Annotated in this window: 50 protein-coding genes and 4 pseudogenes (2 of these 54 cut by a window edge); 16 read left to right on the forward strand and 38 right to left on the reverse strand. The window is 41.6% G+C overall.

All coding sequences use genetic code 11. The annotated features are described in order from the left end of the window. Positions 1–28, forward strand: partial view of a fimbrial protein gene (locus tag MNY66_RS09185; RefSeq protein WP_047255403.1) — the 3' portion only. The gene continues 899 nt to the left of window position 1, outside the view; 28 of the gene's 927 nt are visible here — the last part of the coding sequence; its start codon lies off the left edge, out of view; it ends in the stop codon at positions 26–28. Between the two features lie 624 nt (positions 29–652). Here the strand turns inward: MNY66_RS09185 and MNY66_RS09190 are convergent. Next, positions 653–949 carry a putative quinol monooxygenase gene (locus MNY66_RS09190; protein ID WP_047255404.1) on the reverse strand — a complete coding sequence of 99 codons (297 nt, stop codon included), beginning with the start codon at positions 947–949 and terminating at the stop codon, positions 653–655. Between the two features lie 189 nt (positions 950–1,138). Between MNY66_RS09190 and MNY66_RS09195 the strand changes: the two are divergent. After that, positions 1,139–1,656: pseudogene (locus MNY66_RS09195) on the forward strand (integrase core domain-containing protein); the annotation flags it as partial. Positions 1,657–1,719: 63 nt separating this feature from the next. Then, positions 1,720–1,809, forward strand: a pseudogene (locus tag MNY66_RS09200) (IS5/IS1182 family transposase); the annotation flags it as partial. 318 nt (positions 1,810–2,127) lie between these two features. On the opposite strand, the gene MNY66_RS09205 reads toward MNY66_RS09200, so the two are convergent. The 9 genes and pseudogenes from MNY66_RS09205 to MNY66_RS09245 form a co-directional block, all read right to left on the reverse strand. Then, the gene (locus MNY66_RS09205; RefSeq protein WP_241500717.1) at positions 2,128–2,673 is read right to left on the reverse strand and encodes a fimbrial protein; all 546 of its coding nucleotides are present in this window, start codon (positions 2,671–2,673) and stop codon (positions 2,128–2,130) included. 19 nt (positions 2,674–2,692) lie between these two features. Beyond that, positions 2,693–3,691 (reverse strand): fimbrial protein, encoded by a 999-nt coding sequence (locus MNY66_RS09210; protein ID WP_241500718.1) that lies wholly within the window; start codon positions 3,689–3,691, stop codon positions 2,693–2,695. 86 nt (positions 3,692–3,777) lie between these two features. Continuing rightward, a complete protein-coding gene (locus tag MNY66_RS09215; protein WP_241500719.1) occupies positions 3,778–6,429 on the reverse strand; it encodes a fimbrial biogenesis usher protein in 2,652 nt (883 codons plus the stop codon). 29 nt (positions 6,430–6,458) lie between these two features. Continuing rightward, entirely contained in the window at positions 6,459–7,142 is a 684-nt protein-coding gene (locus tag MNY66_RS09220) for a fimbria/pilus periplasmic chaperone (RefSeq protein WP_047255412.1), read from the reverse strand. A 119-nt stretch (positions 7,143–7,261) separates the two neighbouring features. Continuing rightward, complete coding sequence (locus tag MNY66_RS09225) at positions 7,262–7,801, reverse strand: fimbrial protein (RefSeq protein ID WP_047255406.1); 540 nt, start codon at positions 7,799–7,801, stop codon at positions 7,262–7,264. A gap of 74 nt (positions 7,802–7,875) precedes the next feature. Beyond that, positions 7,876–8,445 (reverse strand): type 1 fimbrial major subunit FimA, encoded by a 570-nt coding sequence (fimA, locus tag MNY66_RS09230; protein ID WP_047255407.1) that lies wholly within the window; start codon positions 8,443–8,445, stop codon positions 7,876–7,878. Between the two features lie 228 nt (positions 8,446–8,673). Further along, positions 8,674–8,928, reverse strand: a complete 255-nt coding sequence (locus tag MNY66_RS09235) for a helix-turn-helix domain-containing protein (protein WP_052956365.1) — start codon at positions 8,926–8,928, stop codon at positions 8,674–8,676. Positions 8,929–9,876: 948 nt separating this feature from the next. Then, on the reverse strand, positions 9,877–10,023 hold the full coding sequence (locus MNY66_RS09240; RefSeq protein ID WP_241500720.1) for a hypothetical protein: 147 nt from the start codon (positions 10,021–10,023) through the stop codon (positions 9,877–9,879). Positions 10,024–10,231: 208 nt separating this feature from the next. Beyond that, a pseudogene (locus tag MNY66_RS09245) lies at positions 10,232–11,382 on the reverse strand (IS3 family transposase). A gap of 65 nt (positions 11,383–11,447) precedes the next feature. Here MNY66_RS09245 and MNY66_RS09250 point away from each other — a divergent pair. Continuing rightward, a pseudogene (locus tag MNY66_RS09250) lies at positions 11,448–11,930 on the forward strand (tyrosine-type recombinase/integrase); the annotation flags it as partial. Between the two features lie 119 nt (positions 11,931–12,049). On the opposite strand, the gene icd reads toward MNY66_RS09250, so the two are convergent. After that, positions 12,050–13,303 carry an NADP-dependent isocitrate dehydrogenase gene (icd, locus tag MNY66_RS09255; RefSeq protein ID WP_241500721.1) on the reverse strand — a complete coding sequence of 418 codons (1,254 nt, stop codon included), beginning with the start codon at positions 13,301–13,303 and terminating at the stop codon, positions 12,050–12,052. 1,457 nt (positions 13,304–14,760) lie between these two features. Between icd and rluE the strand changes: the two genes are divergently transcribed. The 8 genes from rluE (at position 14,761) to MNY66_RS09295 (ending at position 22,759) form a co-directional block, all read left to right on the forward strand. After that, positions 14,761–15,444 carry a 23S rRNA pseudouridine(2457) synthase RluE gene (rluE, locus tag MNY66_RS09260; protein ID WP_047256921.1) on the forward strand — a complete coding sequence of 228 codons (684 nt, stop codon included), beginning with the start codon at positions 14,761–14,763 and terminating at the stop codon, positions 15,442–15,444. Next, positions 15,437–15,892, forward strand: coding sequence for an NUDIX domain-containing protein (locus MNY66_RS09265; RefSeq protein ID WP_047256922.1), 456 nt, complete (start codon positions 15,437–15,439; stop codon positions 15,890–15,892). The genes rluE and MNY66_RS09265 overlap by 8 nt, the downstream gene beginning before the upstream one ends. A 111-nt stretch (positions 15,893–16,003) precedes the next feature. Further along, positions 16,004–17,107 carry a tRNA 2-thiouridine(34) synthase MnmA gene (gene mnmA / locus MNY66_RS09270; RefSeq protein WP_241501881.1) on the forward strand — a complete coding sequence of 368 codons (1,104 nt, stop codon included), beginning with the start codon at positions 16,004–16,006 and terminating at the stop codon, positions 17,105–17,107. A 2-nt stretch (positions 17,108–17,109) separates the two neighbouring features. Continuing rightward, complete coding sequence (gene hflD / locus MNY66_RS09275; protein WP_047256924.1) at positions 17,110–17,739, forward strand: high frequency lysogenization protein HflD; 630 nt, start codon at positions 17,110–17,112, stop codon at positions 17,737–17,739. A 19-nt stretch (positions 17,740–17,758) separates the two neighbouring features. Continuing rightward, a complete protein-coding gene (gene purB, locus MNY66_RS09280) occupies positions 17,759–19,129 on the forward strand; it encodes an adenylosuccinate lyase (RefSeq protein ID WP_047256925.1) in 1,371 nt (456 codons plus the stop codon). A 278-nt stretch (positions 19,130–19,407) separates the two neighbouring features. Continuing rightward, positions 19,408–20,082, forward strand: a complete 675-nt coding sequence (gene phoP / locus MNY66_RS09285) for a two-component system response regulator PhoP (RefSeq protein WP_241500722.1) — start codon at positions 19,408–19,410, stop codon at positions 20,080–20,082. 1 nt (position 20,083) lies between these two features. Continuing rightward, positions 20,084–21,544, forward strand: a complete 1,461-nt coding sequence (phoQ, locus tag MNY66_RS09290) for a two-component system sensor histidine kinase PhoQ (protein ID WP_047256927.1) — start codon at positions 20,084–20,086, stop codon at positions 21,542–21,544. Between the two features lie 90 nt (positions 21,545–21,634). Next, positions 21,635–22,759, forward strand: coding sequence for a ribosomal protein uL16 3-hydroxylase (locus MNY66_RS09295; RefSeq protein WP_047256928.1), 1,125 nt, complete (start codon positions 21,635–21,637; stop codon positions 22,757–22,759). A gap of 651 nt (positions 22,760–23,410) precedes the next feature. Here the strand turns inward: MNY66_RS09295 and pepT are convergent. The 5 genes from pepT to lolC form a co-directional block, all read right to left on the reverse strand. Beyond that, on the reverse strand, positions 23,411–24,652 hold the full coding sequence (gene pepT / locus MNY66_RS09300; RefSeq protein ID WP_047256929.1) for a peptidase T: 1,242 nt from the start codon (positions 24,650–24,652) through the stop codon (positions 23,411–23,413). 250 nt (positions 24,653–24,902) lie between these two features. After that, positions 24,903–25,769: a Sir2 family NAD+-dependent deacetylase gene (gene cobB, locus MNY66_RS09305; RefSeq protein ID WP_047256977.1), complete on the reverse strand. Its 867-nt coding sequence runs from the start codon at positions 25,767–25,769 to the stop codon at positions 24,903–24,905. A gap of 349 nt (positions 25,770–26,118) precedes the next feature. Beyond that, positions 26,119–27,366, reverse strand: a complete 1,248-nt coding sequence (gene lolE, locus MNY66_RS09310) for a lipoprotein-releasing ABC transporter permease subunit LolE (protein WP_047256930.1) — start codon at positions 27,364–27,366, stop codon at positions 26,119–26,121. Then, on the reverse strand, positions 27,366–28,067 hold the full coding sequence (lolD, locus tag MNY66_RS09315) for a lipoprotein-releasing ABC transporter ATP-binding protein LolD (RefSeq protein WP_047256931.1): 702 nt from the start codon (positions 28,065–28,067) through the stop codon (positions 27,366–27,368). Before lolD ends, lolE begins: the two co-directional genes overlap by 1 nt. Continuing rightward, entirely contained in the window at positions 28,060–29,262 is a 1,203-nt protein-coding gene (gene lolC / locus MNY66_RS09320; RefSeq protein ID WP_047256932.1) for a lipoprotein-releasing ABC transporter permease subunit LolC, read from the reverse strand. The genes lolD and lolC overlap by 8 nt, the downstream gene beginning before the upstream one ends. A 193-nt stretch (positions 29,263–29,455) precedes the next feature. Between lolC and mfd the strand changes: the two genes are divergently transcribed. Continuing rightward, entirely contained in the window at positions 29,456–32,902 is a 3,447-nt protein-coding gene (gene mfd, locus MNY66_RS09325; protein WP_047256933.1) for a transcription-repair coupling factor, read from the forward strand. Between the two features lie 78 nt (positions 32,903–32,980). Here mfd and umoD read toward each other — a convergent pair whose 3' ends face one another. The 20 genes from umoD to yceD form a co-directional block, all read right to left on the reverse strand. Further along, positions 32,981–33,571: a UmoD family flagellar biogenesis regulator gene (gene umoD / locus MNY66_RS09330; RefSeq protein WP_047256934.1), complete on the reverse strand. Its 591-nt coding sequence runs from the start codon at positions 33,569–33,571 to the stop codon at positions 32,981–32,983. Positions 33,572–34,111: 540 nt separating this feature from the next. Further along, on the reverse strand, positions 34,112–35,416 hold the full coding sequence (locus MNY66_RS09335) for an NAD(P)/FAD-dependent oxidoreductase (protein WP_047256935.1): 1,305 nt from the start codon (positions 35,414–35,416) through the stop codon (positions 34,112–34,114). 519 nt (positions 35,417–35,935) lie between these two features. Then, on the reverse strand, positions 35,936–36,952 hold the full coding sequence (gene nagZ, locus MNY66_RS09340; protein WP_047256936.1) for a beta-N-acetylhexosaminidase: 1,017 nt from the start codon (positions 36,950–36,952) through the stop codon (positions 35,936–35,938). Positions 36,953–37,007: 55 nt separating this feature from the next. Next, the gene (locus MNY66_RS09345) at positions 37,008–37,886 is read right to left on the reverse strand and encodes a phosphotransferase (RefSeq protein WP_241500723.1); all 879 of its coding nucleotides are present in this window, start codon (positions 37,884–37,886) and stop codon (positions 37,008–37,010) included. Between the two features lie 19 nt (positions 37,887–37,905). Further along, positions 37,906–38,481: a penicillin-binding protein activator LpoB gene (gene lpoB, locus MNY66_RS09350; RefSeq protein WP_241500724.1), complete on the reverse strand. Its 576-nt coding sequence runs from the start codon at positions 38,479–38,481 to the stop codon at positions 37,906–37,908. A 15-nt stretch (positions 38,482–38,496) separates the two neighbouring features. Further along, positions 38,497–38,901: a YcfL family putative periplasmic lipoprotein gene (locus MNY66_RS09355; protein ID WP_241500725.1), complete on the reverse strand. Its 405-nt coding sequence runs from the start codon at positions 38,899–38,901 to the stop codon at positions 38,497–38,499. Positions 38,902–38,967: 66 nt separating this feature from the next. Continuing rightward, on the reverse strand, positions 38,968–39,318 hold the full coding sequence (hinT, locus tag MNY66_RS09360; RefSeq protein WP_047256939.1) for a purine nucleoside phosphoramidase: 351 nt from the start codon (positions 39,316–39,318) through the stop codon (positions 38,968–38,970). Between the two features lie 73 nt (positions 39,319–39,391). After that, positions 39,392–40,183, reverse strand: coding sequence for a metal-dependent hydrolase (locus MNY66_RS09365; RefSeq protein WP_241500726.1), 792 nt, complete (start codon positions 40,181–40,183; stop codon positions 39,392–39,394). Between the two features lie 51 nt (positions 40,184–40,234). Then, complete coding sequence (gene holB, locus MNY66_RS09370) at positions 40,235–41,227, reverse strand: DNA polymerase III subunit delta' (protein WP_047256941.1); 993 nt, start codon at positions 41,225–41,227, stop codon at positions 40,235–40,237. Between the two features lie 3 nt (positions 41,228–41,230). Beyond that, positions 41,231–41,866 (reverse strand): dTMP kinase, encoded by a 636-nt coding sequence (gene tmk, locus MNY66_RS09375; protein ID WP_047256942.1) that lies wholly within the window; start codon positions 41,864–41,866, stop codon positions 41,231–41,233. Positions 41,867–41,880: 14 nt separating this feature from the next. Further along, the gene (gene mltG, locus MNY66_RS09380) at positions 41,881–42,897 is read right to left on the reverse strand and encodes an endolytic transglycosylase MltG (protein WP_241500727.1); all 1,017 of its coding nucleotides are present in this window, start codon (positions 42,895–42,897) and stop codon (positions 41,881–41,883) included. Between the two features lie 41 nt (positions 42,898–42,938). Next, positions 42,939–43,763 carry an aminodeoxychorismate lyase gene (gene pabC / locus MNY66_RS09385; RefSeq protein ID WP_241500728.1) on the reverse strand — a complete coding sequence of 275 codons (825 nt, stop codon included), beginning with the start codon at positions 43,761–43,763 and terminating at the stop codon, positions 42,939–42,941. A gap of 232 nt (positions 43,764–43,995) precedes the next feature. Beyond that, positions 43,996–45,246: a beta-ketoacyl-ACP synthase II gene (gene fabF, locus MNY66_RS09390; protein ID WP_072057361.1), complete on the reverse strand. Its 1,251-nt coding sequence runs from the start codon at positions 45,244–45,246 to the stop codon at positions 43,996–43,998. 78 nt (positions 45,247–45,324) lie between these two features. Beyond that, the gene (gene acpP / locus MNY66_RS09395; RefSeq protein ID WP_047256946.1) at positions 45,325–45,561 is read right to left on the reverse strand and encodes an acyl carrier protein; all 237 of its coding nucleotides are present in this window, start codon (positions 45,559–45,561) and stop codon (positions 45,325–45,327) included. A 156-nt stretch (positions 45,562–45,717) separates the two neighbouring features. Beyond that, positions 45,718–46,452, reverse strand: a complete 735-nt coding sequence (fabG, locus tag MNY66_RS09400) for a 3-oxoacyl-ACP reductase FabG (RefSeq protein WP_047256947.1) — start codon at positions 46,450–46,452, stop codon at positions 45,718–45,720. An 8-nt stretch (positions 46,453–46,460) separates the two neighbouring features. Further along, a complete protein-coding gene (fabD, locus tag MNY66_RS09405; protein WP_241500729.1) occupies positions 46,461–47,393 on the reverse strand; it encodes an ACP S-malonyltransferase in 933 nt (310 codons plus the stop codon). A gap of 55 nt (positions 47,394–47,448) precedes the next feature. Beyond that, entirely contained in the window at positions 47,449–48,399 is a 951-nt protein-coding gene (locus MNY66_RS09410) for a beta-ketoacyl-ACP synthase III (protein WP_047256949.1), read from the reverse strand. A 3-nt stretch (positions 48,400–48,402) separates the two neighbouring features. Next, entirely contained in the window at positions 48,403–49,458 is a 1,056-nt protein-coding gene (gene plsX / locus MNY66_RS09415; protein ID WP_072057362.1) for a phosphate acyltransferase PlsX, read from the reverse strand. Between the two features lie 28 nt (positions 49,459–49,486). Beyond that, positions 49,487–49,657 carry a 50S ribosomal protein L32 gene (rpmF, locus tag MNY66_RS09420; RefSeq protein WP_047256950.1) on the reverse strand — a complete coding sequence of 57 codons (171 nt, stop codon included), beginning with the start codon at positions 49,655–49,657 and terminating at the stop codon, positions 49,487–49,489. A gap of 13 nt (positions 49,658–49,670) precedes the next feature. Further along, positions 49,671–50,195: a 23S rRNA accumulation protein YceD gene (gene yceD / locus MNY66_RS09425; RefSeq protein WP_047256951.1), complete on the reverse strand. Its 525-nt coding sequence runs from the start codon at positions 50,193–50,195 to the stop codon at positions 49,671–49,673. Positions 50,196–50,337: 142 nt separating this feature from the next. Between yceD and MNY66_RS09430 the strand changes: the two genes are divergently transcribed. Beyond that, the gene (locus tag MNY66_RS09430) at positions 50,338–50,922 is read left to right on the forward strand and encodes a Maf family protein (protein WP_241500730.1); all 585 of its coding nucleotides are present in this window, start codon (positions 50,338–50,340) and stop codon (positions 50,920–50,922) included. Positions 50,923–51,278: 356 nt separating this feature from the next. Here the strand turns inward: MNY66_RS09430 and rluC are convergent, their stop codons facing one another. After that, positions 51,279–52,229: a 23S rRNA pseudouridine(955/2504/2580) synthase RluC gene (gene rluC / locus MNY66_RS09435; RefSeq protein WP_047256952.1), complete on the reverse strand. Its 951-nt coding sequence runs from the start codon at positions 52,227–52,229 to the stop codon at positions 51,279–51,281. A gap of 564 nt (positions 52,230–52,793) precedes the next feature. Here rluC and rne point away from each other — a divergent pair. Both rne and MNY66_RS09445 read left to right on the forward strand, forming a co-directional pair. Further along, positions 52,794–56,372, forward strand: coding sequence for a ribonuclease E (rne, locus tag MNY66_RS09440; protein ID WP_241500731.1), 3,579 nt, complete (start codon positions 52,794–52,796; stop codon positions 56,370–56,372). Between the two features lie 278 nt (positions 56,373–56,650). Then, positions 56,651–57,274 (forward strand): SDR family oxidoreductase, encoded by a 624-nt coding sequence (locus MNY66_RS09445; RefSeq protein WP_241500732.1) that lies wholly within the window; start codon positions 56,651–56,653, stop codon positions 57,272–57,274. 148 nt (positions 57,275–57,422) lie between these two features. On the opposite strand, the gene tmaR is transcribed toward MNY66_RS09445, so the two are convergent. Then, positions 57,423–57,671: the 3' portion of a PTS system regulator TmaR gene (tmaR, locus tag MNY66_RS09450; RefSeq protein ID WP_047256955.1), read on the reverse strand. Its footprint extends 81 nt past the window's final position; only the last 249 of its 330 coding nucleotides appear in the window; the start codon falls outside the window, past its right edge; its stop codon occupies positions 57,423–57,425.

Here is a 57,671-nt window from a genome sequence, read left to right on the forward strand (position 1 = left end):
CGTGGGATTTACCGTGACTTATTATTAAATCGCTAAGGATCCTATTTCTCTCCGCATGCTGCGAAAACTCAATAGATGGGTTGTATTTGATAGTGATATTAACGAAGTTTTGAAACCGGGCCTATCACATTGATATAAAAACGTTAACTGCAAGCTTTTATCTTTGTGATGTACTTCCCAGCCAGTACTCTGATGCTCTATACAGTAACTACTACGATCAATTTTGGGCTTGGCGCACTTATATTTACGGCATGCACGAGAGATACATGATGGCATATCAATCGATGAGACTTTATGCTGCACATCGATACAAATCAGCTCAATAGCCTTACTATTGGCATTAGGTCGGAGCATGCCTATCTTCCCTTAATGCTGCTATCAAAGAGTGTAGTTTAGCAAGCTGAAATAACTAAAGCGAGCAATTACCAGATGCTTCCATCAAATACCAACCATCAGCCCTACAATTACGCTTTAGCTATGCATCTGAATTACCTAAGTCAATGGTATTAAATGAGATATTTAAAATCATGACTGCCATTTTATTTCTTCTCTAACATAGTTATACCCCAAATAAAAAGCCACCAGCGATTAACTGATGGCATATTAATTGAACCTATTGAAGTGGCTCATACAAACTACCCATTACAAATATTTATACTTTTGTTAATGCACTATCCATAAATATGAATGAAGGTTCTTTCCGTTTGTATTGATTGATCATCGGAACAAGACGCTGAAAGTGCTCACTCTTACAATGAGCATCCAACGCCGTTTGATCTGGCCATTCTTCGATAAAAATAAAATGCCCCAGATCTTTTTGGTCAACATATAAATCATAACTAATACAAAGTGGTTCGTGTTTGGTTGCGTCAACTAATTCACGATAAAGTGGAAGTACAATACTTATGGCATCAATCTGGATAAAATCTTCTGCGATCACTTTCAGCATTTTTATTATCTCTAGGTTGGATTTAAACAATAACTATATAATAATTAACCTGAGGCTTGTTAATTATACTGTTTAAATAGCAAATCTACCGCATTAGTTACATTGGTTGTGTACTACTTTACTTCCGTGATTAGTTTCCCCTTCCATCTCATTTCACCTGTCGCTGCTATTCAGCCTATTTTAGCTTAATCACCACAATCAGGGTTTTGTAAATGCTATTTTCGATTGCGAGTTCAAGGCTATCCCTTTAATCATAAACGAATTTATCGTATTTATTACCGCTTAGGGTTAAATCTAAAGCATCGTGGCAAAAAAGTTCTACCAACACGTGAAAAAAGCTGTTAATCGTCGAAAATACGCCGAATATTTAATGGGCATTGGATTTTATGCGTAGCAGTTTATATTGTGGTAAGCGATTCAGAATATTGAATATCATTAATAAAAGAATTCATGAGTACTTGGCAATTAAAGTCGATACCTCGTTGCCAACAGAACCTATCATTAAAGTGCTAGAACGTTTTAATGGCTCGTTCCGCAGTGAATTTTTAAATGCGTATTTATTTGAGTCATTAAGTCAACCTTATGAAATGGTTTGGTTTTATCAGCAAAATTATAACCAGAAACGAACGCATGAAAGTCTAAATCACCTCCTACCGGAGACCTATCGTAAACAATTAGAAAACTCTAATTTTATCTATCTCAATTAATGGAAAGTGGATAAAATTAAGCTGTTATAACGGTTTCGCCAAAAATAAAAATAACGTCTCCAAATGCTGAAACTTATGTTAACAGATGATAGTTGGAAATTACTCTCAAGAATTATGTACCTAACAGGACATATTTATAATAAGCCAAAGCACATTCAGAACAACACCAATCGCAATCCAATGAATTTTTATAATTCCACTGATTAGCTATTTTGATAACCGCAACAGAATAGAAAAATTGTCTCCAATACAATCGTTGAAAACCATCTGGTATATACTTACAACCCTATCGATAAACATGATGACATGCGAATATATCAATCCATATATCAAGATAATATTTCATCGTGCCTTTCTCATTCTTTTTATTAAATGTATACGCATAAACGAATTTATTAATATAAGATATCGAATATTAGCCTAAGGCAGTATTTCGTTCACTCATATATTCATATCTAAAACAGTCACTGCTTAGTCATATATCATTTCAAATGTGGCTTCAGCATTAGCACTTCCTGCTCGAACAGGACGTTCTGTCGCCATATACCTAGCATAAAACTGCAACGTCACGTGCTGCGCATTGGGTGTTAAATTATAAGGCATACTATGCAAATCTGGATGAATTCTACGCATTTTGCTATCCAGAAGTTCAACAGCAACATTGTAGGCTGTGCTATTCGCATTAAGTGCAAATAATGCATTATTTTTACTGTCTTTTATTCCAGAAAAACGGACCTTAGCCTGTTTAGCTGCGGCACCACAGTCCTCCAACAGAATAGCAAAAGGAACTGCTGCGGTCACCGCAGTGGGCCCTGCATAAAATTGGCGAGAAGCCCAAGTACCTAAATTAACAGTTTGATTAATAGATTGAGTGCTCACTCGACAGGTATTCAACACAATCGTAGCATTAATTCGTAAGTTAATTACGCCTAAATCAGCTAAAACCGGTGTGCTAAAAGCACTGAGTATTAATAAAAAATACACCACCAAGCCAGTATTAATGTGTTTTGACCGCACAATTATCCTCCTCCGATAATTAAGGGAAATCTATCCGCAAATATGCTTCAGAGGTAACTGGGCCTTCTTTTGGCCTTTTTCCTGTGATGCTTACAGGTTGAACCCGAATCTCCACATTAGCTCGACTACCGCTGAGTAAAAATGGGATAAAACTCCCTAGGTTATTAGGAATTAATGTCTTACCTGTAGTATCCATCACAGTAAAACCAACATCTGGATTATTGGAAACAATGGCACTACCCGACGTTTTATTCGCCTGCAATCGCATTGTTAAGGCAGCTCCTGCTTGGATATTATCGCACTGAACACTCACATTACGCGTTACCGGAGAAGTCCCTTGTGCAGGAGCGCCTGCCGACTGAAAGGCTCCAGAAGATACCGGGCCAAAATCAATAGTCACAATCTGCCCTGCATTAAGAACACAAGATTGAGGCACTGTAATATTTAAATTAGCATAAATTCGAGTGAGCACGACTTCCTTACTTCGGCACCCGTACGGCTCACAAAGACCAACTTCAGCTAAAAAAATATTTTTTGTATACGTCCCCGAGACTATTTTTTTGTCAATTCTCAATCGAGACTGATAAACTGGTTGTGTAACTGAGCTAGATATACCAATGCCCATCGCAGGCGCACCAGTCGACTCGAAAACCGTAAATTTATTATATGGAAAGTATCTGTAATTAGACGCTCTTAATCCAATAGAAATATAATCATCAATTTTTTGATAAACCCAATCGTTTGGCACCGTGCCTGCAGAAGGAACACTCTCCCCTACATACGCTCCCCACTGCGCTCTTAGGTCAGGTTGCTCCCAATATAATGTTCTTAGGCCACCAATTACCTGATTACTGGTAAAAGACCTACCTACCTGATTTTCTGTTGCGCTTAGATTATGATTAAAGTTTTGGTTCACCACTTGGTTGCAACCTTCTAGGCAGAAAACAGCGTGTGCTCCTGTGCTGCTAAGCAAAAGACTTAATCCTACTGCAATTCCCATCACCTTTTTTATTGCCATATTTTAATACCTGTATTTGATCATTACTTACGCCAATAAAAACAAACCAGAACAATCTTAATTAACTTAAATCAATTCATTTAACTTTATCCGCACTGTGCTATTGCTGACGTTAATCCTGTATTTGTCTTTTGATTTGGTAATTGATAGCTAACTTGACACTTTTGATGGCTTCCGCTTCCCCAAATTACAGTTAACTCCCCTGATGGTGCTAATCCCGATAAAAATACCTGACCATCATCACCGACGATACCTGTCATGCCTTGATGCTCACCGTTAACCATTGCCCCAAAGGGCACAGCTTGCCCATTACTTTGCCGCAAAGTTAATAACGCTCGCTGACCGATGCGTGTAGTAAACTCCGCTCGTACAATAGCCCCCTCAGTTGGCACAACTTGACTCACTGCGCCGTCTACATCCATATCTTCTCCCAAGGTATTCGTATTGAGCCCGACCCGATTTTCTCGGTATGCTGTCGCATACGGTACGACAGCATATCCACGCCAGTCTGTTTTTACCCCAGTTGCATTTTCCACACTGACTCCCGTTGCACCAGGCGCTTTAACCAACACGTTAGTTTTACTTAATGGCTGGCTTAATGTTATCCCATCACCATGTACCACTGCGCCTCCACTGGCACCATAATTGACTTGCTGCCAATGCTTACCATAACCATATCCCACACTCGCATTTCCATAACCACCACGGTAATCCAGTGATGCATTTCCCGAAGCACCTTCGCCTTTAGTTACATATCCCTGCTGAACGTTATAGTTCAAATTATTGTCTGCTAACAATGTTCCACTCACCCCAGCTTGTTGGGATACTTTATGATCTTGGTCGTAAGTCGCTGTATAGGTTGCATATGCCGAGTTACCGCTGTAGGTTATATCCTGTGATTTTCCTCCACCATTTATCCATCGATTCAATGGCAAAGATACTGATATCGCAACTCGCTTATCTCGTTCACTCATGCCTGGATTTTTGTTTACAGAAGCATTCATGTTGAAATTAATACCATCCCAGTTACCGTTATATCCAACCTGTAATAATTGATCCGCCTCGCTGGAATTCCAATACGTCTGGTAACTACCCATCACATACACCGATCCCAAATCCCCCAACTGCTGACTAATATTTGCTTGTAAACGGCCTTTCTTGGTGTAATACAAATTATGATAATCTAAAATCTCTGGAGACATCTCTACAGGACCATCCTGTGTTTTCAACCTATACCCTTTCATGCGGGTATAAGCTGTTTCTGCAAATGAGTAAAATCCCTTCGTTGAATAGCGATACCCAAGCAGTTGAAAATTAGTCCCCATCTCGTTTAATGACTTCGCATATAAAAATCTTAGCGACTGTCCGTCAGGCCGACTACCATCGGGCAGCTGGCTATTTGAGTGAGTAATATCTACAGAAAACGCCCCGAATTTACCTAGGTTTTTCCCCACACCAAGTGAAAAAGCTTGATAATTCTCTGCAATCTGAATTCCCTGATAAACTGTCCAATTCGCTTTTAAACCTAATAACATCGTTGCTTGTGCAAAGCGTGGTTTTTCCTGTGTAGGAGATCCTGAGCGATACTCACCCGCAGTAATGGCATACTTCAACCGCCCTTCTCGTTGCAATAAAGGTACCGCAGAATATGGCACCGCAAATTCGTTGCTTGTTCCATCAGCCTCTTTTACTATGACTTTCAAATCCCCACTATTTGAGGTTGGATATAAATCTTGAATTTCAAATGCGCCGGGTGGTACATATGTTTGATAAATCACATATCCATTTTGTTCAATAGTCACTTGGGCATTGCTGTTTGCTATCCCTCGAATGGTAGGAGCAAATCCCCGTAAACTATCTGGTAACATATTGTCATCGGATGATAAACGAGCACCTCTAAATCCAACACTGTCAAAAATGTCACTATCTGTAAAATTATCACCTAAGATTAAGATACTTTTTAGAGGAACTATAGCCCGCTGAACGTACGTACGAATATTATTCCAATGCTGTTCTGTTTGCCCTTTGGTTTTAATGTGGTTCCATGTACCTTCATTACGTACACGCCATCCCCCAAAATTCAACCCACTGATTACATTTAAAAAATAATTAGTATTATTAATATTACTTCGTGTGTTTTTACTGTGGCTTCCCGAAAATCGATAATTTAATAAACCAGCAAGGATCCCTTCATCCCATTGTTCTGGCGGAATATACCCTCGATAATTGTTCTTCAGCATAGCTTGAGGAATAGATACAACTAGCGTTTGACGCTCAAAATCAAACTCTGTTTGAGCCTGTGGAATCACATCTATAACGTTAATACACGCATCATCGCCTACCGATTCAAGTCCTGGAACCACTGCGATATTAACGCCATGTTGTTCTAACCAATGTCGAGTAAAACAAGGTTGTAGCCCACTATCATTTCCTTTTTGCCCCACAGGAGCTACCTCAAAATTTACATCTTGGGTTCCTACAAAGAAACGATTAAGGTAAATATCTACCCGATAAGTACCAGGCGCTTGTCCTTCCCCATTTTCAAAACGGGATAAATCAGCAACAGCGCCAGGCTCACCAGACAATAATGCAGGGTTAAAAAATTCTGCGGCTTGTCCATCTACCGTTAATATCAACCCACTAAAAATCAATAAATAAGGCAAGGGGCGGAAGAGAATATGGTACGCAAGCTTCCAATGTTCTGTTTTTTTTGAATGTGACTGACTATTCGAATGCATAGTAACCGTATCCTTGCACCAATTCTCAATTAATTAATTTTTGCGGTAACTACAGGTGAACTGGCACCATAGTCATCAATTGTTTGATACGAAATAATGCCCGCTACACTAACTGGGAGTTTCACTATCATTTGCGATTTAGGAGCAATCATAGTGCTGTCTAAAGGGGTCATTCCATATTTAAAATCTACTAGAGTCACATAATACGGGGATGAATTTTTAATTAGTAAATCTGTACCTTGACGCGAAAAATGTAATTGTTTTGGCGCATCTACAGACGGCATGGGTAAACCTGAAGGGCGGACAAATAACTTAATTCTTGATAAAACAGCAATTTGCAATACATTCCCCGCCTTCACAACTTCACTATCCACGGCAGGAATAGACTTACTGTTTAACCAATATAAGCTCTCTCTATCTTGAGGAAGTTCTTTCCCACTAAAAATAATTCGTAACGTATTTTCACTTGCTGGCTTACTCACAAAGAGTGGTGGCGTTAACACAAAATCAGTAGTTTTTTGACCTTGTTCATTTTCCATCCATGATTGGATTAAAAAACGATTTTTATCGTCACTATTGGTAATCGCTAAAGCTGTTTGTTTACTATCAAGAGGATAAATAACACGTGTAGCTCCTAATGCTATACCACCTGCTTGTGCTGTATGAGAAAGAAAAAACATCCCCCAACATAGTAGCCCTAACCAAACCCTCATTTGTAAGACACTTACTTGAAAAAAAGAAAAGAAATAACGCTGTTGCTTCAACATACAGTCCTCACCGGCTACAAAAATACAAAAGTACAAAAAATGAATCTAGCTATAAGTATGCAATATCATGGGTATGTTAATGAAAACCAAGCAGTAGCTTCTGCAATACCTCCGATCACTTCAGGCTTAGTCGCTCGATATTTAGCAATAAACTGCAAGCGATTATCTCCATCATGTAAAGTATGTACAGCAGGCAACATTGTATTAGGGTGGATAGGTTCCCCTTCTGCGGTAAATAATGCGATCCCAACTCCTTGAGCGGCATTCATACGAGATGTAATTTGTAAAATATGAGGATCAACATGATCGCTCTGCCCCCAAAATGTAATTCCAACATTTCTACTCGCGACTGTCGTACAATCTGTCAATCGTATAAAAAAAGAAACGGGTAAAGCATCACTCCCGGTTCCATTAAATTGATTACTACGAACTTGCCCCATATCCACTACCTGAGAACGGCTCCCGGTAGCCACAGTACAGGCTGGGGCTACTAAAGCTCCTCGCAAATGTAACGCTCCGCCATCAATGATGACATGATAACTAGCCCCCGCAAAAGGGAGTATGCTACTGCTCAAAATAAATGAGAACACTCTCCATTTCCACATATCGCTCCCCAGTAAAAAATGGCTCCGGCTACTGGAGCCATGATTACATCAACCAACATGAATCTCTTTAAACTTTAGTTGTATTGCATAGTAAATGTCGCATCAGCATCTGCCGCGCCAGGCGTAACTTTATTGCTAATGGATTTATAGCGCGCAGTAAAATGCAATGTGTTGGCACCATCATTCAATTTTTGTGGTGTGGAGAATACAGAGCCATCAGGTTTCAGCACCGTACCGCTACTATCTGAAATTTCAATACCTACACCTGAAGCAGCACCCGCGGCTCCACCACCGACATTACTAACAGTTAATAATGTGTTATCAACTTGGTTAGAATTACCTCTAAAAGAGGTTTTTGCTGTCTCAGAAACCTTCGTATCACAGTCTTCCAGCTTAATCGTAAACGGCACTGCATTTGAGCGAACCCCTACGGCAGTAAAAAATGCCGTGCGATATTGCCCCATATTCACCGTTTGGTTTGTGGAATCAGCACTTACTGCACATGCTGCATTGACGATTTGCCCAGTAAAATGAACGGTTCCTCCTGGAACAATCGCTGTTTGGCTAGCCGCAGACGCGAATACACTTATAGAAAATAATGAAACTGCAAAAGCAGATTGAAATACGCGCTTTTGAATAAGCATAATTAACTTTTCCTTAATAAAACTAAATAAAACTAAATAAAACTATTCAGGATAAATTATCATCGATGAAACCCTGAACTAATAATAGAAACATCCATGTCAATTCTCCTTAATATAACCATTAATTGTTCGCAAACTAAACGCGAGCAATTAAACACCATTCCAAAATTTCATTTGAAATTAAAATAAACTATATTTTCAATGCAAGTTTTATTAAAAATAATAGTCTCACTGAGACTGGTAATAATTAAAAATTAACCCATTAAAAACAGATTCAATTTCATAACCGGTCATTTCCAAAGCTTGAAAATAAAGGAAAAGCATATCAAAATTAAGTGAATTAGCACCTCTTTCATAACGAGATATTTGCTGCTGACTTACATTAAGCCTGCAAGCCAACTCTTTCCCTGAAATTCCCAAAGATTTTCGATGAATTTTTAATTCCGAACCTAAATATCCTGCTACTGAGGCTTTAGATGTCACCAAATATCCCCCATTTTAAAATATATGACTAATAAATAAGAATACTGACTTTATTAGACTCAATTAAAATAATGGCTCATAAGGAAGTAGTTAATCTTATTAATTACACCATAGGTAAAATACACCACATGTGTATTTCGATATAATATAAACCTCTATTTAATCTAAGTAAAATAGGTTATCACGATCGATATCAATAGTCATGATAGCTAAAACCTATTAATAGTTAAAGTGCGATCGCTAAAACCAATTAAAATATACGTAAGTTATTGAATTATAAGTAAAATAAAAAAACAAACTCAATCTACATTCTATTATTTATAAACATAAGCCAATCATCTTTATAATCTAAAAAAATCAGATAAATAACTTATTTCGAGTTTATTTCTCACCCCCTCATACTTTTATGCTTGATTTTAATCATTTATAACTTAATATTTTAAATATATATTCTTAAAAGTACTCAGAATGAATTTTTAAATTATTTTATGTTTTCCAATAAATTCCCCCATAAAATATTTAAATTTAACTTTATTTAAATTAAAGAATTCAGAACTTACCTATAGGAATATAATTTTAATTCCACTAATCACTTCTAAATATAGAGATTTTAAAAAACACATTAATTCAATTAAAATATTCAAAAGTGAACCCGTAAGATAAACACCATAAAAGACCATCCATATAAGAATAGTCATCCCGCCCCCTATAAAAATAGAACTGATATACCATTTTAAAAATCACAAAATCATTTCAATAAAAATATAATTTTTTGTGAGAGATTCAAATTTCGACATTTTTGTAAACACACAAATAATGACAGATATTAATAGAAGTTTTATTCTCTAAAGATAGGATTAATCACCCATGTATTTAACCTGGAGAGTAATTTGTAAGATATAATCATTTACAGAGAGGTTATTGATGAGCAAAGTCGATATAAAGTGCCTATTTCCCCAACACACGACCATCAGTTGATAGATAATGAACATAATACTGATTGGCGTCATTTTGATACTCAGCGCGGCCTTTAATATGACCTTCTTCACCACTGATTGTAACTTGCACCACCTGACCTAATTCATGTTTAAGCATTTAACCTCACGTATCTGTTGATATTTGCAGTTAATTAGCTTATTTATGTGAAATTCGAATTAATTTTGCATTTGTTTAAATTGAGCTCATTATTAGATGAAAATATTTTATGTATCCTTCGCATCAGTCGGTGCAATAGTCCTATCTATCAGCGTATTTCTAACATCCATAATGTTAGAAAGAGACAAGGATGTTCTGCGCAACTAAATCAGGACACTTTTCTTAAGGAATTTTGTTCATACTCAATGGGGGGCAGATCACCGTTGGCAGTATGAAGCCTTTCTAGGTGGTAGTAGCGCATATACGCGATAACATCTTCTTTCATCTGTTTCTGAGTCGGCTGTAGGATTTTCAGTACCCAATCGTGCTTTAAGCTACCAAAAAATCGTTCAACAACGGCGTTATCCCAACAGGCTCCGACATCGCCCATACTGGCTCAAATACCATAACTTGTCAGTAAGTGACGATAGCGCTGACTCGTATATTGTGATCCCCTATCACTATGAAAGACTAAGCCCTTAGCGGGCTGGCGTAAGTTATACGCTTTCATCAAGGCTTTACTGACTAAATCTGTCGTCATTCGTTTATCGATGTGCCAACCCACAATACGGCGAGAATATAAGTCCATCACGATGGCTAAATACATCCAGCCTTCGCCTGTTTTTAAATAGGTCACATTGGCCGCCCAAACTTCGTTAGCCGCATGAGGATTAAAATTTTGATTTAGCAAATTATCAGCTACGGCATCTCTGTGTTTACGTTTGGTTGTGACTTTATAAGCCATACGTGGAATAACGGCTAGACCAAGCTGAGCCATTAGCTTTTGAACGCCATAAGCACTCACGCTAAAGCCCTCTTTGCATAACCGTTTACGTAACGTTCTATGACCTAAGCTATTTCGACTCTGTTCAAAGATAGCTTTGGCTCTGCGGTACAGGCTAAGTTGTTCTGCGGTGATCAATTTTGCTGGGCGTTTAAGCCAAGCATAGTAGGCAGAACGACTTATTTTCATTAACTTGCAGAGCTTCAGCACGGGAAACTGTGAAGATAATTGCTTAATCGTTTTAAACGCTACTTGGTTTCCTTTAGCAGGAGGGCGCTGGCTTTTTTTAGGATCTCTTTCTCCATCCTAAGTTCTTTATTTTCTTTTCGAAGCCTTAATAGCTCAGCTCTCTCATCGGCATTCAAGCTGCTACCGGATTGTTCAGCGCCGAATTTTGCTTTCCAGTTATAAAGTAATTTATCGGTGATCCCTAATGAAGCTGCCGCTTTTGGCACGCTATAACCTTGTTCGGTGACTAATGCGACCGCTTCTTGCTTAAACTCAGTAGTATAAAATCTGTTTGTTCGTTTTTTCATTTAACACCTCAATAATTGGATTATATTCCATTATTAAAGTGTCCTGTTTGATTAAAGCAGATCAGATGCTATTAGCTGTAATTACTGGGCAACGACTTGGTGATATTTCAGCAATGAAATTTAGCGATATTTGGGATGACCACTTGCACGTTACTCAAGAAAAAACTGGCACTAAATTGGCTATTCCACTGGCATTAAGATCTGAAGCATTAAATATATCATTGCGTGATATTGTTTCTCGATGTCGTGACCGTGTTGTAAGCCCATATTTAATTCATTATTTTCATACAACTTCACAAGCAGATCGTGGAGCACAAGTTACCGCTAATACTCTAACTACTAATTTTAAGAAAGCGCGGAATAAAACTGATATTGACTGGGGAGAAGGAACACCTGCCTCATTCCATGAACAGCGTTCTTTATCAGAAAGGTTATATAGAGAGCAAGGCATCGATACCAAAACTTTATTAGGACATAAGAGCCAAGCGATGACCGATAAATATCATGATGACCGAGGGAAAAATTGGCAGATTTTAGCCATAAAATAACGAATATTTTGTAGCCCGTTTTGCAGAAGAGTTTTGCAGGAGTTTTGCAGAAGAATTTTTCTAGACAAAATAAAACGGGAGTTTTTAGGCTCCCGTTATTAATCTCACATGCTAATTAATTACATGTGTTTGATGATTGCGTCGCCGAATTCGCTACATTTCAGTAATTTAGCGCCTTCTAATTGACGTTCGAAGTCATAAGTAACTGTCTTAGCTTCGATAGCACCTTCCATTCCCTTAACGATTAGGTCAGCGGCTTCTGTCCATCCCATGTGGCGCAACATCATTTCTGCGGACAGAATGATTGAGCCTGGGTTAACTTTATCCTGACCTGCATATTTAGGTGCGGTACCATGCGTTGCTTCGAATAAAGCGCATTCTGAACCAATATTAGCACCAGGTGCGATACCGATACCACCGACTTGTGCCGCCAGAGCATCAGAAATATAGTCACCGTTCAGATTCATACAGGCGATAACATCGTATTCCGCAGGGCGCAGTAGAATTTGTTGTAAGAATGCATCTGCGATGACATCTTTAACAATAATTTCTTTACCCGTAGTTGGATTTTTGATTTTCATCCAAGGGCCACCATCAATAAGTTCTCCACCGAACTCTTCTTGAGCCAGTTGATAACCCCAGTCTTTGAAAGCACCTTCGGTGAATTTCATGATATTACCTTTGTGAACCAGCGTAACTGAATCACGGTCGTTATCAATCGCATATTGAATTGCAGCACGAACTAAGCGTTTAGTTCCTTCTTCTGAGCACGGTTTAATACCGATACCACAGTTTTCAGGGAAACGGATTTTGGTTACACCCATTTCGTCTTTTAAGAATTTAATGACTTTATCTGCTTCAGCAGAGCCCGCTTTCCATTCGATACCTGCATAGATATCTTCCGAGTTTTCACGGAAAATAACCATGTCAGTCAGTTCAGGTTTTTTTACTGGGCTTGGTGTTCCAGTGTAATAGCGAACAGGACGTAAACAAATGTAGAGATCAAGTTGCTGACGCAGGGCAACGTTTAAAGAACGGATACCACCGCCAACAGGCGTTGTGAGAGGACCTTTAATAGAAACACGATATTCACGGATTAAATCGAGAGTTTCTTCAGGTAACCATACATCTTTACCATATACTTGAGTAGATTTTTCGCCGGTATAAACTTCCATCCAGGAAATTTTACGCTCACCTTTGTAGGCTTTTTCAACAGATGCATCAACCACTTTCAGCATTGCAGGGGTTACATCGATACCGATACCGTCCCCTTCAATATAAGGAATGATGGGGTTGTTTGGAACGATGAGTTTACCTTTAGCATCGATGGTGATTTTAGCGCCTTGTGCCGGAACTACTACTTTGCTTTCCATTAACCTCTCCTTTCAAGTCAGCATTTTTCTTGTTAATTTTTTGTAAGATACCTGTCGATATTACTTGAATCTTTCCCGAACGCCAATGGTTAGTACAGTATCTCATGGCATACGGCTAATTTATGCCGTCGAGTCTCGGGCGAGTTCTGGATAAGTGTCAGTATAATTACCCTTAAATCAATATATTACAAAACTCCTAACAATTAAAATTCTCACTTGTATTATTGATAAATAAACATTTATACCAATACAGCCAGATAAATCACGATAATTTAGCGCACTTAACTACAAGAAATAATTATTTTAATGAGATTTTTATCTTATCTAACAATGCAATTTAAAAATTTTATTGCGCTCACAGAATCAAAGATTAACAAACGATTAAATCATTTAATATTCACCTTTCATCTTTAAATTAGATGATAACGGTTACATTTGTCAATCATTGACATTTTTTGTCTAAGATTCAAAGCGAGTACAATAATGAGTTATTAATTATTCTGATGGTTTTTATGATTAAAATGGTGCTTATAATGTTATTTGAATAATTATTTTTCATCAATAATTTTTATGCAATCTCTATTAAAACAAACGGATAGTGATGAAATTTTTAAATAAGGTCTTTTATTACACAAGTTTATAAGTTATAAATCAATAAAAATTAATTGAAACAATAGGATAAATAAACATCAACAGTAAAATATGCCCACAACGCTGAAAATCTAATGGCTTTATTAAATGATTAAAACCAAAAATATCAAATCGGAAATTTCATTAAACTAACCACACGCTTAATTATCACTTTATCATTAAATACTAACTATCATATCAATCCAAAATAATAGCTGAGAATAACACATAATATTTATAATATTTCATTGTTAATGATTATTATATTTTTATCTTGATTAACTGTACTAACATAGAATTAAAGATAGCGGCTGTAAAGACAGTGGCTGTTTAATCTAAGTCCAAAATATACTGTTCAAGCATAAAACTTTCCCCCAAAAAACAACAAAATATATAATCGGATTAAGCTCCTAATAACAATTAGTTTTGTTCTTTTAATCGGGTATCAATGACCTTTAATGAGCACTATATTTGACTATTAATGTAAAATTTTTGTAATAAAAAGAAGATGTTTAACCCTATCTCACGTGACAATATACGGTAATACACCGTGTTTAATACATTTAACTCGCTACTGTTTTTTATTGAAATTTTCTGCCTGTACCTTAGCCTAAAACTAAAATACAATTGTTAGCTTCTAAGCAGCATTTCTGGGAAACTCGCAGCATTCGTGCCAAATACCTACGAATCATACGTACGAATATCGTTTCTATATGTAATTTGTGTATAGTCCATATCCGTATAGTGCATATAATAATCCCAGGCAAATCAATGATTGATAAAGCAGTAATAACACACTCCCTATAAATTCTAATTAATGAGCGGACATGACCACACCTAAACGCATTACAAAAAATAATAAACACCCCCGTAAATTTAGCAGCAAATCAACTCATAAATCCGCGTCTAAACAAAGTTCATCTAATCAACACCCCGCCCGTGAGCAAAAACCCAAACTTGAAGGTCCGCGTAAACTGATCATTTTTAATAAACCATTTGATGTATTACCTCAATTTACCGATGATCAAGGACGCACAACCTTAAAAAACTATATTTCTTATTCTGGTGTCTACGCCGCAGGTCGTTTAGATAGAGACAGTGAAGGTTTATTAATTTTAACTAATGATGGCAAACTTCAAGCACAATTAACTCAGCCCAAAAGTAAAGTCGCAAAAATCTATTTTGCCCAAGTCGAAGGGATACCTGATGAAGCCGCATTAGCTAAATTTCGCCAAGGATTAATTTTAAATGATGGGCCAACACGCCCTGCAGGTATTGAAATTGTCGAACAACCTGAATGGTTATGGCAGCGCAATCCGCCTATCCGCGAGCGTAAGCTTATTCCGACCAGTTGGTTAAAAATTACCTTGTATGAAGGACGTAATCGTCAAGTTAGACGTATGACCGCTCATATTGGTTTCCCGACATTACGTTTAATTCGTTATCAAGTTGGCGAATATACGCTTGAGAATATTGCTATCGGTAAATGGAAGGAGATCCAAAGTGTTTAAACCCCATGTGACTGTCGCTACCGTTGTTCATGCTAAAGCACAATTTCTAGTGGTTGAAGAGTGGATTAATGGTAAACCTACGTGGAACCAACCCGCGGGTCATTTAGAGGCTGATGAAAGCGTTATTGCTGCCGCTGAAAGAGAGCTATTTGAAGAAACGGGGATCCGTGCCCGGCCTCAGCAATTACTGCGGATCCATCAGTGGATAGCTCCGGATAACACACCGTTTATTCGCTTTCTCTTCGCACTTGAGCTAGATGATATTTGCCCAACGACACCTCAAGATAGTGATATCAGTTGCTGTCATTGGGTATCCGCCGAGCGTATTCTAACCAGTGACTGCTTGCGTTCACCGTTGGTGGCAGAAAGTATCCATTGTTTTTTACAAAATAATCCTCTGCCATTAGAGGTTATTTCTGTTTTTGGCGATAACTTTGCACAAATATAGAACCAAAAATACAAATATGCACCTTTGGTATAGTCTAACAAGGGTGCGTCATGGTAAAGTATTGGGCTTGTTTTTTCCCCCAGTGAGACTATTTTCATGTCAAGTAACGCCATGTTAGATAACAGCCAAATTAAAGTCATCGTCGGAATGTCCGGGGGTGTGGATTCATCGGTTTCTGCCTATTTACTCAAGCAACAAGGGTATCAGGTCGCTGGTCTATTCATGAAGAACTGGGAAGAAGATGACGACCAAGAGTACTGCTCTGCAGCAACTGACCTTGCTGATGCGCAAGCAGTATGCGACAAACTCGGTATCGAGCTTTTTACCATTAACTTTGCTGCCGAATACTGGGACAATGTATTTGAACTTTTTTTAGCTGAATACAAAGCTGGCCGTACACCTAATCCTGATATTCTGTGCAATAAAGAAATAAAATTTAAAGCGTTTTTAGAATTTGCCGCAGAAGATTTAGGCGCAGATTATATCGCAACTGGGCATTATGTCCGCCGCCGAGATGTTAATGGCAAAAGCCAATTATTGCGCGGTTTAGATGGTAATAAAGACCAAAGTTACTTTTTATACACATTAAGCCATGAGCAAGTCGATCGTAGCTTATTCCCTATCGGTGAATTAGAAAAACCTGAGGTTCGCCGTATTGCAGAAGAAATTGGTTTAGTCACCGCGAAAAAGAAAGACTCTACTGGGATTTGCTTTATCGGTGAACGCAAATTTCGTGATTTCTTAGGGCGCTATTTACCTGCCCAACCGGGTCCTATTGTCACCGTTGACGGTGAAACTATCGGTCAACATAGTGGCCTGATGTATCATACATTAGGGCAACGCAAAGGATTGGGAATTGGCGGTACCAAAGATGGCTCTGAAGATCCATGGTATGTGGTAGATAAAGACGTCGCGAACAATATTCTGATTGTTGCCCAAGGTCATGAGCACCCAAGATTAATGTCGACTGGGTTGATTGCTCAGCAATTACACTGGGTAGATAGAAATAACTTAACCGAGTCTTTACGCTGCACGGTGAAAACGCGTTATCGTCAAGCCGATATTCCCTGTACAGTCACTCCATTAGGCGATGATAAAATTGAAGTCACCTTTGACTTCCCTGTTGCTGCCGTAACGCCTGGTCAATCTGCGGTATTCTATATTGATGAAGTTTGTCTGGGCGGCGGTATTATTGAAGCGCGTATTCAGGAGTAATCGTGGCAAAGAACTTTTATGATATAACACTGGCGATGGCAGGTATCTGCCAAGCCGGGCGTATTGTGCAGCAATTGGCTCATGAGGGTCAATGCCGCACTAACGATCTAGAAGTCATGATCAATAGCATCACTAATATGAATCCATCTTCTACGTTAGATGTATTTGGCAATGATCCGGCTAATCTAAAAACCGGATTAGAGGCGCTGCTAGGGATGTTTAATGGGACCAATAGTGGGTTATCCGCGGAGATGACTCGCTACATGCTGAGCCTAATGGTGTTAGAACGTCGATTAAATAAAGATCAGAACGCGTTTGCAACCTTGGGCCAGAAAATTGAACAGTTTGAGCGTCAACGTAACTATTTTGAACCGATGTCCGAAGGGGTATTTAATGGCTTAGCCGGTATTTACGTGGATGTTGTTAGTCCGCTCGGCCCCCGAATTCAAGTCACTGGCTCGCCGGATATTTTAAAGAACTCGTTAGTTCAAGCTAAGGTCCGCGCGGTGCTGTTAGCCGGTATCCGCAGTGCCGTTCTCTGGCAGCAAGTCGGCGGTAGTCGTCTACAATTGATGTTTTCCCGAAGCCGTCTGACTCATCAGGCGAAAGAAATTTTGTCCCACTGTGAATAAAGAACTGGAGTTGCTCCCCATGGAATTATCCTCTCTGACCGCTGTTTCACCGGTTGATGGTCGTTACGGCGACAAAGTTAGCGTGCTACGCGGTATTTTTAGCGAGTTTGGTTTACTGAAATTTCGCGTTCAAGTTGAAGTCCGCTGGCTACAAAAATTAGCAGCAACCCCTGAAATTAATGAAGTTCCCTCATTTGATGCGGACGCAAACGCTTACTTAGATGCAATTGTCGCGAACTTCAGTGAACAAGATGCACAGCGTATCAAAGATATTGAGCGCACAACCAACCATGATGTTAAAGCGGTTGAGTACTTCCTAAAAGAAAAAGTGGCAGATATTCCAGCGCTGCATGCAGTATCTGAATTCATTCACTTTGCTTGTACCTCAGAAGATATCAATAACCTGTCTCATGCGCTGATGTTAAATACTGCACGTGAAGAGGTTCTGTTACCCCAATGGCGTCAGCTGATTGATAAAATCACGGCCATGGCACATCAATACCGTGATCTACCGTTGTTATCCCGAACTCATGGGCAACCAGCGACACCATCGACGGTGGGCAAAGAATTTGCCAATGTTGCTTACCGTATGGAGCGTCAATACCGCCAACTGGGTCAAGTTGAAATTCTCGGTAAAATCAATGGTGCCGTCGGTAACTATAATGCACACATTGTCGCCTACCCAGAAGTTAACTGGCACCAGTTCAGCGAATCTTTTGTTACTTCTTTGGGTATCACTTGGAACCCGTTCACCACTCAAATTGAACCGCACGACTACATTGCTGAGTTATTTGATTGTGTCGCACGATTCAATACCATCTTGCTCGATTTTGACCGTGATATCTGGGGCTATGTGGCACTGAATCACTTTAAGCAAAAAACTATCGCCGGTGAAATCGGTTCTTCAACCATGCCACACAAAGTTAATCCTATTGATTTTGAGAACTCAGAAGGTAACTTAGGGTTATCAAATGCTGTATTAGGCCACTTAGCATCTAAATTGCCTGTTTCACGCTGGCAGCGCGACCTGACTGACTCCACCGTTCTACGTAACTTGGGCGTGGGTATTGGCTATGCGTTGATTGCTTATCAATCCACTATGAAAGGATTGAACAAACTAGAAGTGAATGAAGCACATCTGCGTGAAGAGTTAGATCATAACTGGGAAGTACTTGCAGAGCCAATTCAAACTGTTATGCGTCGCTATGGCATTGAAAAACCTTATGAAAAACTCAAAGAGTTGACCCGTGGTAAACGCGTAACGGCCGAAGGTATGCAAACCTTTATTGATGGTCTTGAGCTACCTGAAGCAGAAAAAGATCGCTTAAAAGCACTGACGCCGGCTAACTACATCGGTTACGCGGTCACTTTTATTGATCAATTAAAATAAGTATTTAATCGCCGTAGCTATTAAAATAGCTGCGGCCATAAACCATGCAGGTAATCATACAAATTCCCATCAATTACCTGCATTTTATTTTTCATTTGCCCTATCTACTCATATTATCTGCCAATAATTGGCTATCCAGTATTTTATCTACTTATCGTTAATCATTTATTAAGTATTTCTACAGTAAAATTGCCCTTCCTAAACGTAACTATTCAATCTACTATTGATAGCTAATATTTTTAATTAGTCACATTCCTTGCCAAATAACGAGGGTTTAGATGCGTATTTTAATCGTCGAAGATAATTCACTACTTCGCCATCATTTAACCGTACAACTGAAAGAATTTGGTCATCAAGTTGATGCCGCAGAGGATGCAAAAGAAGCCGATTATTTTTTGCTCGAAAGTCAGCCAGATATCGCCATTGTTGATCTTGGGCTACCCGGCGAAGATGGACTATCTATGCTACGCCGTTGGCGTGCCAATCAGGTGAAATTACCCGTATTAGTGCTCACAGCTCGAGAAAGCTGGCAAGAAAAAGTGGCTGCTTTAAACAGTGGTGCAGATGACTATGTCACCAAGCCATTTCAATTAGAAGAGATAGTAGCACGAATGCAAGCACTGATGAGACGTAATAGCGGATTAGCTTCTCAAGTACTAGAGATTGGCTCATTTGTCATTGATTTATCAAGAAAAGAATTCTCTGTTGCAGGGCAAAGCATCAAATTAACTGCCTTTGAATACACCATTATAGAAACGCTTATGCGTAATAATCGCAAAGTGGTAAGCAAAGATTCATTGATGCGACAACTCTATCCAGATGCTGAATTACGAGAAAGCCATACTATCGATGTATTAATGGGCCGATTACGTAAAAAAATTCAGCAATGTTACCCTGATGAAGTGATTATTACAGTCAGAGGGCAAGGCTATCGCTTCGATGTGAATATCTAACATGGGCATCAAGAAATTCAGCTTAAAACCACTCTCATTACGTGCACGATTTCTGCTAGCCACCGCCGCCGTAATCTTATCGCTCACGCTATCTTATGGCGTGGTCGCGATATTAGGCTATTTAGTCAGCTTTGATAAAACTAACTACACTTTGCTGCGGAGCCAAAGTAATCTATTTTACAGCTTGGCACAATGGAGCAATAACCGGTTAGATATCCGTGTCCCTCCTAATTTCACCTTAAATACTCCCTCTTTAGTGATCATTTATAATAATAACGATCAGATTATTTGGCGTCAGCGTCAGTTGCCTGCTGTTGAAAATATGATCTCAAAAAAATGGCTCGCTAATGAGGGATTACATGAGCTAGAGACCGATTTATCTATCACTCGCGAATTATTAAAAGATTCGCCGAATTATCGCCAACAGCTTGATCAACTAGACGAAGATGATGAGCCTTTAATCCACTCGCTCTCCGTAAATCAATATGCTAAAACAGATCATTTACCCGCCTTAAAAATTGTGGTTATTGACCCTCTCCCCCAAGATTTACAAAAAACAGACTTAGTTTGGGAATGGTTTGGGTATGTGTTATTAGCTAATCTTATTTTAGTGATCCCTTTGCTTTGGCTTGCTGCTTATTGGAGTTTACGGCCAATTAAATTATTGATTACTCAAATAAGTAGCTTAGAAAAAGGTGAAAGAGAAACTCTGGATGAAAATCCCCCGGCAGAGCTACGAGGATTAGTGCGCAATTTAAATGCTCTGTTGAGTAATGAACGCAAACGTAACAGTAAATATCGTACTACTTTGTCTGATTTAACCCACAGTTTGAAAACCCCTCTAGCTGTTTTGCAGTCTACACTCCGTTCACTACGCTCGGGTAAACAGATGACTATCGAGCAAGCAGAACCGATCATGATTGAGCAAATTAGCCGTATATCGCAGCAAATCGGCTATTATCTGCATCGCGCAACCATGCGCAGTAGCGATGACAATATGATGCTACGTGAGTTAACCTCAGTATCGGTTTTACTCGATAGTTTAATCAGCGCGCTACATAAAGTGTATCAGCGTAAAGGTGTAGTAATTACTTTAGATATCTCCCCAGAAATCACTTGGTTAGGCCAGCCCAATGATTTTATGGAGGTGATGGGCAATATTTTAGAGAATGCCTGCAAATATTGTTTAGAATTTGTCGAGGTCACCGCCAGTGTCAATAATGACAGTTTGGCGATTATTGTTGACGATGATGGTCCCGGCGTACCAGAGAGCAAGCGTGATGTTATTTTTATGCGAGGTCAGCGTATTGATACCATGCGCCCCGGTCAAGGCCTAGGGCTTTCCATCGCCTCGGAAATTATTGACCAATATGATGGTGAAATACAAATTAATGATAGCCCATTGGGCGGCGCACAGTTAGTGGTTATTTTTCGTCAACAATCGGTGATTGATGATAATTAACCGCAGATCACGAAAGAACTTTATGTTCCTGTTTATCGCCAATATTCGGGTATACTATAGCTGTAGATACCATTAACTCAGGACAGAAAGATGGATTATAAACTCAATCTTGACTGGCAATCGTTCCTCGACAGCCATTGGCAAAAACGCCCCCTATTAATTAAAAATGGGTTCTCTAATTTTATTGATCCGCTCTCACCTGATGAACTTGCAGGGCTGGCGATGGAAGAAGAAGTAGATAGCCGCCTTGTTAGTAATAAAGCTGGTAACTGGCAAGTTTCACATGGTCCATTTGAAAGTTATGACCATCTTGGCGAAGAAAACTGGTCAATCTTAGTTCAAGCTGTTGATCATTGGCATCATCCTTCTGCGGCACTAATGAAACCGTTCAGAGTTTTATCAGACTGGCGTATGGATGACTTGATGGTCTCCTATTCAGTGCCTGGCGGTGGCGTCGGCCCTCATTTAGATCAATATGATGTGTTTATTATTCAAGGTGCAGGCCGTAGACAATGGCGCGTTGGCGAAAAAGTCCCAATGAAACAACATTGTCCACATCCTGACTTATTGCAAGTCCAGCCATTTGACGCCATCATTGATGAAGAAATGGAACCCGGTGATATCCTGTATATTCCGCCTGGATTCCCACATGAAGGCTATGCAATTGAACCTTCGCTCAACTACTCCGTTGGATTTAGAGCCCCTAATTCACGCGAGTTACTAAGCAGTTTTGCTGATTATTTAATTGCCAATGAGTTAGGTAGCTATCGTTATAGCGACCCAGACCTTTCATTCCGTGATAATCCGGCTGAAATTTTACAAGGCGAGCAAATTAAACTGCGCGAAATGATGGAGTCGCTGATTAGTGAACCTGAAATATTCCGAAAATGGTTAGGGACGTTTATCTCTCAATCACGCCATGAGCTGGATATCGCACCGCCAGAACCGGAATATAAACCAGAAGAAGTGTATGAGCTGCTGAAATCACAGCAAGAAACACTGTATCGCCTCAATGGATTACGTGCCCTACGCGTTGGTGATCATTTCTTTGTGAATGGTGAACAATTAACTACCGAGTGCTGCCACGCCGCAGACAGCTTATGCCGTCACCAAGCGGTTACCGCCGAATTACTGGGTGATGCCATTGATGATGTTAATTTTATTGCCCTGCTCACCGAGCTTGTCAATAATGGCTACTGGTATTTTGATGATTAATTGCTAGCGATGAGTTCAGCTATAAATCTATTAAGCAGATAGCTTATTGAATAATAGATAGCTTGTTGAATAATAGATAGCTTATTGAATAATAGATAGCTTATTGAATAATAGATAATTTAAAATATAACCACCCGTCTATTGGGTGGTTTTCTATTGCTAATATTTATATTTTATATTCCTATGCCTTTCAAATATTATTAAGCAACGTTTGCCGTTTAAATAACCGATAAAATTTGAAAGACTTAACTTGGCTGGAAGACTTATCAATATCTCGTAAATCTCACTTACGCTTAAAAGAATACGATTATAAAATCATTATACATTTCTATTTCAGCATTTCAGCGAAAATACGATACGAAATTTACACGGCTATTTTGTATGCGCTACGCTTTTTGTTTTTAATGCCTCATAAATACCTTCCCTTCGTTATATTACCTCTATTATCTTGACCTTCTATATTGAACTTCCATATAGTAACGGAAAGGTATTTTCTTGGTATTACTCTTGAATTCGAGCAACCCACAACACAAAGCAGATAGCTTTATGTTTAACACGCTGATACGACTTAAGCGAGCCGATGCCATAAAAAACCCAGCCACAAATTTATTCCAGTGGCTGGGTTAATAAAAAGGGAAAATAGATCAAGAGTTATTTAATCAATTTTTTGGCACTCAATGCAGTTAATTCGGCAATCCGCATAATGACACTTACCGCCTGTTCCATGCCTTCTAGAGAAATAAATTCATGTTTACTATGGAAATTATATCCCCCAGTAAATATATTTGGGCAAGGTAAGCCCCGATATGAAAGCTGCGCTCCATCGGTCCCCCCACGGATTGGCTCAATAATTGGCGTAATATTGCAATCCTCCATCGCTTGACGTGCAATATCAACCACATAAGGTGATTTCATCACGGCCTTATGCATATTGTAATAAGAGTCATCGATAGTGAGTTCAATATAGCAACTAGGATGCAGTCCTTTACCTACCTTTTCTGCGATACGGATCATATTACGTTTACGATCTTCAAAGCCAGAAGTATCAAAATCGCGAATAATATAATGCATCTCGGCTTTTTCTACCGTCCCCTTAATGCAATTCAAATGATAAAAACCTTGATAGCCCTCAGTATTTTCAGGAGTTTCCTCTGGAGGTAGCTCACTATGAATACGTGTCGCTAATGATAATGCATTTACCATCACGCCTTTAGCACTGCCCGGATGCGCGTTATTCCCGACAATTTTTATCGTGACATTGGCCGCATTAAAGTTTTCATACTGTAATTCACCGACGCCTCCACCATCTACCGTATAAGCCCATTTTGCATCGAAAGTTTTTAGATCTATATGATGTGCTCCCCGCCCAATCTCTTCATCTGGGGTAAAAGCAATACGAATTTTTCCGTGAGGAATATTTTGATGTTTTAACCGTAACATTGCGGTAATAATTTCAGCGATACCGGCTTTATCGTCTGCGCCAAGCAATGTTTTACCATCAGTGGTTATCAATGTCTTACCAATCATTTGGTGCAAGACGGGGAACATTACTGGCGAAAGGACTTCATCCCCAATACCTAACGCGATATCACCGCCACGATAATCTTCTAAAATTTGTGGTTTGACATTTTTTCCCGACATATCTGGCGAGGTATCTAAATGGGAAATAAAACCAATAATTGGGACTGGCCAATCAGTATTAGCCGGTAATGTTGCCATTACACAGCCATGTTCTGATAATGTAACATCCGCAAAACCTAACTCGGTTAATTCATTGACCAATGCCCGAGCTAACTTAAGCTGACCGTTACTGCTCGGTACTGTTTTTGCGGAAGGTTTTGATTGTGTATCAAATGATACATAATCAAAGAAACGTTCCAATAATCTATCCATTCTCCTTCCCCTTAATATTTTTATCTTCACCTATTATGGGGAAAGTCTATTATCAGATATTGCGTCAAATCAGATTTGTAGCGAAAGGTGACAAAAAATGGCGAAATGAGGTGAATTAGCAGAAATTACAGCTAATGAAGGGATTAATATGCATAATCAGTTCGATATGAACCATTATTCGACAGGAATAATTATCCCCATCGAATTATTTAGTTATCGCGAGAGCTAAAGTAAAGATGATTTCAATCTATTAAAGCAAATCGACTCTGGCTACCTTAACATCATGATCTTGCTTGGCTGATGCTTGCACCGCACGTAATAGAACCTCAACATAATCATCAACTAACTGGCTTGCCAGTCCATAATGTTTCTCATCAAATTGGCTTTCAACTTGACTAGGTTCAAGATTTAACTCTACCGTATGCGCACCATTGAGCTTGGCTTCGTGGACGAATCCTGCCGCAGGATATACATGTCCCGATGTCCCAATCGCAATAAATATATCGGCTTGTTCCAAAGCGTGATAAATCTGATCCATGCCAAGAGGCATTTCGCCGAACCAGACAACATGGGGGCGCAAAGGCTGAGGGAACTGGCAGCAATGGCATTTATCATCCACCGATAAATCGCCTTCCCATGATAGAACTTGATTTGAGCCACAACAACGTACTTTTAATAATTCGCCGTGCATATGAATAATTCGCTGATTACCAGCTTGTTCATGTAAATTATCTATATTTTGAGTGACCAGCAAAAAATTATCGCCCAGCACTTTTTCAAGTTCCGCTAGCGCATAATGGGCTGGATTAGGTTGTATATCAGGTTGTTGGAGTTGACGGCGGCGGTCATTATAGAAATTTTGGACTAAGAGGGGATCACGCGCAAAGCCTTCTGGAGTAGCAACATCCTCAACACGGTGTTCTTCCCATAGGCCATCAGAAGAGCGGAATGTGCGGATACCCGACTCGGCAGAGATACCTGCGCCCGTTAGAACTACAATCTTTGGCAACGTCGTTGGTGTAGATTTGTAATCTTGATAAAACAGACGGCCGCGTGAGCGCTGACGCCGTAAATGCTTGATTTTTCTGAACTTCTTCGTACGATGCCGATAACGCATCATGACATTGCTTCCTTGTGTTTATTCATTCGCGCAACAGCCAACTCACCGAGCTTAACATCGAAGCGCGTTTGTTTAAGATCTACCGAGCAAAAATTCTAAACTAACTAATTATTAAGTTTAAATTATCATAATTAGATTAGAGTTTGAATTAAACCATAACTCCAAATATTGCCGATCATGTTAGTACATTTCATCTTATTTTGCGGCAATTTTTTATTTCACCGGTCAATAACCCGTAATTTTTGGTACCATCACATCCAATTATTACCGGTTTTTATCGACTATCAGCCTAAAATAAGCTTTACCGTTATCGACGAATTTTACAGCATTTAAATGTTATTCGCTGCTATTGCCCACTTAAAATACGTGCCGGATCTAATTTTGTTGCTCGCCTTGCTGGATACCAGCTAGCTAATAAACTGAGGAGCACTGTGGTGCATAAAACATAGACCACATCCATAGCATTTAATTCTGACGGCATAAAATCAATAAAATATACATCTCCGGATAGAATAGGATGGCCAATCATAAATTCTAATCCATTGATTATCGTGGTCAGATTCAATGAGATAATACATCCAAGCAATGCACCAATTAGCGAACCTACCAGCCCACTCAGCAAGCCATACCACAAAAAGATCGCGCGAATTTGTCTATCTTTAGCCCCTAGCGTGCGCAGTACTGCGATATCGGTACTTTTGTCTTTTACCGCCATCACCAGCGTAGAAACAATATTAAAACAGGCCACGCCGATAACTAAAATCATAGCTAAGTACATAATACTGCGTACCATTTGGATATCGTTATACATATAGCCATAATCGCCTATCCAGCTTTTAATCACTACATGGTGCATAGTACGCATGCCGGCATCGTAGACTATTTGTTCGGCATTAAATACATCGGTTGCTTTGATTTCAAATCCACTAATCCCCTCACCATAATCAAGATATTTTTGCGCATCTTGCAATGGAATTAGCGCCAATTGATGATCAAGCAAACCGCTCAGTTTAAAAACACCTTCAACTTGTACCCGAATACGTTTCGGTTGTTGGATCTTCAGGCTGGCGTCAGTATTAGGGATCATGATGGTCACCCAATCCCCAACGTGAACATTCAGTGCATTCGCGACGCCACTACCTAAAATAATCTGTTGCTTTCCGGGCTGAAAACGCTGCCAAGCATTATCTAATACAAAATTAGGTAATGAACTAACTTGAGCCTCATTCTCTAGCGAAACCCCCATAATTTGAATAGCTTTCAAATTTACGCCACGTTCTAGGAGACCGGTAAAACCAATATACGGGCTAACACCTGCCACCCCAGGCGTTTCTTCGATGGCTTTATAAGCGTAATCCCAATTTTGATACGGTGGATTGGCAGCATAAATTTGCCCATGAGGCACCACTGCCAGTACTCGATTTTTCAATTCTCGTTCAAAGCCATTCATGGCGCTTAAACCGATAATCAATACTGCCACACCAAGTACAATCCCTAATGTGGAGATAATTGATACGAGCGATACCATTCCCGCTCGCCGACGCCCACGGCTAAAGCGGATCGCGGTTAGTAAAGAAAGCGGCAATCGAGCCATTATTGCGCTCCTGATGGGGTTTCTTGCTGTAAAAATCCGTCGCGCATTTCTAATTGATGATCTAAACGCGCAGCTAATTTTAAATCGTGCGTAACCACTAAAAATGCGGTACCTTGACGACGATTTAATTCGCCTAATAATTCAAAAATGGCATCTGCGTTACGTAAATCTAAATTTCCCGTTGGCTCATCGGCTAAAACTAGAGCAGGATCATTAACTAATGCCCGAGCTATCGCCACACGTTGGCGCTCTCCCCCTGATAATTCTGAAGGTCGATGATTAGCTCTATGACCTAATCCGACTGACACTAATAACTCCAGCGCTTTAGTATTGGCCTCAGTTTTGGGAGTACCGCCAATTAATAAAGGCATAGCAACGTTTTCTAATGCACTAAAATCAGGCAGTAAATGATGGAATTGATAAATAAAGCCCAATTGTTTATTACGTAATTCAGAGCGTGCATCTGAAGATAATAGATTGATTTTTTTCTCTCTGAAAATAACTTCGCCCGAGGTAGGTGTATCTAAACCGCCCAATAAATGTAGCAGTGTACTTTTCCCCGACCCCGAACTACCGACAATGGCCAACATTTCGCCGGGATTGATTGAAAAACTCACATCTTTCAATACCTCTGTAGACAGCGCCCCTTCTTGATAACGCTTACAAAGATTCTGGCAAACAAGAAGTGGGGTTTTATTCATAACGCAAAGCCTCAGCAGGTTGAACCGCTGCCGCGCGCCATGATGGATATAAGGTCGCCAGCAACGAAATAATAATAGCAGAGCACGCAATCACTAAAACGCGTGTCACATCAATAACAATAGGCAAATGAATTCCCGATGGTAATAAACCGAACAGCGGCATTAATAAATTTAATTGGCTGGAAATTAGTACGCCAATCACCGTACCGATTAAAGTACCAATAATTCCAGCTCCAGCTCCTTGGATCATGAATATCCATAAAATTTTACGCCGCTTTAATCCTAGGGTTTTCAAAATAGCCACTTCTGACTGTTTTTCCATGACCAGCAGTGATAACGAAGTAATAATATTGAAGGCCGCCACGGCAATAATCAGGCTTAATAACAGCCCCATCATATTCTTTTCCATTTTAACTGCTTGAAAAAACTCACCTTTACGTTCACGCCAATCAGTCCAAACTAAACCTTCGGGTAACGTTTGTTGGCTTAATCGGTCAACCGCTAAAGGCTCATCGAGGAACAAGCGCCAGCCGGTGATATGCTCGGCAGGGTAACGCATTAATCGTGCGGCATCCTGTTGATTAACCACTAATTCGCTCGTATCTGCTTCACCTTGGGTAGCAAATACGCCTGCTACCGTGAACAAACGCTGGCTAGGCATACGTCCCATCGGAGTCAATTGGCTGACCCCCGGTACAATAATGCGGATTTGATCACCGCGTTTGACCCCTAATGTTTGGGCCAATTGCTGCCCCAAAATGGCATTATATGCCCCGGGCTGTAGATAATCACGCTCACCATTGCGTAAATTTTCTAATAACGGTGAACGTTCATCGGGCTGAATGCCAATCATCACACCAACACCCACATTATTTCGGCTTTGTAATACTACCTCTCCTTGCACTATTGGGGTAATGTCATTGATACCCGCCAAATTTTTCAAGCTGCTAGATGGATATTGATGGGGATCGATATTTCCTGTGTCTGACGTTATAACCGCCTGCGGCATATACGCTAGAATACTCTCCTGTAATGAACGTTCGAACCCACTCATAACCGAGGTTACCGTAATCAGCGCTGCAACCCCTAAAGTAATACCAATAGCGGATAAACTTGAGACAAATCGTCCAAATTTATCCACTGCCCGACCACGCATATAACGTAGCCCTATAAATAAAGAGACAGATTGGATCATGAAATCTGTAACGCCCCTGTTGCTAAAGCGAAGTGTTCAGGGATAATAAAGGGTAGTATTGATGAATGGAACCACTCACCCCCGGATTTGTGGTTTTTTTTGTTCTATCTCGACCTGTCTTGCTATTTTTCAGAGTAATGTACCGGGATTTTCAGGTCGAGGGGCATCACGCAATGAGAAGCTAACAACTTTTATGTCTGCAAAATACCGTTATGAACTCCCACAGCGCAGCGGAGATGTACGCCAACTAGGGTGCCTGATAGGTGCGGCTGGTGCTATCGAATGTGGAGAGATAATCGAACGTCATCAGGGACCTGTCGTTCTCGTTACCAGTGACATGCAAAATACCCTCCGTTTGCGTGATGAAATACGACAATTCACCGGTTTACCCATCAACACGCTATCTGATTGGGAAACGCTACCTTATGACAGTTTTTCACCGCATCAAGAAATTATTTCTAATCGACTTGCCACTTTATACCGGCTACCCACGTTGCAAAAAGGTGTACTTATTCTTCCGATTAACACCTTAATGCAAAAAGTGTGTCCAGCCGACTATCTAGCAGGGCATGCTTTATTAATGTCGAAAGGCGATAAACTTTCGCGTGACAAATTGCGTACTGAGCTTGAACAAGCCGGCTATCGTCATGTCGAGCAAGTGCTTGAACATGGGGAATATGCTACACGCGGTGCACTTCTCGATTTATTTCCAATGGGCAGTGAAGTTCCTTATCGTATTGATTTTTTTGATGATGAGATTGATAGTCTACGAACGTTTGATGTTGATACCCAGCGCACGCTAACGGAAGTTGAGCAGATTAATTTACTGCCCGCACATGAGTTCCCGACCGATCAGGAAGCTATCGAATTATTCCGCAGCCAATGGCGTGAGCGCTTCGATGTTCGTCGTGATGCTGAGCATATTTATCAGCAAGTGAGTAAAAAAACACTGCCCGCAGGGATTGAATATTGGCAACCCTTATTTTTTAGTCAACCGTTGCCTTCGTTGTTTGACTACTTCCCTGAAAATACATTATTTATTTCGCAGGATTTTCAAGCCGCTGCCGAACGATTTCAAGCTGATACCCTGCAACGCTTCGACAGTCGAAAAGTCGATCCGATGCGCCCTTTGTTAGCACCGAGCGAATTATGGCTAACCTTAGAGCAGGTCAATCAACAGATTAAAAAGTGGCCACGGGTGCAATTATCCCAAGATAAATTAACCACTAAAGCCGCACATACTAATTTACAATATCAATTATTGAGCGATATCAGCGTCAATGGACAAAGTAAATCGCCATTAGATAAGTTGCGCCAATTTATCGAAACCTTTAAAGGAGCGATTGTTTTCTCGGTAGAAAGTGAAGGCCGACGTGAATCTGTAGTTGAGTTACTGGCTCGGATAAAAATTCGCCCTGAGTCGATTGATTCGCTTAATCAACGGCAAAATTCACGTTTTACTATCATGATCGGACCTGCTGAGCACGGTTTTATTGATAATCAGCATAACTTCGCTCTTATCTGCGAAAGTGATTTATTGGGCGAACGCGTTACTCGTCGTCGTTCTGAGACCAAACGCAGTATCAATACCGATACGCTAATTCGTAACTTAGCCGAATTACGTCCCGGCCAGCCGGTGGTACATATCGAACACGGTGTGGGTCGTTATCAAGGATTAACCACGCTAGAAGCCGGTGGCGTAAAAGCCGAATATCTGATTTTAACCTACGCCGGTAACGATAAACTGTATGTCCCCGTTTCGTCGCTGCATTTGATCAGTCGGTATTCGGGAGGAGCCGATGAAAATGCACCACTGCACAAACTGGGCAGTGATAGCTGGAGCCGAGCTCGCCAAAAAGCCGCAGAACGAGTTCGTGATGTTGCCGCTGAGCTATTGGATGTCTATGCTCAACGTGCTGCGAAGCCCGGCTTTGCGTTTAAACAAGACCGTGAACAATATCAAATTTTCTGCCAAGGATTCCCTTATCAAACCACTCCGGATCAGGAACAAGCTATCAATGCAGTAATGAGCGATATGTGCCAACCTATTGCTATGGATAGATTAGTTTGTGGTGATGTCGGTTTTGGTAAAACCGAAGTCGCGATGCGCGCTGCCTTTCTGGCGGTCAATAATCACAAACAAGTAGCAGTATTGGTGCCAACAACATTATTAGCCCAACAACATTATGATAATTTCCGTGATCGTTTCGCTAATTGGCCAATCCAAATAGAAATGATCTCACGCTTCAGAACGGCCAAAGAACAACAACAAGTTATTCAAGACACTATCGACGGTAAAGTGGATATACTTATCGGTACACATAAGTTATTGCAAAATGATATTATATGGAAAGATTTAGGGCTGCTAATTGTCGATGAAGAACACCGTTTTGGGGTCCGTCATAAAGAACGGATCAAAGCTATGCGCGCCGATGTGGATATTCTGACGCTTACCGCAACACCGATCCCTCGTACCCTAAACATGGCCATGAGCGGTATGCGTGATTTATCAATTATCGCTACCCCGCCCGCAAGACGCTTAGCGGTAAAAACCTTTGTACGGCAATATGATGAGCTGGTGATCCGTGAGGCTATTCTGCGTGAAGTGATGCGTGGCGGCCAAGTTTATTATCTGTATAACGATGTCGAAAATATCGAAAAAGCCAAAAATCGGCTGGAAGAACTGATCCCCGAGGCGCGTTTTGTCGTTGGTCATGGTCAAATGCGCGAGCGTGAGTTAGAACGGGTTATGACCGATTTCCATCATCAGCGTTTCAATGTCTTAATTTGTACGACAATTATCGAGACGGGTATCGATATACCGAGTGCTAATACCATCATTATTGAGCGTGCCGATCATTTTGGTTTGGCACAATTGCATCAATTGCGCGGTCGCGTTGGGCGTTCTCATCACCAAGCCTACGCCTATTTATTAACTCCGCATCCAAAAGCGATGACCACCGACGCACAAAAACGCTTGGAGGCTATTTCATCTTTAGAAGATCTCGGGGCTGGATTTGCATTGGCGACTCATGATTTAGAAATCCGTGGCGCCGGTGAGCTGCTCGGGGATGACCAGAGCGGACAAATGACCACCATCGGTTTTACGCTGTATATGGAGTTGTTAGAAAGTGCGGTTGAAGCTCTAAAAGATGGGCGAGAGCCTTCACTGGAAGATTTAACCCAGCAGCAAACAGAGATTGAGCTGCGTATGCCGGTACTTCTACCTGAGGATTATATCCATGATGTCAATATCAGGCTCTCCTTCTATAAACGAATAGCCAGTGCGCAAGATCAACCCGAACTTAATGAGCTACGTATTGAACTGATTGACCGTTTTGGTTTATTGCCCGATGCCGGTAAGTATTTATTGGCCTCTGCGGCATTACGCCTCCAAGCTAATATTTTAGGGATCAAACGGATTGAAGCTCATGAAAAAGGTGGCTTTATTGAATTCAGTCAACGCAATAAAGTTGATCCAAGTTTCTTAATCGGTTTATTACAAAGCGCTCCGCAAACCTACCGTTTAGATGGGCCAAGTAAACTGAAATTTATTCTCGATTTAAGCGATAGAATGGCCAGGATTGAATTTTTGAAAAACTTATTGACCGAGTTTAGCGAACATCAATTAAATGGTTAATAGTTCGTAGTTGGTAAAATATCAGCCGAGTATGGCATCTCTTGCCTACTCGGCTCAATTTATACATTCTGGGGATTATTAATGATATGTCTTAGCGGGTAATATTTTCAGCGATTGTACCGGCTCTAGTGAGTTTGCTACTAATAAACCACTTAAACAATAGAATGGCTGTGTAACCTCTTTGTTACGTATCGCATTTTCACACAGTTTCTTCAGTGGTAGATCCAATATCAACTGTCCTTTTTCATCCAGTGGAATAAAGGTTCCTGGATCATAAGGGCTTCTCACCTTACCTAAGGTATCGCCAATTCGATAAATGACATCATAGCCAATTATCACCGAAATATTTTGCTGGGTAATGATGCAGTGGCTAAATTGGCGTTTCGGATAATCTGTCATACGCACCCCTTGGATCTTCTCTATCATATAGAAGATTTCACACTCTTTTTCTGCTGGATGATAACGTGCTAAATGATCACGATTAAATGGACCAATAAATCCAGCAATATCACAGTGCTCATTCTCAATAACTTGGGTCACGATGATAGGATCGACCGATAAAACTGTCGCCAGGTGCGGTTTTGACCCTGATTTTAACCCGATAATTAATCCCAGCAGCAGTAAGGCTACTGTGGCTAAAAGAATAAAAGAGAGTTTATATTTTGCCATTAACAGGCCTCATGCTCCACAATTCAATCACCATTGTCAGTCTCGGTACATTTGCTAATAGTATAGCGTTTATATTGAATTTTTATTCAAAATAACGCCAATAAAAATCATATTTAGCAGAGTTACATTCTTTTTTTGACATATTTTAACTATTTTTATCTATAGATAAAACATTATGACTATTTAACAATGTTATTATAATCAAATTTATACCATCAGAAATGGGAATCGACTATTATTTAGCAAGATTAGTTTAATAAATCACCATTCAACTTAAAACGGTTTTATTATGCGAGTAAATTAGCAATAATTAGTACAAGTAAAGACAATAACAAGTGGTAAATTAATTTAAAAACAATTAGCCAGAGGATTAGTGATAAGAAAAATGATTGAATACAACTAGGATAACAAAAAATCAGTTACAAAAATGGCATCTTAATCAGTGTGGATATTCACTTTTAGGATGCCATTTTTATTCAATTGAATGAATATATAATAATACAAATTAATAAAATTTAACTTGTTGTTAATACATGAAATTTAGTGCAATTTTAACCGTGGACGAATAATTCGGTTGATACTGCCAACTAACATCATCAGACCGGTTTTAATATAACCATGCAAGGCGATTTGATGTAAACGATATAAAGAAACATACACTAAACGAGCAATGCGTCCTTCAACCATCATATCGCCACGCATTAAATTACCCATCAGACTACCCACGGTACTAAAGCGCGATAAAGAAACTAATGAGCCGTGATCTTTATAAACATATTCTTTTAGCGGTTTATTGCGCAAAATAGCCAAAATATTTTCATAACAGCAACTCGCCATTTGATGCGCCGATTGCGCGCGCGGGGGCACAAAACCCCCTTCTTTTTTGGCACAAGAAGCGCAGTCGCCAATAGCAAAAATAGCCTCATCACGCGTCGTTTGCAGGGTTGGCTTAACCACCAGCTGATTAATTCGATTAGTTTCTAACCCAGCAATATCCTTCATAAAATCAGGTGCTTTAATCCCCGCAGCCCAAACCATTAAGTCGGCATTAATTTTCTCACCATCTTTGGTATTCAGCCCGTCAGCATCAGCACTGGTTACCATGGTTTTAGTCAAGACACGCACGCCCATTTTATTAAGCTCTTGATGAGCAGCAGATGAGATCCGCACAGGTAATGCCGGCAAAATTCGCTCGCCTGCTTCTACTAGCGTGACATTCAACGCATCGGTATCCAACCCTTTAAATCCATAGCTAGTGAGCTGCTCAACAGCATTATATAATTCAGCTGACAACTCAACCCCCGTCGCCCCACCGCCGACAATAGCAATATTAACTTTTTCTTCTGCATTATCACGCACTGAATAGCGTAAGAATAAATTAAGCATCTCATCATGGAATCGATGAGCCTGATGCGGATTATCGAGAAAAATACAGTTATCTTTTACGCCCGGTGTCCCAAAGTCATTAGAGGTACTGCCCAGCGCCATGACTAAAAAGTCATAGCTTAGTTGACGTTCTGGGACTAACAGCTCATTATTTTTATCGCGTAACTCAGCTAACGTAATCGTTTTATTTTCACGATCAATATCAGTTAATGAGCCCAATTGAAAATTAAAGGCATTTTGACGGGCATGCCCTAAATAGCTCAATGCATCAACGCCATCATCTAATGAGCCCGTAGCGACTTCATGCAGTAATGGCTTCCACAAATGGCTATGTTCGCGATCGACCAACGTAATTTCAGCTTTCTTTTTACGCCCTAACTTGCGACCTAAGCGTGTTGCCAGCTCTAGCCCACCCGCGCCACCGCCGACGATAATAATTTTTGGTTGTACAGATGCCATATAAACTCCACTGCAAAATAAATTAATGTTATTTAAGTATTCTGTAGACAAAAAAATTAAATAACCTAATTTGACAAAACATAATCTGATTTGTGATAAAGAATAACATGGCCGGTTATTTGGTCATACCAAAATTGATACAAATCAATTTAATTGATTATTATGACATCGGTCACAAAGTCAAATCTTTTTGATCATTTGATCCTGATGGATATATTTCTCTCGCGAAGCATTGACTGCTAAGCGAAACATAGAATATGCAATGAATTTATTAATCAGGCTAATCGGAAGGAAAATCATTGAGGAACTAAAAAATAATTAAATTTCAATGACTAATATTTTACAGAATAAAAAATCGAAAATAAAAAAGACAATTATTAATTATTCTCAAAAATCGACGTAAGAGGATAAAAACACAGTTAAAATCAATATGCCCAGCATTGTCACTGGGCATGCTTTAGCACAAAATAAATCAATTCAAACTCATCAATTTAATCAATTGATGGTAATCAGCACGACTTATTGTTCATTCCAACGACGATGTAAATCTGTTAGAGCACCATTTGCTTGCTGCCAACGGCTGCTAGCTTGTAATTCGGCTAATGAATATTGACGACCGCTGTGATACAGCATAGACGCGCGCGAAGCAGGCATTTTTGGTAAATTATCCAGCACACTGACAGCACCTTGACGGTTATTACACACTAAAATCATATCACAACCAGCATCTAGCGCCGCCTGCGCTCGCTGGGGATAGGTGCCCATAATCGCCGCCCCTTCCATAGACAAATCATCAGAAAATATCACCCCATCAAATCTTAGCTGCTCACGTAAAACTGATTTCAGCCAGTATGGCGACCCACTGGCTGGGCGTTCATCAATCTGGCTATAGATTACATGGGCTGGCATTACAGCATCGAGTAATTCGCGCTGAATAAAATCAGTAAAAATAGACATATCATGCCCGCGGATCACCTCGGCAGCTCGTTCATCGCGGGCAGTCTCTTTGTGACTGTCAGTTTTCACGGCACCGTGCCCCGGAAAATGCTTTCCAGTAGTTTTCATGCCGGCAGAACGCATGCCTTTAATAAAATGCTCGGCCATGACCATAGCAATTTCAGCATTTTCATGGAAGGCACGTTCGCCAATTGCTATGCAGCCATGACCTAAATCCAGCACTGGCGCGAAACTTAAATCGATATCCATAGCAATCATTTCTGCCGCCATCAACCAGCCAGCTTGCTCGGCTAATTTAGCTCCCGTATAAGCATCATTTAATGCGGCGAACGATTGTGCGGAGGGTAACGCAGTAAATCCTTGGCGAAAACGCTGAACTCGTCCCCCTTCCTGATCGACAGCAATCAACAAACGATGCCGAGAAGCATCGCGGATCTGCCGAACTAATTCTCTTAATTGCTGTGCATCATGATAGTTACGGGTGAACAGGATCAAACCACCTACCAGTGGATGTGCTAAAATCTCACGCTCCTCTTGGTCCAATTCGTACCCTTGAACATCCAACATTATCGGACCCATAACATGCCTCGCTATATTAATATAAAATGTTCTTGATATTTCTCAGCCTGATAACTCAGGATAAACCGAAATACTGTCTTAGCGGCTGTCCGTGTTGCAGAAACTGGTCATTTTTACTCTGCTGCCAACGAACTTCATACCACATCAGCATCATGTATTTTACCCAAGGTTCCCATAACTGGCACTGATTTTCTAGCCCGGATAAATCAGTATACGCATGATAATCCAAACAATAGTGGGATAAAAAAATCTGTCGTTGCTCAAGGCTTAAATTATTGGCGCTAAAATAGCAAGCTAAGGATAAACCGATGTCGGTATTCGCCGCATATTCCCAATCCAGTAACAATAACTGGCCGGAGGGTGATATAAGCAAATTATCGGCATGGATATCCATATGGGCAGGGGCGATTTTAAGCGTTTTTGGTAGCGGTGAGCGCATAAAATGCCGATGCAATCTTAACCCTGCGGGGGTCTTACGGCGCGGGTCAATCCAACGCGCATAATGGCTAATTTCTTCGCGCAATGGCAAATGATAACTGAAACGATGATGCTGATGTAATGTTGCGACTAGCTGGGCTAATTGGCGTTGAAAATCGGCAGAATAGAATGTCGACGTCTCAGGTGAGATACCCGGTAACCATTCCACCAGCAGCCACTGCCGATTCACGGCTATCGCCTGGGGTGCAGCGTCAAAATCGTTTAACTGCCGCAATATAGCATGCTCTTTTTTCCGCGACACAGATAAATTAGTCTGAGTCACGTTTTGTGAACGCGCGATAAGCTTCTCAATACCGTTAGCCAGCAAATAAGTACCACCAGACAGCCCGGCTAATGGTGTGATAGACCATGGTGTTAGCCGGACTTGTGGATAATGAGCGTGCAATAAATCTAATAACGAAATTATAGCCGGGTCGCTAGAGGTGCTATCAATCACCGAGCTCCCCAAAATGTTATTAGTCAATTTTGCCGTCGCCTGACCATAAAATTTCGCCACTCTGTACCGACAGCAATTGCATTTCTATATCACGATTATCTTTACTGCCAGACACCACGCTATATAGCACATAATTAGCTTGTACATAACGCCCAAGCCCTATGGCTTTACTACGGGTGACTAAGCTATCTTCTTGAGATAAGCCTAACGCCTTGCGTGCACTGACCACCACATCTTGCGGCACCAAATTAAAGCGCCCCGTATTATCGACAGTATTCACAATCGCCGAAGTCACTTTTGCAACTGGCAATGCGCCGTTAGTATTATTTTTTACTGAATCAACTAATAAGATCTTGCCGCTATCTACACTATCAGCTGAGGCCATTTGTGTGATCAACGGAGCAACAACGGCTGACCAATCGACCGCCGTTTGTTTCGGTGGAATAGGAACCACATCAACCGGTGGTGGGGTAACAGGTTCAACCTCTGGCGGAGGGGTTACCGTTTCTACTGGGGCTTTATTTTCAGGCATATAGGTTGAAGGACAGCCTGCCAGTAATACGCTGGCAGCCATAACCAATAAGATCCGTTTCATCACTCTCTCCGCGAATTAATTCGGTAAAAATACATAAATACGCACATGGTTAGCCTGTGGCGCAGGGTTATCAGCCACAATGATTTTAACCGAATCCGCTGCCAGCGTTAGCGGATTATCTTTCGGTTTGCCAATACGCAAGCCATTGGCATCATACCAATATAAACGATACATAATGTTCGCTGGTTGATGATGAACATTACTAATACTAATACTGGCGGACGTCATACCGTTATTCTGCTGCGTTATGCGCGGGGTCTCGACTATCACGCCACTGGCCAGTACCGAAGGCTCCATTACCACTAATTGGCTTTGATTTAAATTCAATCCATTTTGCTTATTACTCAAACACCCTGTAAGCATCACCAGCATTAGAGTTATTACCCCTAATAAACTGAATTCCTTGAGTTGTTTACGCATTAGTATTAGCCTATTATCAGCGAGTTAGACGAATTACTCTCGGCACACTCGCCTGCAATGAATCCACTATTCTGCTAATAGCGGGCCTAATGGACGTCCACCCACTAAGTGCATATGAATATGATAAACCACTTGTCCCGCATGTTTATTGCAGTTCATTATCAGACGGTATCCATCTTCAGCAATACCTTCTTGTTCTGCAATTTTAGCGGCTGCCACAAATAATTTCCCCAACATCTGTTCATCCTCAGGGGTGACATCGTTAACTGTTGGAATTAATTTATTGGGAATAATCAGTATATGGGTCGGTGCTTGCGGCGCTATATCGCGAAAAGCAGTCACAAACTCATCTTGATAAACGATGTCGGCTGGGATTTCACGACGAATAATTTTACTGAAAATAGTTTCTTCTGACATTTTAATCCCCTAATATAGAATGATAATAGCTAAACAGGTAATAGCTAGCAGATAATTAGCGCCGGGCTCAAACTTACTCAGCTGGCTGATCGACATTTAAATGGAACAGACGATTAAAATTCTCTGTAGTGGTTTCGGCCAGTTGTTCCACGCTGACACCTTTTAATACCGCCATATACTCAGCAACATCCCGAACGTATGCAGGCTGATTTTCTTTACCACGATGAGGAACAGGCGCTAAATACGGTGAGTCCGTCTCAATTAAAATACGATCGAGTGGTACAATGCGCGCGGCGTCTCGAATTTGCTCGGCATTACGGAAAGTAACAATGCCAGAAAATGAGATATAAAAACCTAAATCCAGCAATTCTACTGCCGTCTGTTTATCCTCAGTAAAGCAATGTAACACGCCGCCACACTCTTCGGCATGCTCCTCACGCAGAATATTTAAGGTATCGTTACGGGCATCGCGAGTATGAACAATCACCGGTTTATTCAATTGACGACCAATACGAATATGCTGACGAAACGAGGTTTGCTGCAATTCAGCATTATCTTTTTGATAATAATAATCTAAACCGGTTTCACCTAGCGCCACGACCTCAGATTGTGCAGCTAGCGAAGCCAATCGTTCAAAATCATGACCTTCGTCTAAATTCAGTGGATGGATCCCGCATGAAAAAGCCACATTATCCCGCGATCCAATCAGATCTTTCATCTTCTCAAAACCCGGCAAGGTCGTTGCGACGGCCAACATAAACTGGACATCACGTTGCTGAGCTTTGGCTATCACATCATCGACGCTAGTATGTAATTTTTCATAATCTAAGCAATCGAGATGACAGTGCGAATCAACTAAAAACATATTTAACTCTTATTTTTACCGGTGTTTTTATTTTAAAGCTATTTTGGTCAATTATTTTGACGTCATAACTAACGATTTTTCCCAATCTAATAACTGGTTAGTCAGTATCAGCTCTTGATTTAAACTGGTTACTGTCAGTAATTGATGGTGGCAAGTTTGCCATTTATCAAAGGCAGCCAACAATTGAGAGGGCGCCTGTATGTTGGCAAGTTGGGCGATTAAAGGGAGCTGATCTTGATTACTGCAAAACTCGGCTGCCCCTTGTTGGTATTTCATCGCATCAGTGAGTAGCCCCATCAACCAATAAAGTCGAGTTGTCATCCCCTCCTGATTTAATGCCGGTAATAACGATAACATGTCCTGCTGCTGTAACGCTGCCGATAATGCATGGCAAAATTGCTGGCGTTGCTGCCAATGAGTGGTTTCTAATAACTTAGCCGCGGCCACAGGTGCGCCTTGCGATAAACGTAACGCAGTTACTGCATCGGAGTAAGGCACTTGGGGGAAGTTTTTATGCAGCCAAAACCAAGCGCTATCACTGTCAGGCACAGCAAGATAATGATAAAAACAGCGACTTCTCAACGTAGCCAGCAACGTTTCTGGTCGCTGGCACTGCAAAATAAAAAAGGTCGATTGCGCGGGTTCTTCCAGCGTCTTTAACAATGCATTCGCCGCCGCATCGGTTAAAGCTTCAGTGTTGGGGATCCACACGACTTTAGCGCCGCCTTGCTGAGAATGAGAGGACAATTTTTCGATCAGTTTTCTGACCGCATCCACGCTAATACTGGTTTTGCCTTTCTCCGGGCTGAGCACGGTGTGGTCAGGATGTGTACCTGCTAACATCAAACGGCAACTGTGACAATGGCCGCAGCTTTTTAATCCGTCGGGCGACTGACACATTAACCAACGGCTAATAGCGTAGCACAATGCATCAGCTCCATTTCCGTCAAGCGCATGGATCAGTAACGCATGATGCCCCTTACCTTGCTGATAAGCATTAATTATCGGGCGATAGATTTTATTCAGCCACGGATACCAGTTCATCAATTATGCTTCCTGCTGGGCAAGCCATTGCTGTAATGTCTGGCGAATACTGGCTTGAACTTGCTCGAAATTTTGGCTGGCATCGATAGTCAGGATAGTGTCATCTGCCGCGGCTAATTCTAAATATCGCGCCCGCGCACGATGAAAAAAGTCGAGAGATTGTTTTTCAATTCGGTCTAATTCACCGCGAGAACGTGCGCGTTGTAGGCCAATTTCAGGATCTAAATCCAGATACAAAGTCAGCGATGGTTTAAACTCGCCAAGTACCAAGGTTCTCAGCGACTGCATCAGTTGTTGATCGATACCGCGTCCTCCGCCTTGATATGCTTGCGAGGAGAGATCATGACGATCACCAACCACCCAGCACCCACGGGCTAACGCTGGTTTAATCACGGTTTCTACCAGTTGCACTCGCGCCGCATATAACATTAATAATTCGGCCTTATCTGTGACAGGGTCACTCTCTATCCCCTGTTTTATCAAATCACGCAGTTTCTCCGCTAACGGCGTGCCTCCTGGCTCGCGGGTAAAAGTGATATTATGCACCCCAACCTCCGCCAGCGTATCAACGACCGTATTAATCGCGGAGGTTTTCCCTGCGCCTTCTAGACCTTCAATGACAATGTAATGATTTTTCATGCTATCCATTAATGTTATTTTTGTAACTGGCGATACACTTTAACCGCACGATTATGATCGTTCAAATTAGTGCTGAATGTATGTCCACCCGTGCCATCGGCCACAAAATATAAATAGTTAGTGGTCGCAGGATGTGCCGCCGCTTTGAGCGAGGCCAGCCCGGGCATCGCAATCGGTGTTGGCGGTAATCCATCGATAAGATAGGTATTATACGGGGTATAATTATTTAAATCGCTACGATAAATCGTGCCTCGGTATTTATCGGCTAAACCATAAATTACCGTCGGATCAGTTTGTAACCGCATATTTTTCTTCAATCGATTAGTAAATACGGAGGCCACCTTGGAACGCTCGTGCTCTACACCGGTTTCTTTTTCAACAATAGATGCCATGATCAGCATTTCATAAGGACGTGTATAAGGCAATGTTTTGTCTCGCCCTTTCCAAGCTTGATCCAAAGCGCTTTTCATTTGTTGGTGCGCCCGTTTTAAAATATCCAAGTCACTGGTATTGGCGGTATAGTGATAAGTATCAGGATAAAACCATCCTTCCAGCGAATCTGGCGTTTCTATCGCCAACAATTCGCTTAATTGCTCCAAGGATTTCCCTTCAGTTTCATGGGTTAAATACGGCGCGTCTCGTAATATTGCTGACCAATCACTGAGCTTGCTACCTTCAATAAAACGAATGGTAAATTGAGCCTCTTTACCGCTCGATAATAATGCCAGCAATTGAGTGACAGTCATCTTAGGTTGTAGCCGATACGTTCCAGCTTTAAATTGCGCCAGTTCAGGCTGTAATTTTAGCAGCCACTGGAATGCCGGACTTTTTTCAATAATCTTATCATCTACTAATAGGCCTTCCAGCGCAATACGCCCGGTTCCAGCGGGTACCGTAAAGATTTTATCTTCATTTAAGGTGATTGGCTCATGCCCATAGCTTACCACCTGCTGATAAAGAACATACAGGGTCGCCGCCGCTACCACGGCAATAAATACCCCCCCAATAGTTATCTGTTTTGCTAATTTCATTGCTTACCTATTTTTGAACCTATGGGCTGATTTGGCATTAATTATTGGCAACTTGACAACAAATAGTTAAATAAATGCCGTGACTGATAATGCCAAACAGTGGAAGATTCCGGTAACCGAATGGCGTTTACCGGTATAATTGGCATTAGTGTATTACATACCAGCACCTCATCACACAGAGCTAACGCCTGTGGGGACTCAGCCACCTGCTGCAGTGTATATGGGCTATCCGCCAGTAACTGTATGATACGCTGACGCATTAATCCATTCACGCCAGCGTTATCGAGCAATGGCGTATATACCTGCTCTCCCTGACGCCAGAATATATTCGCACTGCAACATTCCACCAATAAACCGTCAATATCAACGACTAAAGCTTCATCAGCCTGTTGGTCATCGATATATTGTTTGATAAGCACCTGCTCTAAGCGATTAAGGTGTTTGATACCGGCTAAATAGGGATTTTTACCCAAGGGGATGGGGCTGAGGATCAATTCGATGCCCGCTTGCTGCCAACATGGATAATGATGGGGATAAGGACTGACAGAAACAATCACCGTCGGTGCAGTAAAATTCGCGCTACTGTAACCCCGACCGCCTTGCCCACGGCTAATAATCACTTTCAGCACCATCGTCTCGGATTGTTGCTCAGCAATATTGACTAAATGGGCGCGAAGTTGCTGCCAATCTGGGGGCGGCAAACGCAAACGCGTCGTGTCGGTACGCAAGCGCGTAAGATGCTGCTCCAGCATGACTATCTGTTGGCGCTCTACTTTCAGAGTAGTAAAACAACCATCACCAAACTGTACAGCACGATCGCCCGCGGACAATGTGTCGGTTTTGCTGCCATTAATCCAATAGGTCATCGCTATTCTTAATTAAATTAATACTGATAAATCAGATGGTAATATCAATTCAGGAGTGAGTCAATTCAGCTGACTGATAAGTCCGATGCAAAAAAGCCTCGGCGGTTAAATGCCGAGGCTTTCAGGATATTTGTCGTTATGACTGTTTTAACTAATATTTATTAGTCACATGTTAGCCGCTTGATAGCAGGTTAAAAATCCCCACTATCAAAGAATACACACTAACAAATATTTAGCTGTCACTCACTTTACGGAAAATAAGTGAGCCATTAGTGCCACCAAAGCCGAAAGAGTTACACAGTGCGTACTCCATATTTTCAACTTTACGCGCAGCGCCAGGGACAAAATCCAGTTTACATGCTTCATCAGGCTCATCGAGGTTAATTGTCGGCGGGACAATTTGATCTCTTAACGCCAAAATGGTGAAAATCGATTCAATTGCGCCAGCCGCACCTAATAGATGGCCGGTCATCGATTTTGTCGAGCTGACCAACACATCGGTACCCACCCCAAAGACCGTTTCAACCGCTTGAGCTTCGGCAATATCACCGGCATGCGTTGATGTGCCATGAGCATTGATGTAACCGATATCCTGAGCACTGATCTGAGCATCTTTCAATGCGTTGACCATCGCTAATGCCGCACCTTCACCATTTTCTGCCGGTGACGTCATGTGGTAAGCATCGCTGCTCATACCAAAGCCAACAATTTCAGCATAAATCTTGGCTCCACGCGCTTTAGCATGCTCATACTCTTCGAGCACGATAATGCCCGCGCCGTCACCAAGCACAAAACCGTCACGATTTTTATCCCAAGGACGGCTTGCCGCCTGCGGGTCATCATTACGCGTCGATAATGCTCTCGCTGCACCAAAACCCGCCACACCCAAAGGGGTGGTCGCTTTTTCCGCACCGCCCGCTATCATCACATCAGCATCACCATAAACAATCATACGCGCAGCATGACCGATATTATGAACACCCGAGGTACAAGCAGTAGCAATCGAAATTGATGGGCCTTTAAAACCATGTATGATGCTTAAGTGACCCGCAACCATATTAATAATCGTTGAAGGCACAAAGAAAGGACTCACTTTACGTGGGCCACCTGCACCAAGAGACTCACAGTTATCTTGGATAAGACCTAATCCACCAATACCAGAACCAATCGCTGCACCGATACGAGTAGCATTGGCTTCTGTTATTTCCAGCCCTGAATCTTGCAGTGCTTGTTGACCTGCGGCAATCCCGTACTGAATAAATGGATCCATTTTCCGCGCATCTTTGCGGGAAAGTCCATAATCTTCGTGATTAAATTCTTTTACTACCCCAGCAAATTTCGTTGCATGGTTAGTAGTATCAAAATGCTCGATAAGGCTGATACCACTCTGTCCGTCACAAACAGCTTTCCATGATGATTCAACTGTATTGCCGACAGGAGATAACATGCCCAGTCCAGTTACGACGACTCGACGTTTAGACACGCTTATCCTCCAAGGAGGGAAAAAGTTAAGGGATAAACATAGGCGGTCGAGTGACCGCCTAGATATGGTATATAAGTATTAGTTGCTTGCGGACGAGACGTAGTCGATAGCAGCCTGTACTGTAGTGATCTTTTCAGCTTCTTCGTCAGGGATTTCGCAATCGAACTCTTCTTCGAGAGCCATAACCAGCTCAACTGTGTCAAGAGAATCAGCGCCCAAGTCATCAACAAATGAAGCCGTATTAACAACTTCGTCCTCTTTAACACCCAGTTGGTCAACGATGATTTTCTTAACGCGTTCTTCGATAGTGCTCATACTATTAAAATTCCTATCAAAACTCGCTTTCGCGATGGTTTTCGTAGTTTATGAAATACAGGAAAAGATACAACCCAATCCCGGCTGTTGGAATCACTTTTTTGCAATATTTTGCGCTATATAACACAAATAATGCAAAAGGACTCCTCCATTTTCTTAAATCATGTACATGCCGCCATTGACATGCAATGTTTCACCCGTAATGTAAGCTGCTTCATCTGAAGCTAAGAATGCTACAGCACTGGCTATTTCTTTTGCATCACCTAGCCTGTCAGCAGGAACTTGAGATAAAATGCCTGCCCTCTGCTCGTCTGTCAATGCCCGAGTCATATCAGTTTCGATAAAACCTGGTGCAACAACATTCACGGTAATGCCTCGGGAAGCTATTTCACGGGCCAATGATTTACTAAAACCAATTAGCCCAGCTTTCGCTGCCGAATAATTTGCCTGTCCCGCATTACCCATCACACCAACAACAGATGCGATAGAAATAATACGTCCACAACGTTTTTTCATCATAGAACGTATTACTGCTTTAGACAGACGGTAAACGGATGAAAGATTGGTGTCAATAATATCTTGCCATTCATCATCTTTCATACGCATCAGTAGGTTATCACGAGTAATACCCGCATTATTAACCAAAATATCGATTTCGCCAAATTCTTTACGAATATCGGCTAATGTTTGGTCAATTGATGTTTGATCGGTAACATTTAACGCAAAACCTTTACCTTTATCACCCAGATAAGTGCTTATTGCTTCTGCACCGCTGTCACTTGTTGCTGTACCAATGACAATTGCTCCGCGCTGAGCTAAATTCTCAGCGATTGCACGGCCAATTCCACGGCTAGCGCCTGTTACAAGTGCAATTTTTCCATCAAAGCTCATGGTCGCCCTCAAAGGTTATCTAGAGCAGCATTTAATGATGCGGGATCATTAACCGCCGCTGCACTTAAATTAGTTACTATACGCTTGGTTAACCCTGTAAGGACTTTACCCGGCCCTATTTCTAATAGTTGTTCTACACCTTGTCCAGCAATATATTCAACTGTTTCGGTCCAGCGAACAGGATTATACAACTGACGCACAAGTGCATCACGTATATTATCAGCGTTCTGTTCCTGTTTAACATCAACATTATTGATCACAGGCACAACAGGTTGCTTAAAGTTAACGTCTTTTAATGCTAGCGCTAATTTATCAGCTGCTGGTTTCATCAACGCACAATGCGAAGGAACACTAACAGATAATGGTAATGCACGTTTAGCACCTGCTGCTTTACAGGCGGCACCGGCACGTTCTACCGCAGCTTTCTCACCAGCAATAACTACTTGACCCGGAGAGTTAAAGTTAACAGGAGCAACAATACTGCCCTGTGCGGCTTCACGGCATGCCTGCTCTATAGCTGCATTATCTAAGCCGATAATCGCGTACATTGCGCCTGTTCCCGCAGGAACGGCTTCTTGCATTAGTTTACCACGTAATTCAACTAATTTAATCGCTTCTTTAAAGTCAATTACTTGAGAGCAGACCAGTGCTGAATATTCACCCAGACTATGCCCAGCCATAATCTGTGGCATTGGTGCTTGTTTTTGTTGCCAAACACGAAAAATAGCTACCGATGCCGCTAATAGTGCGGGTTGAGTTTGCCAAGTCTTATTTAATTCTTCTTCAGGACCATTTTGGACTAAAGCCCACAAATCGTAACCTAATACCTGTGATGCCTCGGCAAATGTTTGTTCAACAATTGGAAACTCAGCAGCTAATGCAGCTAACATGCCTAAAGATTGCGACCCTTGGCCGGGAAATACCATTGCAAATTGAGTCATATCGATTTTCTCAATAAATTAAAAATGAATTCTCAATACGCCGCGCTTTCAGTTATTAAAAACGGACTAAGGCTGAGCCCCAAGTAAAACCGCCGCCGAAAGCTTCAAGCAGCACTAAATGACCTTTTTGGATACGCCCATCACGCACAGCTTCATCAAAAGCCGTCGGCACGGATGCCGCAGACGTATTACCGTGGCGATCTAATGTCACCACGACTTTGTCCATGGTCATATCTAATTTTTTAGCCGTTGCCGAAATAATACGCAAATTGGCTTGATGTGGAACCAGCCAATCTAGCTGTGATTTATCCAGCCCGTTTTTGATCAATGTTTCATCAACAATATGAGCCAATTCTCTGACCGCGACTTTAAAGACTTCATTACCGGTCATACTTAAATAAGCCGGCTCATTGGAACCACGCGTTGGCTGTGGTAAAGCTAATAGCTCGCCATAGCGGCCATCAGCATGCAAATGTGTTGAGATTATGCCTGGGGTTTCAGACGCGGTAACAACCATCGCACCGGCAGCATCACCAAACAAAACAACCGTACCGCGATCTGTAGGATCAACAGTTTTTGATAACGCATCAGCACCAATCACTAATGCTGTTTTGGACATTCCGGTTTTCACGAATTGATCGGCAATACTTAGCGCATAAGTAAATCCAGCACAAGCGGCAGCAACATCAAATGCAGCGCAATCATTAATTTCCAGCAATTGCTGAATTTGACAAGCTGCACTTGGAAATGCATGCGTCGCAGAAGTAGTCGCCACGATAATCAGGTCAATATCGGCTTTATTAATGCCGGCCATCTCTATCGCACGTTGCGCTGCTGTAAATCCCATGGTGGAAACAGTTTCATTTTCACCGGCAATGCGTCTTTCATGAATGCCTGTGCGAGTTACAATCCACTCATCAGAGGTATCAACCATCTTTTCCAGATCAGAATTTGTCCGAACTTGCTGTGGCAAATAACTGCCTGTGCCTAATATTTTAGTATGCATGGATTATTGTTCACTCTTGGGTAATACGATCTTCAGACGAGCAGCTATTCTGTCCGGTACTTGCCTTTCGACAGCGTGTACGGCATGTTCAATCGCAGCGATAAATGCTTGCTCATTAGCCGCACCGTGACTCTTAATGACAATACCCTTTAATCCTAACAGAGTTGCGCCATTATACTGGTCGGGGTTCAGCTCCCCAAAACGCTTTATTATGCGTTTTTTAATCCATTTTTTAGCCAGTTGAACCCACCATGACGGTTTTTTGTTCTTTGTACTTGCTGATTTCAACAATGAAAGAATAATCCGGACGATCCCTTCCATTGTTTTCAGCGTGACATTACCTGCGAAGCCGTCACACACCAAGACATCAGTTTTGCCGGTCAATAAATCATTGCCTTCAACATAACCAATATAGTTGATGGATGCCGTTTGTTTTAACACTGCGGCGGCTTCGCGGATATTATCTAAACCTTTACTGTCTTCTTCGCCAATATTCAACAAGGCAACTTTAGGATGCTGAATTCCGGCCAATTCTTCGGCCATTACCGCGCCCATCACCGCAAACTGCACCAACATTTGGCTATCACAGTTCACATTTGCGCCCAAATCTAACACCACCGTTTTGCCTTTTTCGATATTAGGTAAAACGGTCATCAACGCAGGACGATCAATTCCATCGATAGATTTAAGCATCAACTTCGCTAATCCCATCAATGCACCTGTATTACCGGCGCTAACACACGCTTGAGCTTCCCCCGACTTCACCAAATCAAGCGCAATACGCATTGATGTTCCTTTGCTCTGGCGGATGGCCTGAGAAGGTTTTGCCTCGTTGGCAATGATGTTATCAGCTGGAATAATTTGAATACGCGAAACCAGCTCCGCGGCTTTGCTGTCATGGGCAAAGGGTGCAAGCAGTGGTTGTATTGCGTCTGGTTTACCGACTAGCAGTAACTTAAGTGTTGGATTAGATGCTAGAGCCTGCAATGCAGCAGGCACTATGACGCGGGGACCTACATCCCCGCCCATGGCATCTAACGCAATGGTTAGATTAGTCAAGGTATCAACTTGCTAATGAAAGCAGAAACTACTTGTTGATAACCTTGCGGCCACGGTAGTAGCCATCAGCAGTCACATGGTGACGCAGATGGGTTTCACCTGAAGTTTTATCTACAGATAAAAGGGTTGCAGTCAGTGCATCATGTGAACGACGCATACCGCGTTTTGAACGAGTTGGTTTATTTTGTTGTACGGCCATTGACCTTACTCCTTTAAGTACTTTTCTTTAAACTGGCTAATGCGGCAAATGGATTTGGTTTTTCCACCTCGGAAGGCAGTTTACCATATACCATGTCCGCTTCGGACACTTCACAGTGTTCAGAATCATGTACCGGATATGCCGGCAGTGACAGAATTATTTCATCTTCTATCATCGACAGCAAACTAATTTCGCCAAAATCATCAATCTCAATTGGCTCATATTCTTCCGGTAATGCCTCGGCCTTCTCATCATTGACGACAGGGCTAAAACAATATGTTACGTGGACATGGCGATGAAAATGTTGACCACAACGCTGACACTCTAAAGTGACGTCCGTTACCGAACTTCCCCTTACTACTGTCAAACGCTGATTATCAATATCAAATGATAATTCGCTATCTACATCACTGTCCACACTGACTACCGACTCTGCGACACGGGCAACTTGCTCAGGGGTATAGCTCCCGACATAGTCGAGTTTTTTCTGAGCAGCACGCTTTGCGTCGATAGTTAGGGGTAATTTTACCTTTTGCATAAGGCGCGCATATTAACTTTGTAATGAGCTAGAGTCAAAGAAAAAGGCGAGCTAACTCACCTTTCCACCAAAAAATCGCTCATTGAGCGGCGGATAGTTTAGAATGAGTTATACCATTTGGCTACGAATTTTGAGAAAAATTATGAAATCAATTGTTTTAGCGTCTACTTCTGAATTTCGACAAGGGCTATTAAAGAAGCTCGGCCTACCTTTTTTAACCGCTGCACCGAATATCGATGAGTCGCCGGTACTCAATGAATCCGCAGAGGCGTTGGTCACCCGTTTGGCTCACGATAAAGCCGGTGCATTACGAGAACAATATCCACAACATTTAATTATTGGTAGTGATCAAGTCTGTGTGATCGATGGCAAAATCTGCGGCAAGCCACATAATTTCGATAATGCAGTCAAACAATTACACTCGGCTTCTGGGAAATGCGTCACTTTTTATACCGGCTTATGCCTACTAGACAGCAGCAACGGGCATTATGATGTTCATTGTGAACCGTTCAAGGTACATTTTCGTCAATTGACTGATCATGAAATTGCGAACTATCTCAACAAAGAAACACCGTATCAATGTGCTGGCAGTTTTAAATCCGAAGGTTTGGGAATTGCATTATTTGATAGGCTCGAAGGACGCGACCCCAATACGCTAATTGGATTACCGCTCATTCTTTTATTAGAGATGCTGCGCAAACATGGAATTAATCCATTAGAACGCTAACGAGGCGCAATATCCGAAATACAACGATTTATTAATTAATCATCAGAATTGCTTAGTCAGATTGCTCACCAAGCATTAAATTTTCAGAGTTGATAGAGAACGGCTAAAAAATAAATTATCGATAAGCAATCGCTATTTATCTGTGCTGTATTGGTTGGCTACATTGATTGAACATCTTACCAATACACCAAAAGAATAAATAGCGTGCTTTTAATGGCCTATAGCCATGACCTATTAATATAGTTGATAGACTAATATAGCTGATAGACGATTTCCCTCACCTTTTGGTCAGTTTAATTGACCGATGGCTGGTTTACGTCTATCGGCTTGTTGATCATCTATCGCATAACTAATTATTATTTTTTGTTTCTTAATACTTTCAAACATTTCATTAATTTCGCATCGAGCGGTGCTTGAACCCGCATTTCTTCGCCACTCTGAGGATGGGTAAACTTCAACGCACTAGCATGCAGAAATAAACGATTAAGTCCAGTATCGGCCAATTGACTATCAAATTGCGTATCACCATAACGATCATCGCAGGCAATCGGGTGACCGGCATGTAATGCATGTACTCGAATTTGATGAGTACGCCCGGTCACTGGGCTGGCTTTAACCAACGTAGCATGTTCAAAACGTTCTTCAATTTTAAACCGCGTTTCTGATGGCTTTCCTTCGCTGTTCACTTTGACAATGCGCTCACCGCTTTGCAAAATATTTTTCAATAACGGAGCTTGAATCGTCTTCACATGGGACTGCCACTGACCCCGAACCAGCGCCATATAATCTTTTTGCATCTGTTTTAAACGCAATTGCTCATGTAGCGCACGCAAAGCGGAGCGCTTTTTTGCCACCAACAATACACCGGAGGTATCGCGGTCTAAACGGTGGACTAATTCTAAGAAACGCGCTTCTGGGCGTAATGCACGTAAACCTTCAATCACGCCAAAACTTAGCCCGCTCCCCCCATGCACTGCGGTACCCGAAGGTTTATTCAGCACCAAAATGACATCATCTTCATACAGGATGCAATCAGCCAAAGCAGCAACTTTGGTTAAACTGGCAGAAACATTTGATTGTTCTTTTTCTGCCACACGAACCGGAGGTATACGCACACTATCGCCTGAGCACAATTTATACTCTGGCTTTATACGGCCTTTATTTACCCGCACTTCACCTTTGCGAATAATGCGGTAAATCATACTTTTTGGTACGCCTTTTAAGCGGGCCAACAGGAAATTATCAATGCGCTGCCCTGCTTCGTCCTCACTGATATCAATAAACTGAACTTGGTTTTGTGTTTTCATTAGGAAATGTGCTAACTCTTGATGGTTGAAAGATCCGCAAAAGCGAATCTAATATCTTACCGATATTTGAAAAAGTTTTTCTAAATATTTTAAAACTGCACAAATAATAGCTGATTTATACTTTTTATAAATAAAATTTCAATAAAGCTGCAATGGCTCCTTGCTATATTGCTAGCAGCAATGGAATAATGCATAACTGTCAGAATGTTTCTTTAAAACAATAATTGGCAAATAAAGTAAGAAAGTAAGATATTTAGCTATTTGATTGAGTAATAACGCTGCAATGGCGTAAGACGTTAAGCAAAATCAAATAATTAGCGAGCAGCGAATAATTGCTTATTGGGTCGGGGACTAACCGTATTGTTTTAATGGCTACGGTGCCTCGATTAAGAACGCTGAATTTTTAATCGAAAAATCAGGTTCACCGAAAAATAACGCGCCTCTATACAGTCGACATCCGCGAGGCTGACGATCCTGTAAAAGTCACGGGGCCATCGGTTTACAGTAGCACCATTTTTTCGTTGCTCTTTATTGAAAGTAAGTACGAATAATGAGTAAGTTATAATGAAAAGAATGTTAATCAACGCGACTCAACAAGAAGAGTTGCGAGTTGCCCTTGTTGACGGGCAGCGTCTTTATGATTTGGACATCGAAAGCCCAGGTCATGAGCAAAAAAAAGCCAACATCTACAAAGGTAAAATCACCCGTATTGAACCGAGTCTTGAAGCTGCTTTTGTTGATTATGGCGCTGAAAGACATGGTTTCCTACCTATTAAAGAAATTGCCCGCGAATACTTCCCTAGTAACTATCATGCCCACGGTCGTCCTAACATTAAAGATGTGTTGAGAGAAGGCCAAGAAGTGATAGTACAAGTTGATAAAGAAGAACGAGGCAATAAAGGCGCCGCGTTAACCACCTTTATTAGCTTAGCGGGAAGTTACTTAGTCCTGATGCCAAATAACCCACGTGCTGGCGGTATATCTCGCCGTATCGAAGGTGAAGATCGTACAGAACTTAAAGAAGCGCTCTCCTCGCTGGAAATCCCTGAAGGCATGGGCTTAATCGTCCGTACTGCCGGTGTGGGCAAATCTGCCGAGTCACTGCAACAAGATTTACAATACCGTTTACGGCATTGGGAAGCGATTAAAAAAGCGGCTGAGAATCGTCCTTCACCGTTCTTAATCCACCAAGAAAGTAACGTTATTGTCCGTGCATTCCGTGATTATCTACGTCCAGATATTGGTGAAATCCTGATAGATAATCCAAAAGTTGTTGATATGGCACGCAGCCATATTGAATCGATTGGTCGTGGTGATTTTGCAAGTAAAATCAAATACTACAGTGGTGATATTCCATTATTTAGTCATTACCAAATTGAATCACAAATCGAATCTGCCTTCCAACGTGAAGTTCGTCTACCTTCTGGTGGCGCACTGGTTATCGACACTACCGAAGCCCTAACCGCGATTGATATCAACTCCTCACGCTCAACCCGTGGTGGGGATATCGAAGAAACTGCGTTTAATACTAACTTGGAAGCGGCTGACGAAATCGCGCGTCAATTACGTTTACGTGACTTAGGTGGCTTAATTGTTATCGATTTTATCGATATGACCCCAGTTCGTCATCAACGTGAAGTAGAAAACCGTCTGCGCGAAGCCGTACGTCAAGACAGAGCTCGTATCCAAATCGCCCGTATCTCGCGCTTTGGTCTGCTGGAAATGTCGCGTCAGCGCTTAAGCCCATCACTGGGTGAATCTAGCCATCACGTTTGTCCGCGTTGTACTGGTACCGGTACTATCCGAGATAACGAATCGCTATCACTGTCTATTCTACGTTTAATTGAAGAAGAAGCGCTGAAAGAAAACACCCATGAAGTGCATGCTATCGTGCCGGTGCAAATCGCCTCTTATTTACTGAATGAAAAACGTAATGCCATTAGTGAAATCGAACAACGCCAACGCTTAGTCCGCGTGATTATTGTGCCTAACGACCAAATGCAAACCCCGCATTTTAACGTGGTACGTATTCGTAAAGGCGAAGAAATTAATACTCTGAGCTACAATTTAGCGCAATATCATGAAGCTGAAGCGTTAAATGCAAGCGAAGAAACAACCCCTGAGCGTAAATTACCAGAACAACCGGCTATTTCAGCCTTTGCCCTGCAAGAACATGAAAATAATGAAGTTGTTCCAGTAATTAAAGCGCAAGAAGCCCCAGCGAAAGAAACACGCCCTGTTGAGGTTGCGCCTACTACGCCACAACCCAGCTTGTTTACCCGTATTGCGAGTTTCTTCAAAAAACTGTTTGCTAGCGAAGATAAACCGGTTGAAGTTGCTGCACCTATCGCTGAACCTGCTCGCCCGATTAACAATACAGGCAGCAGTAATAACGATAATCGCCGTCGTAATAATAACGACCGTCGCAACAATAATCGTCGTCCACGTCGTGATCGTGATGAAAACAGTGACAATCGTCAAAATCGCCCAGCGGCAGCACAATCGACCGATGACAATGCATCTCGTAAACCACGTAATGCTAAAAATAACGCACCAGTAGCGGCCAATGCCACGCCAGAAACGCTAGTTGATGATGAAGCTCGTGAAGCTCAACAGCAATTACGTCGCGAGCAACGTGCCGAGCGTCGTCGCCGTCAAGAAGAAAAACGTCAACAGCAAGCGAACAAAGCTCAGCAAGAAGCAACTGACGCAACTGCAGCTGCAACTGCAAAATCTGCTGACGTTGTTGAGGCAAAAGTTGTTGAAGCAAAAGAAGAGCAGCAACGCCCAGCGATGCAGCGCCGTCAACGTCGCCCATTAACACAAAAAGTTCGTGTTACTGAGGCAGCAACTGATAATAATGACGTTATTTTGCCGACTATAGCCGACACTAAAACGCAGGAAACACCAGCGCCTGTTAATAAAACAGCAACAAATACCGCTGCACAACCTGTGGTTAGCTCCCCTGCCGCTGCCGCCATTGTCTCTGCGTTACCTACATCAGTACGCGAAGCTAAAGCGCCGGTAGCTACTGCGAATAATGTCGATGAAAACGGCAATAATACGGGAAGTCACATTGAAAACAATGCCGATGGTGACAAGCAAGATACCATCATTCCGCGTCGTTCTCGCCGTTCACCTCGTCATTTACGTGTCAGTGGTCAACGTCGTCGTCGCTACCGTAATGAGCGTAATCTGACGCAGTCACCTGTGCCATTAACTGCCGCCGTCGCATCGCCTGAGTTAGCATCTGGGAAAGTGTGGATTAACTATTCACTGATGACTTCACAAAATGATTCACCAGCAATCATTACTAATGAAGAGATGCTAGAACAAGAAGCCAATGCACTTCAGCAAGCTAATGCACTTCAACAAGCAAAAGTTGCTGCGCAATCAGCAGCGGCCATTAACGCATCTACCGCGAAAAATGCCCCGGTTGCTGAAAATACCGTTGAGGATGTAGTTAAAGATGTAGTTAAGGATGTAGTTGAAAATACAGCGGATAACGACAGTAAAAATACTGATATCGCCCCTGCTGAAGTTGCAGTGACAACTAAAGCACAATCGATAGAAACCACGCGTTCCACTGAAACTCATAGCCATAGCCCGGCCTATTCGCCAGCTGCTGTCAATGAGCCCGTTGAAGCTGTCAAGCCAGTCGTCGATGCTCCTGCTATTGAACAGGCTGAACCTGAATCAATCAGCCAACAACCACAGCAGAACGCAGCTAGCACTGATGCAGCGATGACTAATAATGCACCGACACGAACTGGCGGTTCGTCGCATTCAGCTGCCGCCTCACCAGCAAGTGTACCTGTAGCTATTCCTGAGATAACTATTCCTGACACAGCGATTCCTGACACAGCCATGCCAGAAATAACCGAGCCAGAAATAATTGAAACAGTGAAAACAGAAGATGTTGCTGCGGTAGACGTGGTGAGCACGGTTATTGTGGTTGAGCCGGGTCGTCATGCCTATGCTCCAATGACCAAAACACCGGCGCCTAACGAAATTAAGGCACCGATAGAGATTAAAATCTATCAACGCGAAGCAATTAATTTCGAAGGAAAAGGTGGCGCAGGTGGTCATATCGCGACCAATGTTGCTACTGCTGAGATGTCCAAACCAGCACCTACTGAATAATCATCATTAAGTCAATGGGTTAGCCCATTCCAAACCCCCTATGTGATTAACACACTGGGGGTTTTTCTTTTTCTTACCACTAATAATTATCACACTAAGATCGTCTGGCTTTCGATGTGTCTATCTTTAGTATTTATCTATCCCCCCTCTTTACTTGCTGATCACTTTATTAGCCTCTGATTTATTAATAAATATCTATAGATGGATATAGATTTTGATAAATTAGTTATACTTTAGCTATACTATAGAATAATAATCATTATTATTTAGAGGGTATTATGGCGCAGTGGATTATTTTTGGCGCGAGTAAAGGTGTCGGCCGTCATTTAGTTGATCTCGGGCTAGCTGCTGGACATCATATCAGTGCGCTGGTGCGCAGCGAATCAACCGCAAATGAACTCGGTGAATTAGGGGTTGATATCTATCTAGGCGATGCGGTGGTCGATGACTCACTCCATACCCTATTTTCAAATGCTAGCCCCAACAGCATCATTTTCAGCACTCTCGGCGGAGGAGATGCCGATTTCACGGGTAACTTTAATGTGATTAAACGGGCTGAACAGCACGCAATCCCTAGGCTATTGCTGGTCACATCTATTGGCTGTGGTGATACATGGCCCAGTTTATCTCCGCGCGCTAAAAGCTTATTTGGCCGTGCCGTACGCTATAAATCGATGGCTGAAAGTTATCTACAATCCAGTGAATTGGCATTTACCATTCTGCGCCCCGGCGGCTTAGTCAATACTGCAGGTAGCGGTCATTGCGAGCTATTGATGGGTGAAGCTCACGGTATTGTCAGCCGCTATGACGTAGCGAAACAACTGCAGAAACTCGCCGAAGATCGCCAAAGTTACAGCCAAGTTTATGCAGTAATAGATAGCCAATTGCGACCAAATTGGTGATTTTTATAGGCCACTGCATGGTATATTAAGACGCTCAATTTTATTATTTAGATCAATATAATAGCCATAAAAAACGCCAACAGAATATATCTGTCGGCGTTAATAAAATATAATTAGTATGACGGCTAATTAAGCTATCATTATCAAATTATTTTTCTTTTTTGCTGATCTCACCCATCTCTTTTAACTGTTTAGAGATTTCGCGACGCTCTTTAGAAAGTTCTGCATTTTTAATGATGTAATCATCGACACGATCATCATAGTCACTGCGCATATTAGAGATAATTGCTTGGATATCTTCGATGCTCATGCCCGGCTTAATATACTCGCTCAGGTTATCAAGTAATAAAACACGTTTCTGGTTATCGCGAATTTTTTTCTCATTATCAGTGATTTC

Origin of the sequence: Moellerella wisconsensis (assembly GCF_022592395.1) — a bacterium.
Taxonomy (GTDB): Bacteria; Pseudomonadota; Gammaproteobacteria; order Enterobacterales; family Enterobacteriaceae; genus Moellerella; species Moellerella wisconsensis.

Bases quoted from the DNA above. Each gene is read 5' to 3' on its own strand.
- MNY66_RS09190 (WP_047255404.1), bottom strand. From the start codon at position 949: ATGCTGAAAGTGATCGCAGAAGATTTTATCCAGATTGATGCCATAAGT.
- MNY66_RS09210 (WP_241500718.1), bottom strand. From the start codon at position 3,691: ATGGCAATAAAAAAGGTGATGGGAATTGCAGTAGGATTAAGTCTTTTG.
- MNY66_RS09215 (WP_241500719.1), bottom strand. From the start codon at position 6,429: ATGCATTCGAATAGTCAGTCACATTCAAAAAAAACAGAACATTGGAAG.
- MNY66_RS09220 (WP_047255412.1), bottom strand. From the start codon at position 7,142: ATGAGGGTTTGGTTAGGGCTACTATGTTGGGGGATGTTTTTTCTTTCT.
- MNY66_RS09225 (WP_047255406.1), bottom strand. From the start codon at position 7,801: ATGTGGAAATGGAGAGTGTTCTCATTTATTTTGAGCAGTAGCATACTC.
- fimA (WP_047255407.1), bottom strand. From the start codon at position 8,445: ATGCTTATTCAAAAGCGCGTATTTCAATCTGCTTTTGCAGTTTCATTA.
- MNY66_RS09240 (WP_241500720.1), bottom strand. From the start codon at position 10,023: ATGCTTAAACATGAATTAGGTCAGGTGGTGCAAGTTACAATCAGTGGT.
- icd (WP_241500721.1), bottom strand. From the start codon at position 13,303: ATGGAAAGCAAAGTAGTAGTTCCGGCACAAGGCGCTAAAATCACCATC.
- rluE (WP_047256921.1), top strand. From the start codon at position 14,761: ATGACCACACCTAAACGCATTACAAAAAATAATAAACACCCCCGTAAA.
- mnmA (WP_241501881.1), top strand. From the start codon at position 16,004: ATGTTAGATAACAGCCAAATTAAAGTCATCGTCGGAATGTCCGGGGGT.
- purB (WP_047256925.1), top strand. From the start codon at position 17,759: ATGGAATTATCCTCTCTGACCGCTGTTTCACCGGTTGATGGTCGTTAC.
- phoP (WP_241500722.1), top strand. From the start codon at position 19,408: ATGCGTATTTTAATCGTCGAAGATAATTCACTACTTCGCCATCATTTA.
- phoQ (WP_047256927.1), top strand. From the start codon at position 20,084: ATGGGCATCAAGAAATTCAGCTTAAAACCACTCTCATTACGTGCACGA.
- MNY66_RS09295 (WP_047256928.1), top strand. From the start codon at position 21,635: ATGGATTATAAACTCAATCTTGACTGGCAATCGTTCCTCGACAGCCAT.
- pepT (WP_047256929.1), bottom strand. From the start codon at position 24,652: ATGGATAGATTATTGGAACGTTTCTTTGATTATGTATCATTTGATACA.
- cobB (WP_047256977.1), bottom strand. From the start codon at position 25,769: ATGCGTTATCGGCATCGTACGAAGAAGTTCAGAAAAATCAAGCATTTA.
- lolE (WP_047256930.1), bottom strand. From the start codon at position 27,366: ATGGCTCGATTGCCGCTTTCTTTACTAACCGCGATCCGCTTTAGCCGT.
- lolD (WP_047256931.1), bottom strand. From the start codon at position 28,067: ATGAATAAAACCCCACTTCTTGTTTGCCAGAATCTTTGTAAGCGTTAT.
- lolC (WP_047256932.1), bottom strand. From the start codon at position 29,262: ATGATCCAATCTGTCTCTTTATTTATAGGGCTACGTTATATGCGTGGT.
- mfd (WP_047256933.1), top strand. From the start codon at position 29,456: ATGTCTGCAAAATACCGTTATGAACTCCCACAGCGCAGCGGAGATGTA.
- umoD (WP_047256934.1), bottom strand. From the start codon at position 33,571: ATGGCAAAATATAAACTCTCTTTTATTCTTTTAGCCACAGTAGCCTTA.
- MNY66_RS09335 (WP_047256935.1), bottom strand. From the start codon at position 35,416: ATGGCATCTGTACAACCAAAAATTATTATCGTCGGCGGTGGCGCGGGT.
- nagZ (WP_047256936.1), bottom strand. From the start codon at position 36,952: ATGGGTCCGATAATGTTGGATGTTCAAGGGTACGAATTGGACCAAGAG.
- lpoB (WP_241500724.1), bottom strand. From the start codon at position 38,481: ATGAAACGGATCTTATTGGTTATGGCTGCCAGCGTATTACTGGCAGGC.
- MNY66_RS09355 (WP_241500725.1), bottom strand. From the start codon at position 38,901: ATGCGTAAACAACTCAAGGAATTCAGTTTATTAGGGGTAATAACTCTA.
- hinT (WP_047256939.1), bottom strand. From the start codon at position 39,318: ATGTCAGAAGAAACTATTTTCAGTAAAATTATTCGTCGTGAAATCCCA.
- MNY66_RS09365 (WP_241500726.1), bottom strand. From the start codon at position 40,183: ATGTTTTTAGTTGATTCGCACTGTCATCTCGATTGCTTAGATTATGAA.
- holB (WP_047256941.1), bottom strand. From the start codon at position 41,227: ATGAACTGGTATCCGTGGCTGAATAAAATCTATCGCCCGATAATTAAT.
- tmk (WP_047256942.1), bottom strand. From the start codon at position 41,866: ATGAAAAATCATTACATTGTCATTGAAGGTCTAGAAGGCGCAGGGAAA.
- mltG (WP_241500727.1), bottom strand. From the start codon at position 42,897: ATGAAATTAGCAAAACAGATAACTATTGGGGGGGTATTTATTGCCGTG.
- pabC (WP_241500728.1), bottom strand. From the start codon at position 43,763: ATGACCTATTGGATTAATGGCAGCAAAACCGACACATTGTCCGCGGGC.
- acpP (WP_047256946.1), bottom strand. From the start codon at position 45,561: ATGAGCACTATCGAAGAACGCGTTAAGAAAATCATCGTTGACCAACTG.
- fabG (WP_047256947.1), bottom strand. From the start codon at position 46,452: ATGAGCTTTGATGGAAAAATTGCACTTGTAACAGGCGCTAGCCGTGGA.
- fabD (WP_241500729.1), bottom strand. From the start codon at position 47,393: ATGACTCAATTTGCAATGGTATTTCCCGGCCAAGGGTCGCAATCTTTA.
- MNY66_RS09410 (WP_047256949.1), bottom strand. From the start codon at position 48,399: ATGCATACTAAAATATTAGGCACAGGCAGTTATTTGCCACAGCAAGTT.
- rpmF (WP_047256950.1), bottom strand. From the start codon at position 49,657: ATGGCCGTACAACAAAATAAACCAACTCGTTCAAAACGCGGTATGCGT.
- yceD (WP_047256951.1), bottom strand. From the start codon at position 50,195: ATGCAAAAGGTAAAATTACCCCTAACTATCGACGCAAAGCGTGCTGCT.
- MNY66_RS09430 (WP_241500730.1), top strand. From the start codon at position 50,338: ATGAAATCAATTGTTTTAGCGTCTACTTCTGAATTTCGACAAGGGCTA.
- rluC (WP_047256952.1), bottom strand. From the start codon at position 52,229: ATGAAAACACAAAACCAAGTTCAGTTTATTGATATCAGTGAGGACGAA.
- rne (WP_241500731.1), top strand. From the start codon at position 52,794: ATGAAAAGAATGTTAATCAACGCGACTCAACAAGAAGAGTTGCGAGTT.
- MNY66_RS09445 (WP_241500732.1), top strand. From the start codon at position 56,651: ATGGCGCAGTGGATTATTTTTGGCGCGAGTAAAGGTGTCGGCCGTCAT.